Consider the following 57671-nt stretch of genomic DNA (forward strand, 5'->3'; position numbering starts at 1 on the left):
TCAAGATAAGATTTCCCACCGCAAGGGTAAGACCCCAGAAAGACTATCTGGTTGATAGGTCGAAGGTGTAAGTGCAGCAATGTATTTAGCTTATCGATACTAATAGGTCGAGGACTTGACCAATATTATTTGATGTTCATTGATTAAAATATATATGTAGTTTTTAGAGTGTTAACTCTAAAGAATCTAGTTTTACTAGTTTCAATAACTTAATAGTAATATTAAGCATAGAGATTATGTGGTTACAATAGCAGAGAGGATACACCTGTTCCCATTCCGAACACAGAAGTTAAGCTCTCTAGCGCTGATGGTACTTGGTGGGAAACTGCCTGGGAGAGTAGGACGTAGCCACGTAATTTTTTTATTTTTTGTTGTCAAGTTTCTTATTTTCAAATTTCTTATTAAAAAAACATAAGTCTGTTATAAATGCTTTATATAAACACATATAATATTTTAAAGAGTTTTTTATAAATTAATTCTTATAATGTAGGATGTGAGGTTTTATAGGTATGTACTTTTAAATAAGAAAGGAGATAGATAAGTGGGTGTCTGTAATCAATAGTTTTATTTTACAATATGGATTAATATCTGTATTTGTATTAATTATGATTGAGTATGCTTGTTTTCCATTACCTAGTGAAGTAGTTTTGCCACTTTGTGGTGCTATTGCAGCAAGAAATCATTTTGGTTTTCTAACTATTTTAATTTTAAGTATAGTTGCAGGTATACTTGGTTCAATATTTTGTTATACAATAGGTAATTGGGGAGGAAAATCTATCATAAATAAGATAGTAGAGATATGTCCAAAGGCAAAAAAGGGAATTTTTACATCACAAGATTATTTTAACAAATACTCTTCTATTTCTGTTTGTGTATGTAGATTAATTCCTCTATGTAGAACATACATATCTTTTATAGCAGGTATTGCAGGTCAGAATATTATAACTTTTATTGTATCCTCTATTGTGGGTATCACCATATGGAATACTTCGTTAATTAGTATTGGGTATATTTTTTCAGAGAGTTGGGTAAAAATAATGTCACATTATAATGATTATAAATTTATGGTTCTAATTATACCAATAGCTATAATTATTGTTGGTTTTGCTATTAAGTCACATATACATAAAAAACACAATAGAATAAGATTATAAAAATATATATGGACAGCCCTTTTTGTAGAATACAGAAAGGGCTGTTATTAATTTATAAAATTAATTTTAGGCTATATCCTTTTGTGCTAAAATGGTGTTAAGAAATAAAACAAATACTATTTTATATAAAAGGGGTAAGGATATGGATATAATAGATAACTTAAGGATACAAGGGGTAGATGAGAAACTTATTGAAGATGTATTGCATTTCAGAAATTATTATGGCTTAGAAAAAGATTTAGAATACAGAGTAACAAAATCTAAAACTTATTTTTATGGTAAAGAGATATTATCTATGTGTATAACAGCTATTTTAGAAGAAGAAAATATTTTATTGTCAGGGCCAAAGGCAACAGGGAAAAATTTACTTGCTGATAATTTAGGCGAGATATTTAATAGACCCCAATGGAATACCTCGTTTCATATAAATACAGATAGTTCAACACTTATAGGTACAGATACATTTATAGATAACGAAGTTAAACTTAGAAGGGGTTCAGTTTATGAGTGTGCTGTTAATGGAGGATTTGGGATATTTGATGAAATTAATATGGCAAAAAATGATGCCATAGTTGTAGTTCATTCAGCCTTAGATTATCGTCGAGTGATTGATGTGCCAGGTTATGAGAGAGTTAATCTGCACCCAGCAACAAGATTTATTGGAACTATGAATTATGAGTATGCAGGAACAAAGGAACTTAATGAAGCTCTAGTTTCTAGGTTTATGGTAATAGATATTCCTCCTGTAGAAGAGGAGAAGTTAATGATGATTTTGAAAAATGAATTTTCAGATGCTGATGAAGAAAAATTAACACAATTTGCAGGGATATTTTTAGATTTACAATTAAAATCTCAAAATGGTGAAATATCTAGTAAAGCTATTGATTTAAGAGGTCTTATGGCATCTCTTAAAACTATAAGAAGAGGATTAAAGCCAACTCTTGCAATTAATATGGGGCTTACAGGAAAGACTTTTGATATATATGAAAAAGAAATGGTTGGAGATGTAATTAAAACAAGAATACCTAATAAATGGGAGAGTGCAGATATATTTCCAATAAGTCATATTTAATATAGGTGAGATTATGAAATGGATATATGATGATTATGAATTTGAAAATAGAGCAAATAACTTATCTTGGACAATAGCTGGTGATTATAACGAAAGTATAGATATATCAGAAAAAGATTATTCTTCAAAGGAAATAGGTCTATACTTTGCAATAATTGCAGGAGCTAGAAGAAAATATGTAGACTGGGATATAGTTAAAAAATACCTCACAAATAGAATACGAAAAGGATATGATAAGGATGTTATATTAGGTCTAATTCAAGTTATACTAAATACAATTGTTGAAGAAAAAGCTATTAAAGATAGACCTGGAATAGAAGATATTAGAAAAAGAGCATATAAAGATATTGTTTCACGTTTTACCAAGATATACAATAACAATATGATGGACAAGATTAAATATGCATTTGTACTTTATAGCATGGATAAACATCCAGCATTAGATAGTATAACTAAAAGAATAGTAAATGATATAAGGCTTATAGATACAAATCAGGATATTATGGAGATTTTAAAGGCATTAGATGTTATATATTTAACTTATTTTGAATATATATTGAATAGTGAAGAAAATAATTCTACATATGATGAAAACAATGTAAAAAATGTTGAAGTAAACTTTGATACGTTTGCTGATTTTATGTATGAAGAACTATATAGCGATGAAGATGAAAATATCGTTGAAAGTGATATAGATTCAATCTCCTCATCAATGCTTATAGAGGGAGTAGGAGACTTTGACAATTCTCAAGCTAACAATTCAGCAGATAGAGTTATATATGTTGATGAAGAGACTGTAAATAAAATATACACTAAAATAGAACATTACTATGGGAAAACTTATTTAAGTAAGGGTGAAATTAAAAAGCTTGAAACACAAAATTGTAGAAACGTACATGAAGGATGTAGAATTCACTTCACAGATGGTGTTCTTAGAAGTGAATGTAATAATGTTTTTCAGCTAAAATATGTGACAAGACAAAAAGAAAATAATTTAGGCAAATTTAGAGAACATGCTAGGATGTATAGACAACAAATAAAGCGATTAAAAGAAAGCCTTTCTAGGATTTTAGTAGAAGAAAATGCTAAAAATAGAGTATATTCTGATTGTGGTACTATATTAGCAAATAGAGCCTGGAGAGTTGGAAGGAGTAATAATAATAAAATATTTTATAAAGATATAGAAAATGAAAAAGGAAAATATGTTATTGATATATTGTTGGATGCAAGTGGTTCTCAAAGTAGAAACCAAGGAAATGTAGCAATTCAAGCTTACATAATTGCAAATGCTTTGACGGAAGTTGGAATACCAAATAGAGTTATGGGTTTTTCTAGTTTCTTAGATTATACGATATTAAAAAGATTTAAGGATTATGATGACAGTATTAAAAATAGTGAAAACATCTTTGAATACTTCTGCGCTGGTAACAATAGAGATGGTTTAGCTATAAAATCTATATGTAGTGGTTTGATAAATAGAGATGAAGAAAATAAAATTTTGATAGTCCTTAGTGATGGAAGACCAAATGATGTAAAGATAGGAAAAAACAGTGAGAGAACTTTAAGAGGTGAAAAAGCTTATAGAGGTGTTGTTGGTTTAAGAGATACAGCTAATGAAGTAAGAAAAGCTAGGAAACAAAATATATTAGTATTAGGAGTATTTACAGGCAAAGAATCAGAACTTGAAGCTGAAAGATTAATCTATGGAAATGATTTTATATATTCAAGAGATATAACTAGATTTTCTGATGTAGTTTCAATGTATTTAAAGAAAATAATTAGGAATTAATAGATTTATAAAAAAGAATTTATATACATAAAAATATAAAAATGAATAAAATTTGTAAAAAATGTAGAAATTTTCACAGAAAAGGTATACAATGATTTATATAGAAAATGAATTAAAAATAAAGTAATATTAAAAATTAAATATATAATATTATAGGTTCTTTAAGCAAGATTAATAGGGAAGAAGGTTAAATTCCTTTACAGCCCCCGCTACTGTGATGCAGACGAAACTTTTGTTAGCCACTATGATAATATGTTTTTATATTTCATGGGAAGGAAGAGGAGTAGGATGAAGCTAAGTCAGGAGACCTGCCTAAAATATTAAAGTGATTTCTTCGGGGATGGAGAAAGTTTCTTATAATAATTATACAGATATGTTTATTTTATGTGTTTGTATTTAGATTGTCGAAAATTAGAAGCCTAGCCATCGAGTTAGGCTTTTTTATTTTGCTATAATGAAGGATACATGTATTATTCATATTTTAATTATTAGAAAGGGAGAGAGGGGATACTCAAATGAAACAAAATATCAAATTAGGGGTTATAGCTGCACTTATGTTAATAATTTTAACTCCAGTTACATCAAATGCAATGCATATAATGGAAGGTTACTTACCAGTAAAATGGTCTATAGCATGGGGAGTTATATTTATACCATTTTTCTTAGTGGGATTAAAATCAATAGGTAAAATAGTAAAGCAAGACCCTAAGAAGAAAGTTTTATTAGCTCTATGTGGAGCATTTGTCTTTGTATTATCAGCATTAAAAATACCTTCAGTAACAGGAAGTTGTTCACATCCTACTGGAGTAGGTCTTGGAGCAATAATGTTTGGACCAAGTGTAATGTTTGTTCTTGGAACTATAGTTTTAATATTCCAAGCATTATTACTAGCACATGGTGGAATAACTACTTTAGGAGCTAATGCTTTTTCAATGGCTATAATAGGGCCAATTATATCATTTTTAATATTTAAAGCATTAAAGAAAAAGGATGGAAATAATGCTATACCAGTATTTCTTGCAGCAGCAATAGGAGACTTAGCCACATATACAATAACTTCAATACAATTAGCACTGGCTTTTCCAGACCCATCTGGTGGAGTGATGGCTTCAGCAATTAAATTCTTAGGAATTTTCTTTATGACTCAAATACCAATAGCAATAGCAGAAGGTATCCTTACTGTAATTGTATATAATTTAATTACAGAAAATGGAGAAAAAAGCATACTAGAAAATAATGATAAAGGAGTTAAAGCTAATGAGTGCTAAAACAAAAACAAAAACTAACATATTATTACTTTTATTAGTAGTAGCTCTTATTATATTCCCATTACTTGTAAATTCAGGTGCTGAATATGGAGGATCAGATGGTCAAGCTGAAAGTGAAATTACTAAGATAAATCCAAATTATGAGCCTTGGTTTAGTAGCCCATATGAGCCACCAAGTGGAGAAATAGAGAGTTTATTATTCTCTGCACAAGCAGCTTTAGGTGCAGGTGTAATAGGATACATATTAGGTATTCAAAAAGGAAAGAGAAGTTAATTATGCTTATAATTGATAAATATGCATATACAAATAGATTGAGTAAAGTAAATCCAAATAAAAAAGTAGCCATAGGAGCAATTTTTCTAATTGCTTCTATGGTAATAAAAAATGTATTTATCTTAAGTGGAATTATGATTTTAATGAGTATTTTAGTTGTTTGTGTAGCAGGGATAGATTTAAAAAATTATTTGAAATTACTTCAAATACCAATGTATTTTTTATTTCTTAGTATAGGTATAACTCTTGTAAATATATCTTTTAATAAAGTAGATTTACTATATAGTTTTCAATTTTTTAGTTTTTATATAGGAATATCAAAGGCATCTATTGACATGTCTATTCATGTGTTATTTAGAGCTATGTCTTGTTTAACTTGTGTGTATTTTTGTATACTTACAACACCTTTTAATCAGTTAATATTTTTCTTCAAAAAATTGCATTTACCAGACACCTTTGTTGAATTATCAATGTTAATATATAGATTTATATTTATATTTTTAGAAGAATTTTCAGAGATATATAAATCACAAGAACTAAGATTTGGGTACATAAATTTAAAAACTTCATATAAATCTTTAGGGATTCTTGGAAGTATGCTGTACAAAAGGCTTATGACAAGGTATGATGATATGTGTATATCATTAGACATAAAATTGTATGATGGTAAATTTCACATAGTAGGGGATAATGATGTTTAAAATAAATAATTTAACATATCAATATGAAAAAAATGCTAGTGCATTATTGAACATTAATATGGATTTCTCAAAGGGAAATGTTATAGGTATAATAGGCTCAAATGGTTCAGGAAAGTCAACTTTATTTATGAATTTAATGGGAATATTAAAGCCTACATCTGGAGAAATACTTTTCAAAGAAGAAAAGTTAAAGTATGATAAGAAGAGTTTGTATAATCTTAGAAAGAATGTAGGGATTGTTTTTCAAGACCCAGAAAAACAAATATTTTACTCAAAAGTATATGATGATATAGCATTTGCGATGAGAAACATTGGGATGGATGAAAAAATTATTAAAGAGAGAATAAACAAAGCTTTGATAGCTGTTAATGGAATAGATTTTATAGATAGGCCAGTACACTTCTTAAGTTATGGTCAGAAAAAAAGAGTAGCAATTGCATCAGTTATAGCAATGGAAAATGAAATTATATTGCTTGATGAACCTACAGCTGGATTAGACCCAGTAAGTACTAGGTCTATTGTAGATATAATAAAGGGATTAGATAAAAATAATATAAAAATAGTAATATCCAGTCATGATATGAATTTAATGTATGAAATATGCGATTATATATATGTACTGGATAAGGGAATTTTAATTGATGAAGGAAATGCAGAAAGTGTATTTGTAAATGAGAACAATATTATACAAGCTGGATTAGAATCTCCATGGTTAGTAAAGGTACATAAAAATATGAATTTACCTTTATTTAAGAAAGAAGAAGATTTGTATAAGTACTGGAAAGAAAGAGACTTAGTACAAATAAATAATTAAGCCCTAAACCTATTTTAAAAAAATAGATTTATATAATAACCCTTAACCTAGACCCCTTAAAGGTGCCTTATGATTCCCCAAATCATAAGGTTATTTTTTTTATAGATATAAAAATAAATTTTATAAGTAAGTGTTATCTAATTGTTAAAATTTGACAATAATCTATTAATATAATACATAATTATAATTTGAAGTAATTCATATTTTAGATTAAAATATATTTATGGCTGTTAACAGGAGGAGAAATATGAATTTAGATACATTAAATCCTGCTCAAAGAGAAGCAGTAGAAAAAACTGAGGGTCCAGTACTTATATTAGCTGGTGCTGGCTCAGGTAAAACTAAGGTACTAACAACAAGAATAGCATACCTTATGGAAGATAAAGGTGTACAAGCACCTAGTATATTAGCTATAACATTTACAAATAAAGCTGCAAATGAAATGAGAGAAAGAGTCGAACAAAATATAGGTTCGGAAACTAAGGAAATGTGGATAAGTACATTCCATTCTTGTTGTGTTCGTATACTTAGAAAAGATATAAATAAAATTGGTTACAATAGAAGTTTTGTAATTTATGATGCTGCAGACCAAGTAACCTTAGTCAAAGATTGCCTTAAAGAATTAAATTTAAGTGATAAAGTATTTGAACCAAAGGCCGTTATAAGTGCTATTTCAGGAGCAAAAGATAAGCTTTATACGCCAAAGCAGTTTAAAGATATGAATATGTCGGATAATAGAATGGTTAAAATTGCAGATATTTATGCATTATATCAAGACCGTTTAAAGAGAAATAGTGCACTTGATTTTGACGATTTAATACTTAAAACTGTAGAACTTTTTAAGGCTAATGATGAAGTATTAGCTTATTACAGAAGTAGATTTAGATACATAATGGTAGATGAGTATCAGGATACGAGTAAAGCTCAATATGAGCTAATAAAATTATTAGCTAGAGAACATCAAAATATCTGTGTTGTTGGAGATGATGACCAAAGTATTTATGGATGGAGAGGCGCAGATATAAGAAATATACTTGAATTTGAGAAAGATTATGATAATGTACATGTTGTGAAACTAGAACAAAATTATAGATCAACACAAGTAATATTAGATGCAGCTAACAAAGTTATATCAAATAACATAGAAAGAAAAAGAAAGAAACTTTGGAGTGAAAAGAAAGAAGGAGAACTTATAAAGATACAACTAACTGGTAGTGAAATAGAAGAAGCTGATTTTATAGCTGACTCAATTGCACAAATAGCTAGAAAAGAGAATAGACCATACAAAGATTTTGCAGTACTTTATAGAGCAAATGCACAAGCAAGACCTGTAGAAGACGCTTTAAACAGAAGTCAAATACCATATAATATATATGGTGGTACAAAGTTTTATGAGAGAAAAGAAATAAAGGACTTAGTAGCGTATTTAAGAGTTATTCAAAATCCACAGGATGACATATCTATAAAAAGAATTATAAACGTTCCTAGAAGAGGTATAGGGCTTAGAACTATAGAAAAAATTGAAGATAGAGCCAATTTGAAACAAGAGAGTATATATTCAGTTTTAATTGATATAGAAACAAACTCCGATATATCTACAAAAGCTAGAGCAAGTATAAGTGGATTTGTTGATATTATAGGTACACTTAGAACTATAAAAGAAGTCTATCCTGTTAGTAAGTTAATAGAAAAAGTTTTAGATACTACAGGATATATGGATGAACTTGTAGATATAAAAAATAAAAATGAAAAAGATTTAACTGGTAAAGGTGAAGAAGCTCAAGATAGAATTGATAATTTAAGAGAATTTATATCTATAGCACTAGAGTTTGAAAGTAGTAGTGATGACACTTATGAAAATAAAGATTTAGAGACATTTTTAACTAGTATAGCACTTACATCCGAATCTAATGATGAAGAGGACAATGATAGAGTTTCTCTTATGACAATTCATACATCTAAAGGATTGGAGTTTCCAGTTGTATTTTTAACAGGGATGGAAGAAGGACTATTTCCTATATCAAGAGCTATAAAGTCTCTGAGTGAATCTCAAATAGAAGAAGAAAGAAGGCTTTGTTATGTTGGTATAACTAGAGCTAAAGAAGAGTTATACATGTCACTAACTGAAAAAAGAACGCTATATGGTAAAACAAATGTTGCAATAGCTTCAAGATTTATGGAAGAGTTACCAGAAGAATGTATAGAAAGATTGTACAAAATGAAAAAAGAATTAAGTTATTCTAAAGCAAGTTATAATATGTTAGATAAATATACTAAAAAGTATATGAATACTATAAGTAAATCTAAAGTTGCAGATAATGTTAACGCTACAATAAAAGATTCAAATAAAGAGACTAATCCAGAAGATATAAAGCTTGGTTCTAAAGTACATCATCCTAAATTTGGGGTTGGAACAGTCGTGTCTATAACTGGAACAGATGTTACTATAGCCTTTGATAAGCAAGGAATTAAAAAAATAAATAAAGAATATACAACACTAGATATTTTATAATGGAGGAAAATTAGGAATGGATAGTATAAGCTTTGCTAAAAATTTAATAGATTTCATATACGATAGCCCATCATCTTTTCACGCAGTTGATAGTGCTAAAGAAGTTTTAGATAAAAATGGATTTGAAGAGTTAGCTTTAAATAAGAAATGGAATCTAAGAGTAGGTGGAAAATACTACGTGACTAAAAATTTATCTGCTATAGTAGCTTTTGTAGTTAACTCAGATAATATAGAAGAAGGTGGGTTTAGAATAATAGGTTCTCATTCAGATTCTCCTACATTTAGTATTAAGCCAAATGCAGAAATAGAAGCTGAGAAAGTTTATTTGAAGCTGAATACAGAATGTTATGGAGGAGCAATATTAAGTACATGGTTAGATAGACCACTTGGTATAGCTGGAAGAGTAGTCTTAAAAGGAGATAGTGTACTTAAGCCAAAGGAAAAACTTATCGACTTTAAAAAACCAATTTGTATAATACCAAATCTAGCTATACATTTGAATAGAAGCATAAATGATGGTCATTCATATAATAAGCAAAAAGATATGTTACCTTTAGTTGGATTATTAAATGATACATTAGAAAAAGATAACTTTCTTTTAAAACAAATATCATCTAATTTAAATGTAAAAGTGGAAGATATAATAGACTTTGATTTGTTCTTATATGAATTTGAAAAAGGAAGTTTAATAGGGGCTAATGAGGAATTTATATCTATTGGAAGACAAGATAATCTTGCAATGGTACATGCTAGTTTAAATGCTTTAGTTGATGCTAAAGGACAAAGTGGTGTAAATGTAATGGCTGTATTTGACAATGAAGAAGTTGGAAGTTCTACTAAACAAGGTGCAGATTCAAATATGCTATTAAATATATTGGAGAGAATATGTTTATCAATAGGGAAACATAGAGAAGGATTTTTTGAGGCTATTTATTCGTCTTTCATGATATCATCAGATTTAGCTCATGCTATTCATCCAAATACTCCAGAAAAACATGACCCAACCAATAAACCAGTTATGGGAAAAGGGCCTGTTATAAAGATAAATGCAAGTCAAGCATATACAAGTGATGGATATTCTATAGCTGTTTACAAAAATATATGTAAGGAAGCTAATGTCGAGTATCAAGAATTTGTAAATAGGTCAGATGAGAGGGGTGGAAGTACTATAGGTCCAATATCCTCTACTCATGTAGATATACCATCTGTGGATGTAGGAAGTCCAATTTTAGCAATGCATTCTATAAGGGAATTAGGTAATGTTGAAGACCATTATAGTATATATAAAACATTTAGTAAGTTTTTTGAAATATAAATATAAGATAAACAATTTGGAGATGAAACTATGAAACTAGGACTATGCTTAGAAGGTGGAGGAGCAAAGGGAGCTTACCAAGCAGGGGTAGTTAACGCTTTGTATGATAATGGAATAAATCATTTTTATTCAATTTCAGGAACATCAATAGGAGCAATAAATGGATATTATTTATACACAGGTAATGTTGATAACTTGAAAAAAATGTGGACAAATATAAAAGATATCCAGAACGGAAATGTGAAAATAGTAAATAATACTGTGGATAATTCTCCAGCTATAGATAATCTGAGAGAACTAGATAGTAGTAAAATAGAGAAAATGAACTTCTATGTTAACTATGTAGAAGTTAATAATAAGGTAGTATCAGAAAAGGTTGTAAATGTGTCAAAAATGCCTAAAGACGAAGCAATTTTAAGCATTTCATATAGTGGATTGTTACCATCAAATCCAAATGCTACTCTTGGATTTAAAGAACAATTCATGAAGGATGTGCAAGATGGTATTTATGATGGTTTTAAATTGGATGGAGGTCTAATTAGGAGTGCGTTAATTGAGCCTTTAATTGTGGATAATGTGGATAAAATTATTCTGATATCCACAAAGTATAATTATGATTTACCAGATGACATCAAAAAAATATATAATGAAGATAAAATAATAGTAGTTAGACCTAACACTCAATTTGCACCTAAAGATACTCTTAACTTTGATGATGAGTTTTGTAAAACTATATATCAAGAAGGATATGAAATAGGAAAAAATATACTTGCTAGAGTTTAATTTAGAGTATAATATAATAAATGTAATTGTGTAATTTAATTAATAAAAAGGAAGGTAATAAGTCATGGAAAATAAAAATCCTATAGTAACTATAGTAATGGAAAATGGAAAAGAAATAAAAATTGAGTTGTACCCAAATATAGCACCAAATACAGTTAAAAATTTTGTATCATTAGTAGATGATGGATATTATAATGGAATAACATTTCATAGAGTAATACCAGGATTTATGATACAAGGTGGATGCCCAAATGGTACTGGAATGGGTGGTCCAGGACATTCTATAAAAGGTGAATTTAGTGGAAATGGATTCACTAACAATTTAAAGCATGAAAGAGGCGTTATATCAATGGCTAGAACTATGGCACCTAATTCAGCTGGTTCTCAATTTTTTATAATGCATAAAAATTCACCACATTTAGATGGTCAATATGCAGGTTTTGGTAGAGTTATAGAAGGTATGGATACAGTTGATGAAATAGCATCAGTTAGAACAGGAGCAGCGGACAAGCCACAGACTCCGCAAGTTATGAAAGCTGTAACTGTAGAAACTTTTGGAGTAGATTACTCAGACGTTGAAAAAAACTAGGACACAGATAAAAGAAAAAATATATACAACTTAAAGATAAAGTGAGATGTTATTATATTTTCTAGAGAATATAATAACATCTCACTTTTTAATTTATTCTATTATACTTTGTTTTACTGAAATTTAATTATCTATTAAATTTTTATTATACTAAATAACTCCAGTAATCTTATCAGAACATCATCTTAAAGTATTATAGAAAAATAATTATATTAAATTATTTATGATTAAGTTTTTAATATATAATATATTAAAATAAATATAGAAGATAGATGGAAAACATTTATTTTAACATTTTTTAAAGCTATTTTAGCGATTTTGTTTAAGAAAAGAAAGTTATTTGTATATTTTTATTTAAGAAAAAACATTATAATGGTAATATATTCTATTTACAATTTCATAACTTTGGTTTACAATAATAGAGACAATAAATCCTAAAGAACATAATAAGAAAAAAGTGCTTAATATTTGAGAGAGACTGGTTTAGTTTACACCAGCTAAACCAGTCAAGGAATAATTTAAAGTGTAATATATAATAAGAAGAGAAAAATACACTATTAGAGTTTTCTAATAGTGTATTTTTTTATGGAATTTAATATTGTTATAAAAGAATTTCAAACAGTAAATTTTTAAGTGACATATTGTAACTAAGTATGTACTTTAACAAAGACATTAAATATATTGAAGGGTTTAATAAAAATATAAAAAACTGTTTCAAATTTAAATTTGAAACAGTTTTTGTGTTGTTTAAAGATTTTATATTATTTAAAATTTTTAATTGCAGTAGTTAAGTTAGGTACTAATTGTTTCTTTCTAGATACAACACCTGGAGCAAATGTTCCTTGAACTCCTTCAATACCAAATGCATCAGCAATCAATCTATCTTCTGCTTTGTAAATTAAATAAGAACCTTCTTTTATTATATCTGTAACTGCAAGAACTAATTTGTCATAATCAGTTGAATTTATATAAGATAAAAATTCATCCTTCTTAGCAAATATAGAGTCTGTGTCTAAAGTAAATACTTGTCCTATACCAACTCTATGTCCACTCATGTTAAACTCTTTAAAGTCCATATTTACTATTTGTTCTATAGTAAACTCATCTAAAGAAGTACCACATTTAAACATATCCATAGCATATTTTTCCATGTCTACTTTTGCTATTTTACTTAATTCTTCACAAGCTTTCTTATCCATATCAGTAGTTGTTGGAGATTTAAATAATAATGTATCAGATAATATAGCAGATAAAAGAAGACCAGCTATTTCATAAGGTATCTCAACATTATTTTCTTTATACATTTGATAAATTATAGTACTATTGCATCCAACAGGCATAACTCTAAAAGACATAGGAACATCAGTAGAAATACCACCAAGTTTATGATGGTCAACTATTTCAACTATATTTGCTTGTTCAATTCCATCAGCACTTTGAGCATATTCATTATGGTCAACTAAAACAACATTCTTTTTAGATGGATTTAATAGATGCCCTTTTGAAATTAATCCTAAAAACTTATTGTCATCATCTAATATAGGATAAGATCTAAAATTTGTTTCTAACATAATTTCTTTTATTTCATCCATATAGTCATCTTCTTTAAATGTAATCAAATTATCTGTGGCTTCTATAGAATCTAAGAAACTACATTGATTTATGACATTAGAAGTTTTGTAGTTGTCACTTTCAACAGAAACAACAGACACTCCATTTATTTTAGCAAGAGCTAGTAAGTCTTTTGAAATTTTTGTATGATTAGTAAGTATTAAAAGCTTAACTTTTGTATCAATTGCGTATTCAATACTATCATATCTATCGCCAACAATAGCTATATCCCCTTCTTTTAAAGTCTCTATCAGGGTTTCCATACCAAATGATAAAGTAACAACTCTACCTTTTACATCTTCACCACAATCTACAAGGATATTACCATTAAGGTTTTTGCAGATATTTGATAGTGATGTGTGTATAGTTGTAAAATGTTGATGAAGAAGGTTTTTAGCTATTTCTTTCATGGTAATAATACCAGCAAAAGTTCCATCCTCATAAGTTACAGGTAATGTTTTAACATTTTTTTCATCCATAAGATTATAGGCTTCTAATATAGAAGAAGTTGGAGTTAAAGGTACTACCTTATCATAATTTAAATCTCTAACTTGTATTCTAACGTTATCTAAGATTTCAGGTGCATCTACCTTAAAGTAATCTAAGGCGTATTTAGCTTCCTTTCTGATGTCTCCTAAAGCATAAGCTGTTGCTTCTATCCCTAATTTGTTTTTTAAATGTGCTAATGAAATTGCAGAACATATTGAATCTGTATCTGGATTTTTATGTCCGAAAACTAATAAACTCATTTTAATACTCCTTTCAAAACCTGAATATAATAACTGATAAAAATATTATATCAAAAGGTAGTAAGTATTTGTTGTAAAAGAAAAAATTTAATGAAAAAATATTATAGGAAATTTTATCTCTTATATAAGTACTACAAATTTAATATAAAATTTTTTATGATATCTACTTTTACCCAATTAAATTAATTTTTATTCACAATTAATTGATTGGATATACCTGAGAAAAAATTAATTAATATGATAATAAACTAAGAATTTATAAATAATTTTGTGCTGTAAAATTTTTTGTATACATATTGTAAGTAAAAAATTAACGAGGTTGATATAAAAATTGTTTATCTACATGAAAAATATTATTTTAAGATATTGACTTAAAAATAACTTATAGAAACTAAAATGTTTTTAATTTATATATTTTTAAAAATTACATAGTCATTATCAAAAGAAAAAATGCATATAAATCAAAAATAAGTGTTATTTTATGAAAATATGACAAAAATATTATGTCTTACTTGTAAAAATAACATATAAAATTTAATAAATAAAAAAAGTGAAAGATATAAATTATCATTTTAGTAGTTTATTTAGTCAAAGTAAATTATTCAAATGAAATATATCTTATTTAAATAAAAAAATTTAATAAAAGTAAAAAAAATAATATATTTGTTAAAAAATAAATTGACAAAATATTCAGAAAAAAACTTCTTGACCTAAGGGCATAAAATAAATAAAATCTAAAGTATAGATATGAAATCTATAAAATTATTTTAAGTATAGGTTAAAAATATAATAGATGATGCATTTAAGATTTATAAAAATAGGAGATGCATAATTATTTAGGGAGGTTTTTAGTTATGGAGAAAAAAGAAAAGGTTGTAGAAACAGTAGCTGTTGAAGTATGTAGCCCTGAGATTGTCAATAGTGTTGAGACATTAAGAATGAGGCTAGAGGAAATTAGATTAGCACAAAAAGAATTTGCAACATTTACACAAGAGCAAGTAGATAAAATTTTCTTAGCTGCTTCAACTGTAGCAAATCAACAAAGAATTCCCCTAGCAAAAATGGCAGTTGAAGAGACTGGTATGGGTATTGTTGAAGATAAAGTTATAAAAAACCATTTCGCTTCAGAGTATATCTATAATGCTTATAAAGACACTAAAACTTGTGGTGTTATAGAAAAAGATGAGGCATTTGGATTTACAAAGATTGCTGAACCAGTAGGTGTATTATCAGCAGTTATACCAACAACTAACCCTACATCAACTGCAATATTCAAGTCCCTAATAGCACTAAAAACTAGAAATGGTATAATTTTCTCCCCTCATCCAAGAGCTAAAAACTGTACTATAGAAGCGGCTAGAGTTGTACATGATGCAGCAGTTAAGGCAGGAGCACCAAAAGGTCTTATAGGTTGGGTAGATGTGCCTTCAATTGAATTGACTAATGTTGTTATGGCAGAAGCAGACCTTATATTAGCTACTGGCGGACCTGGAATGGTTAAATCTGCATATTCTTCAGGTAAACCAGCTGTTGGAGTTGGACCTGGAAATGTACCAGCAATAATAGATGAGAGTGCAGATATAAAAATGGCTGTAAGTTCAATATTAGTATCAAAATCATTTGATAATGGTATGATATGTGCTTCTGAGCAAGCAGTAATAGTACCAGAAAAAATATATGAAGAAGTTAAAAAAGAATTTAAATATCGTGGAGCACATTTCTTAAATAAAGAAGAAACAGAAAAGGTAGGTAAAGTAGTAATAATTGATGGAACTTTAAATGCAAAAATAGTTGGACAACCAGCTCATGTAATAGCAAAAATGGCAGATGTAGAAGTGCCAAAAACAGCTAGGATAATAATTGGCGAAGTTGAATCTGTTGAAGTAGAGGAACCTTTTGCACATGAAAAACTTTCTCCTGTCCTTGCAATGTACAAGTCTAAGAGTTTTGAAGATGCAGTTGCTAAGGCTGAAAAATTAGTTGCTGATGGTGGGTATGGTCATACTTCATCATTGTATGCAGACTCTATCAATCAACCAGAGAGAGTAGAGAAGTTTGTAAATGCTATGAAGACTTGTAGAGTATTAGTTAATACTCCATCATCACAAGGTGGTATAGGTGATTTATATAACTTTAAATTAGCTCCATCTCTTACTCTTGGTTGCGGTTCTTGGGGTGGAAACTCAGTATCAGAAAACGTAGGAGTTAAGCATTTACTTAATATCAAGACAGTAGCTGAAAGGAGAGAGAATATGCTTTGGTTTAGAGCCCCACAAAAAGTTTATTTCAAAAAAGGATGTTTAGGTGTAGCAGCAAGAGAATTTAAAGATGTCATGAACAAGAAGAAAGCTTTTATAGTAACAGACTCTTTCCTTTACAATAATGGTTATACTAAAAAACTAACTGATTTATTGGATGAAATGGGAATTAAGCATACTACATTCTTTGATGTTACTCCAGACCCAACACTAGCTTGTGCAAGAGAAGGGGCTAAGGCTATGTCCGATTTCCAACCAGACTTAATAATATCTGTAGGTGGAGGTAGTGCAATGGATGCTGGTAAGATAATGTGGGTAATGTATGAGCATCCAGAAGTAGATTTCCAAGATTTAGCAATGAGATTTATGGATATAAGAAAAAGAGTATATGCATTCCCTAAGATGGGTGAAAAAGCATACTTTGCAGCTATTCCTACTTCAGCAGGAACTGGTTCAGAAGTAACTCCATTTGCAGTTATAACTGACCAAGATTCAGGTGTAAAATATCCATTAGCAGATTATGAATTAATGCCAAATATGGCTATAATTGATGCAGATATGATGATGGAAATGCCACCAAGATTAACAGCAGCATCAGGTGTTGATGCATTAACACATGCACTAGAGGCATATGTATCTATGCTAAGAACTGAACCAGCTGATGGACTAGCACTTCAAGCAGGCAAAATAATATTTGAATATTTACCTCGTGCATATAAAAATGGAAAGACTGATAAAGTAGCAAGAGAAAAAATGGCAATGGCATCTACTATGGCTGGTATGGCTTTTGCAAATGCTTTCTTAGGAATTTGCCACTCTATGGCACATAAACTTGGTGCATTCCACCATGTTCAACACGGTGTTGCAAATGCATTGTTAATAAATGAAGTAATTAAGTTCAATTGTGCAGAGGCTCCAAATAAGATGGGCGCATTTTCACAATACAGATACCCTGATTGTATACAAAGATATGCTGAATTTGCTTCTTTCGCAGGAATTAAAGGAAATACAGACCAAGAAAAAGTGGATAATCTTATAAAAGCAATAGATGAATTAAAGGCAAGAGTGGGTCTTCCTAAGACTATAAAAGAGGCAGGAGTAGATGAAGCTAAATTCTTAGAGGGATTGGATGCTATGGTTGAACAAGCATTTGATGACCAATGTACAGGTGCAAATCCTAGATATCCATTGATGAGTGAATTAAAAGAGATATATTTAAAAGTTTATTATGGTAAATAATATTTCTTTTAGAATATTAATTCTATTAGACTTGAATATAAGTTATTAGACTTGTATATAAATTATTAGATTTGCATATAAATAGAGTTTTATTAGAGCTATATATAAATATTTGTTAATGATAGATTATAACTTAAAACCTAAATAAAAATGATAAAAGGTAAGAAAATTTATATTGATTTTGAATATGTATATTTAATCAATTAACTTTAAAATTAGTCACAAAATTTTTTCATTACATATAATTTTAAAGTATAATATATAAAAAACTTTATGAAAAAATTATAAAAATATTCAGAAAATTCTATTGACTAATCTATTTATCATGATATAATAGGTATAGAAAACAAAAAAACTGGGGCCTATTAAGGCCCCCTTATTACTTTTTGATAGATTTATTTAGAATAACTTTCTCATTTTGATTTTTTATATTTATGACAGAGTCGTTGTAATCTACCTCGAAGTTAGCAAAGGCAGAAAATAAATCTATATCTCTTAACAAATGAATTGTCATACATTGCTTGTTCTTATTTAATCTTAGAATTAATGCTCTTACAAATGGAAATTGGATTCTAGAATTAAATAAGTTAGAACCATCAGTATCTATATCTAAGCTACGATAATTAATATCTATAAATATATCTACATCGTCATTTTCTTCTCTTATTATTCTGTAGTCAAAATCCAAGTCTAAATTTAAATTACCTAAAACTAATAACATTTAAATCCTCTTTTCTATAAATGATTTTAGAGTGTTAGTTTAACTAAGCTCTCCATCTATTATAGATATAATTCTATCTGCTTTTCTAGCAATATTTTCATTATGTGTTATTATTATAAGCGTTTGGTTATATTTTTTTATTGAACTTTTTAGTAAATCCATGACTTCTTCTGTAGTTTTGCTGTCCAAATTTCCTGTTGGTTCATCTGCTAGGATTATACTTGGTTTTGTAGATAAAGCACGTGCAATAGCAACTCTTTGTTGTTGACCACCAGATAATTGATTTGGAAGATGATTTTTCCTCTCATTAAGCCCCAATAAATTTATAAGGTCTTTGATGTATTCTTCATCGACTTTTTTATTGTCTAACTTTAGTGGTAATTCTATATTTTCTTTTACATTTAATACTGGAATTAGGTTATACTGTTGAAAGACAAATCCTACTTTTTGTCTTCTATATTTTGCTAGTTCTTTATCTGAAAGGCAACATATATCTTTACCATCGACTTTTATAGTTCCACTACTTGGTCTCTCAAGACCACCTACTAAATGTAGAAATGTGCTTTTCCCACTTCCACTTGGGCCAATTATTGCAACAAATTCACCCTTATTTATTTTTAAATTTGCATCCTTTAGTGCATGTACAGATGTTTCTTTTTTTCCATAAATCTTACCTAAGTTAAGAATCTCTAATATAGGCATAATTACTCCTCCTATTCTGTAATGTTTATAGCTTCGACTATACTAATTTTATTTACCTTCCTTGATGGAATATATGTAGCTAGAATACCTACAATTATGTTTGCTAAAACAACTAGGATATATATTTTGTAATCTATTGAAAATCCCAATCCATATGATACAAATCCCTGCAGGTAATACATTTTAAATTGTATTATAAGACCAGCCACAATGGTAATTATACTTGAGAGTGCTCCATATAATATTCCCTCATAGAGTATCATATTTTTAAATCCTTTCTAAGAGATACCAATAGCTCTTAACATTCCAAATTCGTTAGTTCTTGAGGTTAAGTTATAACTTATGTTATTTATTATATTAAATACACTAATTATGAACATCACTGCTACTATACCATAATTATAAATCATGGACCTAGATGTCATCTTATCAGAGTTTTCTTTTTCTACCATCATATCTACCGTTGTAGTTCCAGGAACTTCACTTCCAATTTTACCCAAAAGTTTATTTATTTTTTTCTTGTTTGCATTTTTATTAAGGTCTATATAAACTAAGTTATACTTATCTACATCAGTTAATTTTTTTAGATATTCGCTACTCGTTATTACATCTACACCCTCATCTCCAGAGTACATACCATTATCTGCAAAAGGATAACTTACAATAGCTCCAACTTTAAAGTCATATTCTAGATATTCATAATTATCTTTTTGACTTTCATAAAGTCCTGTATCTATTCCAACTTTTGGATATTTGACCTTTATAGTATCGCCTACTTTTATATCTACAGCTGGTGTGCCTGCGCCAGGAGTAAAAGTCTTTGAATATTTCTGTGTTTTAGAAATTTCTGGTACATATACTATAGACAAGTTTTCTTTTTTCATTTTTTTCAAATTTATACTTCCACTTACCAAGTATTTTTCTAATGATTTTATCATCTCATCATCATAACCTCTTAACTTTTGTTTTAGTGTATATTTTCCGGTAGTCTTATTTTTTGTGAATAGAGGAAATTTCTTATAATAAGGAGCTGAATTTATAGCTTCGTAGTAATCTAATCTATTTATTGTATCTACCTCTATTCTCGTGTTCAATATGCTAGCAGTTTTGATTTTGTCAATTCCATCTATATTTTTTATTTTGTCTATCTGATTATCATTAAAACCCTTTATATCCTTGAAAGAAGTGCTGTTGCCAGTTTCATTTAGAAAAACATTTGATAGAATAAAATCTGCATTCATATATGTTTGCTCTTGACTACTTTTGTTTTGGACATCTAAAAAAGAAGATTTATAATTGTCTTTTATGATGATTATACCTCCTATGCTCATAGATAATATAATTACAATGAAGCCCTTTTTATTTCTAAAGATGTTTTTCGCAGATATAGATTTTGTTACTGATATATTTAAAGTTAATTTGGATATTAAAGAATTAACTTTGGTTACATTTTTATCAGTTCCAAAAGTTTTTCTGATAGCATCAATAGGGGAAATTCTTCTTATTTTTAAGTATGTAAAGAAACTTATAATCAGTATTGTTAGTATTGTACATGCAATTGATAAGAGGATTATTTTATCTGGAATAACAAAAGGTGTAACATTTATATTTCCTTCAAATTTAATATTTCCTGCAGACCTATTAAATATTTGTGCTCCCCCCATACCTGTACATATACCTATAGGCATTGCTATCAAAGCAAGTATGAAAAGTTCATAAAACATAAGTTTGAAAATCCTAAAATTAGTGGCTCCAATTGCTCTTAAGACACCATATTCCTGTACTCTTTGGTATATTGATATAACATAGATACTATATATTACAATACCAGCAAATAGACTCATCGCAATTGCAACGAATTTACTTGAATCATCTAAAATACCATTTTCCATAGTAGAGTCTATAAGCATTGAGTTTTTTCCTATACTATTCTCATCCAACATAGCATTTTTTGCTATATTGTATATGTTTGTATTTATATCACTGCCCTCATTAAATTCAACATAAGCTGTAAACTTATCCAATTTTGATTGATTGAGATTCAAAAAAATTTCACATTTTCCCTTGCTTTTTTCTATATATCTATCTTCAAGTATTCCTACGACTTTAAAAGTCTCTGGATTTTCTTTTTGATATAATTTAAAAGTAAGGTCTTGATTTATCTCTGGTTTTAAACCCATACTATTTAAGACCCATTTCTCTACTACCACCTCATTGCTAGCTTTTGGAAAGCTACCTTTTATAAGTTTAGAATGGCTAGTCAAGTAATTTTTATTTGCATATTCTATGTTTATAGGTAATTTTTCATTAACATCTGTGGATGCATAGTAAGATGTTATACCCAAATTTTTAATATCTTTACTAGATTTTATGGATTCTAATTGATTTATCTTTATATCTTTAAAGTATGCATGGTCAGTTCCAAGTTCTCTTCTCAATCTATCTACATCTGCTTGCTGAGAACTTCTTGAGAGGGTACCAATACCGACAATGAGTGATGTGGCAAGAATTATACTCACAGCAATTGCTAAAGACCTAGCTTTATAACTTTTTATATACCTTAGTACTATTTTCAAATTATCTTTCATGTTTACCACCTTCCTTTCTTAACTAAATCAATTATATATTTATCTAAAATATATAGCAAAGTAAGTATTTTCAAATTTTAATCAGTTAATTGTACAAATTTATATGTGTTTTTACAAGTTTAGTTAATCTATATGTAAATTTTGACTTTTTACATAATTTTTTTAAAATGATATAATTTTCATATAAATTGTAGATGGGAGGGAAATTATGGAGAATAACTTTATATTTCCTATAGTAATACTAACCTTATTTATATTTAGTAACCTTATAATGAATAAGTATAGGTTTTACAAAGAATTAGACATATTAAAAAGAGGACTACTAACATTTTTTTTATCATGTTTTGTATGGATTTTATTCATGGAGAGTATTCAATATATACAATTAAGTTTAGGATATAATTCTTTACTTGAAGGAGTATTAAACATTATATTTTTTCTAATTTTAATTATTTTAAGTTGTTATATAGGTTTTAAATTTATAAGATTGATAAATAATAACAATGAACAAGAATCCAAGTTACAAAAGCTAGATAGTAAAATAAATCATAAGGATAATATAATCGTCAAATTAAGAAGTCAAAAACATGACTATTTGAAACATTTGCAAGTAGTGTATTCTCTATTAAATACTGGGTTAGATGAAGATGCTAAAGGATATATAATGAATATATCAAATAACTTTAAATCAAAAAACTCAAGGTATGGGAAAGTATCTTATTTAGATGCTATAGCTTCATTAAAATATGAGGAATGCCTTGAAAAGAATATATCTTTTGATGTCTATATTCAAGATTTTATGGATAATTTAGAGATTGAACCTAACGACATGAGTTCAGTACTATTAAATATAATAGACAATGCAATAGAGTCTTTGTCTGCTATAAAAAAGGAAAAGAAGTATATAAGATTGCATGCATATGAAGATGAATTTCAGTATATTGTAGCCATAAAAAATAATGGTCCTAAAATACATAATGTTGAAAGTATATTTTTGGATGGGTTTAGCACTAAAGAAGGACAAGATAGAGGTTTTGGGTTATATCTAGTTAAAAATATATTAGATAAGTATGATTATAGTATACTTGTAAATAGTGATGATTTTTTAACTGAATTTGTAATCTTAATACCAAAATATTATTAGTTAGGAGGAGAGAAGTCTATGATAAAAGTTTTGATTTGTGATGATGATAAAATTGTAAGAGATGATATAGCAAATATAGTTAAAGAATCTGGATATGTAGATTATGTTAAGAAAGTCAAGGATGGCATAGAAGCAATTGAATTTATAAAAAATGAGAAAATAGATTTATTGATTATTGACATTGATATGCCATATAAAAATGGGATTGATTCTGCCAAAGAAATTCTTTCTATAGATAAAGATATACATATAGTATTTGTAACAGGTTTTGCTGATTACAGTCTTGAGAGTTTTAAAGTACATCCTATAGATTTTATAGTTAAGCCATTTAAAAAAGAAAAAATACTTGATTCAATTAACATAGCAATAGACCATATTAACTCTCATAAAATTGCTAAAAATAATTTTATAGAAGACACTCTTTTTGTATATAAAATAAGGAAACAGATACATATGATTAACTTTGATGATATAGTTATGTTTGAGAAAAATTCAAGGGCTATCAATCTATATACTAAAGATGAAGATACAATAAAATTTTACGAGAACTTTGATGACTTGCAAAAACGCCTACCTCCTAATTTCTTTATGACTCATAGACAATACATAGTAAATTTAAGGCTTATACATAAGATTATACCTATAAATAAATCTTCCTTGGAGATAAGGTTTATAAATTTTCAAGAAAATGCCATATTAAATAAATCTCTAGAAAAAGATTTTCTATATAGATTTTATAGGGTTAAAAGATTCTAGTGAAAAGAGAGGAACAAATTCTGTTATACAATAAGTATTATAAAGATGATATATAAGAAAAGTTTATATAAAAATTATTTATAATTATGAGTTAATTTATATAAGTTATAGTGTAAAATATATTGGACTTTCTTTAAAAAATTAGAAAGTCCAATATATTTTAGAGATAGTTTTATATTTATAAATTGCTTAAGATACTAGGGTCTTTAATCTTATTATCTTCAGCAAGTAATAATATCTTAGACATAATCTCAGCAGTCTTAGGGTCTTCATCAGCAAATGGAAGGAATATCTTACCTCTACTTTGAGAATGTACAGGAAGTATATTTAAAGCACCCATTCCTTTTTTATGTACAATACCAGAACCCATATGTACAGAATAATCACCTAAATTACCTGCTATAAGAGCATGAGAGCCTTCAAAATTGACATTCTTAATCTTTAATAGCAATAGTAGTTCTTTAGCAATAGCTATACGCATCTCTACAGTAGAGTGGCTTGTCTCAGGGTCAACACCACCAGCATGAGCAACACTTACAACAAGGTCTATATCACGCATAACTTCAGAGAAAAGAATTGGCGGTATAGAAGCTAGTTCTAAGCTTTTATAAGTCTTTCTATTAAAGAATTCTACTGTTTCAATAGTTGGAGGTTCAATGTCTGCTGGTGAAAACCAATCTGCAAGTGCAAACATCTTTGCTACTATATTTTCTTTGTAGAATACTTTTTGTAAACCTTCCTCATAGTCAACAGTCCAAAGTTGATTTCTAAGAAGTGCTACAGTTTTCTTTGGCTGGATTTGATGGCCAGCATATCTACGAGATATAGTTTTTTCAGATAATTCGTCAGCATTTATTCTATAATATTCACGGAACACTTGCTTAAATGGTTGAACAATTTGCTTATCAAATAAGTCATGTTGGAATTCACTCCATTTACCAGATTCAAACAGATGAACTGGATGTGCAAGTTTTAATTTATTTTTTGCAGTTAATCTATAAGGTTCACCAGTTGTATCACAAATAAAGAACTTAGACTTATCATTATATATATATCCGATAGTATCATCACATAGCCAAACTAGATTTTTAACTAAAGGACAAATAACTGGGTTTTTATAAATATTGGAGATTTCCTTAACTGTAAATACTGTTTCATTTTTCATAGCTTGCTCTAAACTTTGTTTTGCACGAGAATACTGACTTTTTAAATCTCTTTGTACTGATTTAAGTTCAAGTACATATGGATGTTTTGCAAGAGTTTTTGGTACACTTTTTAAAGTCTTATCACCTTTTTGGACTTTTATAGATGTTTTTCCTTTTTCATCAACATCTATCCAAAGTGAAGTTCCATCAATATTCTTTGGTTTAAATATATGAGCAACCTCATTTAGTTTTTCCGTTTCAAGAGCCCACATCATACGATTGATATCTTCAAAACCAGCACTTCTAGCTAAGTTTTCCATTGCTATAGCACAAGCCTTTGATTCACTTTCACGACGTTGTGCACCAAATTGTTTACTTTCTTTAGCAAACTTTTGAATAAATTCATAACGGAAAGTTGCTTCTTTAAGGTCTCCTTTTTTCATAGGAAGTAAAGAGAAACTTCTCAATTTATCTTGATTTCTATTTGTTTCAATTTCTTTCATCAGCATATCTTTATCAAGTTTTCCAAGTGTAGCATCAGCATAAAGTTGTGCACGTCTGTGAGAGTTTCCACCACTAGTTATGTATTTAGCTGATTTGTAAAGGAGATTGAATCTTTCTTCTCCAATAGTTTTATATGAATCTAAAAACCAATCCACATCAAATGCTCCATCCATGAAACTCTGTGGTGATATAGGAGAGAATAGAGCAACTTCTGATTCTTTTTGAGCAGAGAAGCCTTCATTTATATGTGCATGGAAATACCAAATTGTACTCTTTAAACCTTTCCAGTTTAAATATTTTTCAATTATATTTACCCATTGAGGAGCATACATAGCAGCTTCTATTAATCTTAATTCAGTAATATCAGTAGTTTTAAGTAATTTTTTTAATTCTTTAGAATTATCTTCTTTAGTAGGATAACAATTTTTAAGTAGAGAACTCAAAACATCTTTTTTTGAATAATTACTACCATATGAATATCCTCTTTGGAAAGTTTCTTTACCAAGAGCAACTAAGATATTTACGAAATAATTCATACCCTCAAAATGTTGTATATTATCAGCTAGATGAGAAACTTCTGTTGGCATATCACCCCTACGTGATTCGATTTCTATAATTCTATTTGTAACTGTTTTTATATTGTTTTCAAGCCATGGATGTTTTTCTAATGTATCACCACCCCATCTAGGATTTGTCAAAATTCGTATTATATTTGTTGCATTGTATCCAGTTACAATTTCTCGATTGATTTGTTCCTCAGTCATTAATCCCAATTCATATGCACGAGCAAATATATCTATATTAGTATAAAATGGGAATTTATATTCTAAAAGTTGATAATTTGCAAATGTAGTATAGAAGAACTTAGTAAAAGAAATATCATCATAAATAAATGAATGTGCCTTTCCAAGCCAATAGTTTAAAATTGGTGCATCTAAAGCAGGGCAGTATTCATTTTGTCTATAGTAGTTTTTAGTAAACTCAACTCTTTGCTTTTTACATTGTTCAGTAGTTAATAGGTTTCTAAGTTTGTAGTATGTATCTAAACAGTATTCAAACATTTCTTTCTGGTCAAATTCATTTAGTAATACTGCAAGTATTTTTCTTGTAAGAACATCAAATTTTAATTTATCTAATTTTGTATATAATTTTTTTTGTTTTTTTTCATCAAGGACATTTGAGTATATAGATGAAAACCAACTTTTTTCTATTTCATGATAAGAGCATGAGCGTATGCTATAAAATAAAATATCAAGGATTATTTTATAATCTAAATTAAGTTTCTTACTAGTTTCTCTCCAAAGTTCAGCTAATGGATAATTATCAATAGTATCCTTATTATTTCCAGTTATATGTTTAATAGGAGTTAGATTATATGTAGAGTAACCTAAAAGTATTTTATCCATATTACCTGACCATCTCTCAACCTCATACTCATAATCTGCATTTTCAATAATAAGTTCATCAAATTTTTCATATACTTTTAATATTTTATTTATATCTACATCGAGAATCTTCTTAGCTTCTTTTTTAGTTGATATAGAAACAGAATCCTCATTAGAAGATAAGCTTAAATTGGAAATAATCTTATTAAGTTTTGATGGAGTAGAGGAATCGTATTTAAAATCAAATTGTTCAGGAATTTGAAGCTTATTTTCAGGATTGTATATCCCAAATCCATTTTCTTTACAATAATCATTTTTTGCTTTACCTAATAAATTATCAATTAATATCTGAACTTGAGATGTATTCTTTTTAGACTTATCAACACTTTCCACTAATGAAATAAGTTTATTGTATAGTTCTTGTCTATCAGTATTGTCTTTTAATAAGTTTACAATTTCAAGTCCTCCAAGACATTTTTGCGAATTTGAAGATTTTATTAGAGAAGAAGCAATATTTTCTAGTTTTGAATCATCTTGTTCAAGTAAAATCTTTATTACTGTTTGTCTGATAGAGCTTGTTTTTAAAGTAAGTAAGTTGTTTATTCTGTCTAACTCTACATCTGATAAGTCAAGTTCTTTAAGTAGACTTAATACAATTTCTCTATTAGAAACACTCTTATCGCTCAAACATTCTAATAAGAAACTACGTTGTTTATCTGTTTTTGGCTCATTTATAAAATTAGCTATAAATGAAGCTCTTAAATCAGAACTCATAAGAAGATAGTTGTCCATTAGAACATCCATAAATTGAGTATTCATATCATATGCTGTTAATGTCATCATGCATCTAAGGATACTGTAAGAAGAAATTTCGACCCAAGACCATGGAAATACACTGCCAGAAAATTCCTTAGTTTTTGAATTTAAAAGTTCTAAAGTATGTTTTAGATTTTCAAATTGTTCCTTTCTAGCATCAAAGTCTTTATTAATAGGAGAATTTGATAAGTCAAAATCAACTTTTTGGTTTTGCCAATTATAGTAGTAACCAACAGAACTTTCTACATAGAAATTTCTAACTACCCATGCAAGTATCTCTAAATCGTCGCCTTTAATATTTTTAGATGCAACAGAGTGTTTAAAATATGTACTTTCTGTATTTGATAAGAAGTAAAGAGCTACAAGTTTTTTGTACTTTTCATCATATGAAAGCAATTTTTCAATAAGAGTGTATGAATCATAGATATTGTAAGTTGCAGCTGCCCATAAACTAAAATAAATTTCAAGGTTATCCTTACTGTTAATTGACTCTATACAAAACTCTTTATCAGTCAATGATTTATATGAAAGTTCTAAGCACTTACGAATTATTCCAGGTTTTTGGTCTGAAAAACCAAGCCCTGTCCATGTATCTAAAGCTCTTATAACAGAACTAAATCTTTCTAAATTGTTATCTAGGATAGTTTTTAACATATAGACAGATGCAGGAATTGTACCTTCGTCTAGGCTTTCTACAATTTGTTGTCTAAGACCTTCTTGTTGCTTAGCAGCCAAAAGAAGTTTAGAAAGCATTTCATAGCATTTTTCACTATGACTTTTCATAATACCAATTATCATTTGTCTAGTAAGTAGGGCAGTTTGATTTTCTCCAAAAATTACTTCTTCTAAAGCATTGATTACATCATCATTTCCATTATCTATTTCTAATGCGATTTTATCACTCATTATATAATCATATTGAAGAACTTTATCTGGAAGTGTAAGATAATCTAATACAGAAAAATCGTAATATATCAAACTCACATAATGTGAAATAAGCCTAATTATACTTCTAAAATAATCTTTAAGTTTATTTGAGCGATACCCTTTACGATAGTATCCTCCTGAATATGTATAATTCATTTTTCTTTTAATTAATTGACAAAGTTCTTCTACTTGCTCAGAAGTAAACATTAATTCTAAAGCATTTTTTAAAGGGCCAGAAAGTAATGTGTCTACACTTTCAATTTCATAGTAATAACAATTATAGTATTTTTTTATCATATCTAAGAATTTATTTTCATCTTTTACATCATAATAGTATGATTCGTCTTTTACACAATCCCAAAGAGCTTCAGTTAAATCGTAATATGGTTTTGAAGAAGATTTAGTAAGATTGTTTTTAAAATCTTCAATTATTTTAGGATTTTTTTCTAATCTAGTACGTTCTGACATTTATGTACCTCCAATTTATTTATTTTAAAACATCCTTCCAGCAAGTAGAGTGAGTCTTATAAAAGTGAATATATCACTATCTTTTAAATTTATAGGAGAATTGAGTTCTTCAATAACATCTTCGTTTATAAGAACTTTATAGATTCCATCTTCAAATGCTTGTAGTGCAACTTCTATAGCTTTTTCTATAGATTGTTTGTTTTCATTGTAGATAGAGCCGAATCCAACTTTTCCAATAGTAGCTTGAGACTCAATATCTTCACTAGTTAAAAAGCTTATTATTGATTTTTCTGGGGTCTTTTCATTATATTCAAGAACATTTTTAGATACAATTTCAGAGATAGCCTCTTTTAGGCAATTGATGTTGTCAGATAAATCAAAGGGGGTAAGTTCTAGCATAGGTCTACGTTTGCCAACAGCTTTAACTCTAAAATAAATTTGCATAAAATCACCTCGCAAAATATTAAGTATTAAGAAACTTAAAAAATTTATCTATTTGTTATATTATATCATTTTGTGAAATATTAGTGTGTATTATGGAATTATTTTACAAAAAATAGAAAAAAAGCTATCTTAAAGTCTAAAAAAGAGATAAAAGATAACTTTTAATTATGAAAGCATATAATAATAACTTGTAGTTATTAAAATTTAATTTAGATGTTTAGTTTTAATAACTATCTTTTTTTATTTATAAATTTTACTCCTAAGTATTTTTTGATATCTTCTTCAGGAGAAAAATCGTCAATAAGGATTTCTTTGCCAGTATCTTCAAATACTACTAGAACTTCACAGTCACCTTGTAAGAAAAATTTTCTGACAGTATCCTCTTTAACTTCTCTAACTTTTATTACATTCTTTTTTTCTTTTTCAAAGTCTTTTGTATAGTAACTTCCCATCATATTAATGATTTTTGTATATCTATTCATAAAATGCCTCCTCATGCGATTAAATTTAAAAAATATGTTATAATAATTGTTTGTATTAACTTAATAATTATAACAAGGAGTAATAATAATGACTAGTATAAAAAATAAAGATATTTTAAATTGTATAGATTATTCCACTAAAAATAAGCTCTTTAATAAATTAAATGATGTATATGAATCTTTACCAACTGGAAATTGTTCTGGTTGTGGTAATTGTTGTATGGAATCGGTAGGTATAAATTTAATTGAGTTTTTGAATATATTTTGTTATCTTGAAGATAGAGCGGATTTAAGAAGAAGATGTATAATTAAAATAGTAGACTATTATTTTGAAGAGTATTCTAAAAAAAATTCATGTCCATTCAAAGATGATAATAATAGGTGTTTAATATATGAAGTCAGACCACTAAATTGTAGATTATTTGGACATTGGAAAAAAGAGGACTATAACAAAAATCTAGATAATGTGACTAAGAAAAATAATGCTTATAAAGACTTGATGAAGAGACAACATGGATTTGAAATAAATGATGAAGTGGTAAATTATAGAATAGATTATTGTGAAAGCTTTATTCCAAGTAAAGATTATTTGAGTAAATCTGAGAGATTAAGCTTTTTTGATGAACTTATGATACTAGATTCAAAACTATATTCTAATAGCATTATAGATATAGATTTTAAGGATAGAGGCATAGTTGAATATCTTATAGAATCGCTATTTTACAGAGATTTAGCATATAATGTAAAAATAAGGATATCTAAAGAACCTAAAATAAAAAAAAGAACTATTAATAGAATAAAAAGACTTATTCTACTAGAGTCTTATATTAAATAAATAATAACTTGTAGTATAAATATTGTCAAAATGAGGTGAAGATGGTGAATCTAACAAAAGTAAAAGGAAATACTTTTTTTATAAAAGGTGGTACAAATACAGGAATATATGTGTTTGAGGATAATACAGCACTTATGATAGACCCAGGATTATGTGGTTCGAGGCCAAGAAGAGTAACCAAAGTATTAGATGAAAATAAAATACAAGTTAGATATATTATAAACACTCATGGTCATGATGACCACTATGGGGCATGTAATCAATTTAAAGAATACTATAAAGATGTGTGCGTAATGTCATCAAAATACGATAAGTTATATATAGAAAACCCAGAATTATTTTCAAAGTATATTGTTGGGGGGAAAAGCAATATATTTATGGATAGTATTTTAAAAAGTAAAATGTTAGATGATATAGAAATAGATAAAACTATAGATGCAGGTAGGCTGGAACTAAATAATGAAATGTTTGATATAATTGAATTTCAGGGACATACACCTGGAAGTATAGCTGTTTTAACTAAAGATAAGGTGATTTTTGTGGGAGACCTTTTGATAGGAGATGAAATTCTATCAAAATTCGATTTCTTATTTTTATATGATATACAAGAGCAAATGAACTCGTTAGAAAAGTTAAAAGGTATAGATTTTGAGTATTTGGTTTTGGGACATGGAAAACAAGTGATATCAAAAGAAGATGCTTATAAATTAATAGAAAAGCATTTGAATGCTTTAGAGAAATATTTATACCAAATAAGACAATTACTTGAAAAACCAAAATCTTTAGAAATTTTACTAAAAAATATTATAAATAACAATAATTTAAGCAATAATTATAAAGAGTATCATTTTTTTAAATCTTCATTGATATCTGTTATAAGTTACCTAATTGATTTAGACGAAATAGGGTATATCTTAGAAGATGGAGAATTGCTTTACTATACAAAAACAAAATAAATTATGATAAAATAAAGAAGGTCATAAAAAACAAATAAAGGGTGAGCAATATGGAATACGAAAAATGGAATGAGATACTAGCACCTTATGAACATGCAGTAGAAGAATTGAAAATAAAATTTAAAAATATAAGAAAAGAATATTTAGCAAAAGGCGAGTATTCTCCCATAGAATTTGTCACAGGAAGGACAAAAAAAATATCTTCCATAATATCTAAGTTAAAAAGGCTAAATGCGAAAGATATAGAAACTGAAATTGATGATATTGCTGGTATAAGAATAATGTGCCAGTTTGTTGAAGATATATATTATATAGTTGATTTGATAAAAGTAAGAAATGATATGACTATAATAGGAGAAAAAGATTATATTACCAACTACAAAGATAGTGGTTATAGAAGCTATCATGTTATAATAAAATATCCTATAAACTCAATTGCGGGCTCAAAAGAAATTATATGTGAAATACAAATAAGAACTCTTGCAATGAATTTCTGGGCTACAATAGAACATTCATTAAAATATAAATATGACCATTACATACCTGAGACTCTAGCAGAAAGACTTAGAAGAGCATCTGATGCTGCGTTTCTCTTAGACCAAGAAATGAGTGAAATAAGAGAGGATATAATGAAAGCTCAGGCTATGTATCAAATGAAGTCTATAGCAATTAGAGACACTCTAAATAGAATACAAGAGTTATATGACTTAGGTGATACACATAAAGCTATGCAGTATCAAAGAAAGTTGGATAGAACTGAAACAGACAAAAACATAACCGAAATTTTAGAATTAAAACAAGAAATAGATATGTTATTAGAGCAATATAAGGATAACAAGGTAGATGATAGAGTGGTTCAATAAAGCTACTTATAGAGAAAATTTACTAAATATTAATGGGGCTGCCTCTTAATGGAAAATAATTTCTAAGAAGAGACAGCCTATTTAGTTTAATCAAGGAAGGAATGATGTTATGAGTTTATATGCAATAGGTGATTTACATTTTTCAACATCAGTAAATAAGCCAATGAATATCTTTGGCAGTAATTGGGATGGTCATGAAAAAAAGATTATAGATAATTGGAAAGAGGTTGTTACAGAAGAAGATGTAGTATTAGTATTAGGAGATACATCTTGGGGAATTAATTTATCAGAAGCTAAAAAAGACTTAGATATAATAAATGAACTTCCAGGTAAAAAAATACTTATAAAGGGAAATCATGACTATTGGTGGACAACAGTTACAAGTTTGAATAAGCTATATGAAAATATGCGTTTTATTCAAACAAATTTCTATGAATATAGAGAGTATGCAATTTGTGGAGGTAGAGGTTGGATATGTCCCAATGATGTTAAATTTGATGAGACTGATGAAAAAGTTTATAGAAGAGAAGAAAATAGATTAAGGCTGTCATTAGAGTCTGCCCGTAAAAAAGGTTATTCCAAAATAATAGTAATCACTCATTATCCTCCTACAAATGATAGATTAGAGGAGTCTTTATTTACAAAATTATTTGAAGAATATAATGTTGAAAAGGTGATTTATGGTCACTTGCATGGTAAAGAGTCTTTTAAAATGGGTCTAAAAGGAATTAGAAATGGAGTTGAATATATATTAGCATCTTGTGATTATACAGAATTTAATTTAATAAAAGTTCACGATTAAAAAACATAAATTGGTAAATACTATAAGATACATGATTAAAAATAAATATTTGAGGGATTTCGGTTTTGAGAAAGGAGACACGATTTATGAGGTGGATATTAGTTTTTATATTTTTATATCTTATTCCTTTGATAGTGATATTCAGAAATTACAAGAATTTTAAGAGGTCTTGTATCTACAGTAGTATTTATGTAGTATTAGCTACAACAATAATGATAAGTAACATCTATATGAGTGGACTTAATAAGATAAAAGAATCTATGTATTATCATAATTATATTTCTGATGAGACATATGATGAGAAATATGTATCAAATTTTAATGAAAAAGAAGAAGAAGATTTAAAACAAGATAAAAAAAATAGCAAAGAATCAAACAACAAAAAAGTAGATAATAAGCAAGAGAAAAATACACAAAGTACAGAAAATAATAAAGAAGAAAATCAAAAAGATGTAACAAAGAATAATGATTTAGAAAGAAATACTTCAACAAATAGTGAATCAGAAAAACAAGTAAATACTGGAGAAAACAAAGATACTTATACAAGTAAAGAAAATGATAGTGAAGATATAAAAAAAATAGACCTAGAAAGTATAGGAATTTTCAAGAAAGAAATTTATAATATAGAAAGAGTAGCTTTAGTACCAATGAGAGAATGTATACCTTATACTAAGGATATTGCAAAAAATATAACTAAATTATCTAGTATAAAAAAAGATGTTACAAATGCTAGAAATAAGTGTAAAGAAGTTATAGAAGAATATGATAATATGCAAATCCCAGAACTTTCTAAGGATGAATATACAAAGGTATTAAGTAGTGCTAGAGATGATGTAAAAAAGGCGTATGAACTTAGACAAAAGTCCATGGATAGTGCCTTAAAATTAATAAATACTAAAAGTCCTAAATATATAGGCAAGATAACTGAGTATCTTGATTTATCAGATAAGCAGATAGAAAGTTTTAAAAATAGATTGAATGATTTAAATGAAGAAATAGATGGGTCAAATACTATTGATTAAGAGTTAAAGAGATAAGTTAAAAGGGAGATTAGCATGAATAAGCAGAGTATAGGAAAACTAAATATGTTTTTTATGGGAATTACTCAGAGAAATCTTGAAAATGAAGATTTTTTTATTGAATTAGAAGTAGTTTTTAAATCAGGAAGAAAAGAATTTAAAGGAATTGCAATAGAAGAAGAAGGTAAGTACAAATTTAATTTTAAAGGCAAGTCAGAGTTACATACATTTAGTGAATTGTTAAAAAATATATCTAAAGAAGCGGAAAATTATGATGGGCTAGTGTTTAGATATATTGAAAGAGGTACTATTGTCGTAATAGAAGGAGACAATAAAAAAGTAAATGTAAAGTATCTAGATAATAAAGAAGAAGTACCGAAAATAGATGAATTTACAGCATCTCAAATAAAAAACAGAGAGTACTATGTAAAAGTAGGACAAGCAAATGCACTTTTAAAAGAAATTGGAGTACTTACAAAAGATGGTAAAATAAAAAATGATAAAATAAGAAAGTATAATCAAATAGACCACTTTGTGGAGCTTATAGACAATATTTTAAAAGAAATAAAAGACAAAGACTGTATAACAATATTAGATTGTGCTTGTGGTAAATCATATCTAAGTTTTGTACTAAATTTCTATATAAAAGAAGTATTAAAGAAAAACTGTTATTTTATAGGAATAGATTATTCAGATGTAGTTATAGAAGCGTCAAAGAAGATGGCTAAAAACTTAGGCTATAAAAATATGTCATTTATAAAAGAGGATTTAACTAATTATACACCTAATAGAGATGTTGACCTTGTAATAAGCTTACATGCTTGTGATACAGCAACAGATATGGCTATAGGATTAGGAATTAGAGCAAAATCAGAAGCTATAGTAGTAGTACCATGCTGTCATAAGGAGTTATTAGGACAATATAAATATGAAGCTATGGAACCAATATTAAAACATGGAGTATTTAAAGCTAGATTTGCAGACTTAATAACTGATGGTTTAAGAACGTTATTGCTAGAAGGAAATGGATACGATACTTCTGTGGTAGAATACATATCCCCATTAGATACACCAAAAAATTTAATGATAAGAGCAATAAAAACTAAAACAAATAATGAAAAAGCATTAAATGAATATAGAGAACTAAAAACACAATTTGGAGTAGAACCAACTTTAGAAAAACTTATATATTAGTTGAAAATGTAAAATTTACAAAAAGCTTGCTTAAATATGCAAGCTTTTTGGTATTATATAGGTATAGTCATATATATGATTTTGATTTATAATTAAAGCTGTGCTATAATATTTGATTAATAAAATCAATAAATGTTACATGGAGGTAAAAATGAACAAATTAAATATATGTATTGATATAGATGGAACAATAACTAGCCCTTATCATTTTCTTCCATACCTAAATGATATCTTCAATAAAAATATTACAGAGTCAGAGTGTATAACTCACAATTGGGAAGAATTATATGGTTCAGGAATAAGGGATGTATATGCAGAATTTAATGATAAGTATGTACATTCATATGATGAAGCAGAAATTGTAGAAGGAGCTATTGAAGTAATAGAGGAATTATCTAAGGGGCATAATTTATCTTTTGTAACAGCTAGACATGAGTGTTTAACTGATGTAACTAAAAACTGGTTAATTAGACAAGGAATTTTAGATATAGATGTTTACTTATTAGGAAGTGATTATAAAGTTGAAAAGGCAAGAGAACTGAGTTGTGATATATTTATAGAAGATAACCCTTTAAACTCAGTCCAATTGGCTGATGCAGGTGTTAAAGTAATACTTTTAGATACTAACTATAATAAAGATATTGAACATCAAAACATAATTAGAGTTAATAACTGGATAGATATTAAAAAGATTATAGAAGAAAGTAATTAAAAGACTTATAATTTGAAAGGGGGAGCATATGATAGATTTAAAACTAGAAAACAGAAAAGGAAAAATTCATGTAAAGAGTAGTGAGATAAAAGACATTTTAGAATTACGTCCAGACTTTGAATATGTACAAGATATATCAAATACTATAAATCAGGAGAATATATTGGTGTTTGATTGTCAATTGACAGGAAATTCTTTTGATATGGATGATTTAGATATAGAAGAAATATTAGAAGAATTGGGTGATGAAATAGATGAGTCTTATTTCAATGTCTTATTTGAAGATGTAAGAGCATATTTAAAAGATGCTACTGATGAAATAGAAGCAGATTTGCAAGAAAATTACCTATTTGATAATTTGAGATGCTATTTTGATATATATAATATAAATCAAGAATTCACTGATTTTAAGTTTGTATTTTTAGTTTCTTTTAAGGATATAAAAATATCTTCATTAGCTAATCTAGCTAAGATTGTTTCCAAAAGACAACTGATAGGAGCATCTAAGTTTTATAGTTAAAATACAATTTTATGATAGCAAAAGCTAGTAGTCTTGTAAAAACATAGACTTCTAGCTTTTTTATTTGCTTATTTTTAAAGAAAACTTTAGAATAGTATTTACATTCTTAAAAAAGTATTATATATTAAACATAATGTACAGTATATTGTCTAGAATGTTTTAAAATAAGTTACTGTCTTTAGATAAAATAATTAAATATGCTTATGATTGTATAAGTATAGTCGAGGTGAATTTATGCAGAATTTAAATGAAATAATTGCTGAAAACTTAAAAAAAATAAGGAAAGAAAAACATCTTAGCTTAGATAAAATTTCTCAACTTAGTGGAGTAAGTAAGAGTATGTTGTCTCAAATTGAAAAATGTGAAGTGAATCCAACTATATCTACTATCAAGAAAATAACGAATGGATTAAAAATATCATTTACATCATTGATGGAAAGACAAGAAAGTGAGATAGAATTGGTTGATAAAAAGGATGTAGACCATTTTATTGAAGATGATGGAAAATATGTAAGTTATCCGATATTTCCATTTGATTCCAAGAGAAGATTTGAAATATTTATGATTGAGATAGAAGAGGGAGGAACGTTGGATTCAAATGCGGAACTTCCAGGAACTCAAGAGTTTATTACAGTTTTTAGTGGTGAAATAACTATTAAAATAAATGGAGAGGATTATATCGTATCTAGTGGTAATTCTATAAGATTTAAAGCTGATGTATCACATGTATATAGAAACTCAGGGAGAGGTGTAGCTAAAATAAGTATGGTAGTATATTATGTATAATAATTGAATGGAGTATATAGTAATATTTAGATGATTTTAAGTAGGAGAGTATATAATATTTAAATAATAGGAGTGTGATTTATAGATGAATAACAAAAAAGCAATTTTCTTCTTTTGTAATAATTTAGATAAAGACCCAGTGGCTAAAAATGTAATTAACTGTTGTGAGGAAGTAATGGATTTAAAGCAGACTGATATTATTGTTGATGATAACTTTGTATTAGAATTTATAGATAAAAACAATAACCTATTCCAGTTTGTAAAAACGGAAAATGTAATAAGTCATGATTATAAATATTATCTGCCAATTTTAAATAAGTATTTCAAAGATTTTGATTTTGCAGGAGTTGTGAATTGGCATGAAGGAGAGCATGCTCCAGAAAATATTCTAACCGCTCATACTATTGGAGATGTACCAACAGGCGAGTTTGGAAATTCAAATCCAAAATATTTTAGAAACTTAATTAATGCAATTGAAGATATAAAAAATGAAAACTCCCTTGATGAATTCACTACATTAACAGAAGCAACTCACTGGTCTGGAACTACATATGGTGAAGTAGCTAAATTAATTACAGAATATTCTGTACCTATGTTAGATATTGAGATAGGAAGTAATAGTAATAGTTTTAATAATAAGACAGCAATACAAGTATTATCGAAGTCTCTAATTAGAGTATTTGATAGTGATGAGCCTATAAAAACTTTACTGTGTGTAGGAGGAGTTCACTTTGAAAATTCTTTTTCAGACATTATAAAAAATGGAGAATACAATATATCAATTGGGCATGTATTACCAAATCAATGGATTGTAAGTGGAATGTATGATAATGAAGATGGATTTGAAAAATTAGAAAAGTGTGTAGACAGTATTGATGGTGGAATTGATGGTATAGTTTTTCATGATAAATTAAAGGGGACTTATAAAGAACAATGTCGTAAGTTAGGGGAAAAGCTTAAGGTACCTGTATTTAAACATAAGATATTGAAAAACCCAAAAGATTTGCCTATATGGTAGATTTGATTTATAATAATGAGATTTAGTAAGTATATTCAGTAATTCAGATTAATTTTTAAGTGAGGTCAAAAATGATAATATCTTATTTTGCACTATTAATTAGAGTAGTGCTGTTAGCCTTTGAAAGAGTAGTTGTAAGATTATTAGGTGATGAGGAAGGCGATATTTATAAAAATATAGCTTCATCATTTTTATTTTTCTTTATAGGTGGAGTATGTTTACTACCATTTAGTATAATGAGTAAGGTTGGAGATTGGTCTTTTTTAATACCATGCTATATAAGTAGCTTAGTTTATTCGATTGGGTCAGTAGCATATGTAACATCTCTAGCAACTGGTGAAGTTTCACTTGTAACTCCAATAAACAGTTTAAACTCACTATTTCTATTGCTTTTATCAGTTGTATTTTTAGGCGAAAGTTTTAGTTTAGCAAAAGTTGCAGGAATTATAATTATGATAGGTGGAGTATTTATATTAAAAAATGTAAGTTCTTTATTAAAAAATGCATCTGCCATTCTAAATAATCTACCATGTAGATTGATGTTTTTGTACATATTTTTTCAATCAGTAGGAAGGGTATTAGATAAGGCATTTTATGTTCAAGTATCTCCTATACTATATTCAACGATACTTTACTTTTTTGTTGGATTAAATCTATTTGTCTTTTTAGCATTTAAAAAGAAACAAAGAGTAATCTATGAAATATTTAGTAATAAGAAGGGACTTTCAATTTTAAGTGGTGCTATTAATGGATATTCTTATCTAGCATTATTAATTGCTTTAAATAATTTAGAACTCAGTATAGCAGAACCATTTTCTCAAGTTTCTATGATAATAACCTTAATACTTGCTCACTTTATATTTAAAGAAAATATCAAGGAGAAAATACCAGGTTCAATTCTTATATTAATTGGTGGATGGTTGTTATTGCTTTAATTGATAAATCAGAGAGATGATGGAAGTCTATAAAGGGCTAGATAAACAAAAATGTGATGGGGTAAAACATGTTGTAGCTGGTGCAGAGAATTTGCACCAGCTCAGACTTTAGACAAACTATATATTAATATTTTCTGACTTTTCATTGTGCTTATTATTCAATGCTTCAGACTATAATTTCCATACCATCATAGGCAAAGGAAATATTATCAAGTTTTTTCTCTAATTCACTACTTTATATTTTTTCTCTTTTTTATGTATTTTCTTAAAAAGTTTTCTGGTCTTGTTAGACATAGTCATATTTCTTCTGACTTACATGTGGGTTATAGCAAAGAATGATTCTGTTATCAAGAAAGGTATTAAAAGTAATAAAACATTAACTAAATAGATAATGTTTTATTACGTTATTTTAAAGACCCACCTATAGTTAACTATTTTCATATGTCAACCTTGTATTAAGGTTTTAAATACTAATTTATAATTGTTAGTTTTTATGTCTAACTCTAAGTGGTATATCAAGTTCTTTTGCTAATTGTTTAGATTCTTCTATTTCCTCTGGAGATATTTCATCTACTACTGAAAAGGCAACTTCTTTTATATATTCTTTGCAATCTTTTGCAAAATCTAACATGTAGTCAAATGATTTTTCTCCAAACTTTGGTTGAGTAACTCTATTATAAGCTTCTTTATTTGGAGCATTAAGACTTATTGATACTGTATCTATCACATCTTTTAACATAATAGCAGTTTTTTTATTGTGTATTAAATCGCTTAGACCGTTTGTATTTATTCTTGTTTTGATATTACTTTTCCCTTTTACAAATTTAGCAACTTCTATTAATTCATTTATCCTCATTAGTGGTTCACCGTATCCACAAAATACAATTTCATCATATTCATCTAAATTATATTTGTCAAAGGCTTCTTTTACTTCATTAATACTTGGTTCGTGTTCTAACCATAAGCTACCACTATTTGCTACTTCATCTTTTTCATTTCTTATGCAAAACACACAGCTACATGGACATGTATTAGTTATATTTACATAGATACTATTTTCAATTGTATATAAGATATTCATAATTTTCCCTCCATAAATTTAAGTTTTTAGTTAAAATAACGTCTTTTAAAATCAAGTTTATCAAGTGCTATCCCTAGAAGTACAAACACAATAAAGCTTCCTATTGGCTGTAACAAACCAAGTAAACTCATTACAAAAGCACTTGTAAAGCTTCCAATAATTATTCCCTCAGCAAACATATATAAAACTAGACCTACTATGCCTGCTACAAATGAAGCAATTATATTTCGTTTATTTATTATCTTGTCACTTTTAGAAGTGAAAAATAATACGAGTATTGGCTTTATAATTATAGTTGGTATTACCCATATTGCAGCTCCTGTAGATAAATCAGCTAGACCAGCGCCTATTGCGGAGGCTGCTATAGCATAGTTTGTTGGTAAAATAGTTGCAGCTAGATAAATAAAGGCATCTCCTATATGAACATATCCATTGTTTCCTCCAACTGGAATATGTAATATATAAGCTATTGTCAAACATATTATAGACGCAAATAGCGCTGAAGTGACGATACAGGTCGTCTTTTTAGAAGTAGCTTTATTCATTTTTTCCAATATAATCCCTCCTCAAAAATCCCAAACTAGTATTCTTGTAATGTTTTCTTATAAATATATTAATATTAATCATACAATTTTCATAGTTTGTTTGGTATTTTTCTGGTAAAAAGTGAATTGTACCCATTCAAAGTCTTTTGATGGAAAAGTAGATTGTAATTAGGATAATTTAATAGGATAATTAGAAAGGTTGTTGTAAATTTGATATAAAATATAACAAATAGTAGGTGTATACAAATAATATAAAATAAGAAAAATAATATAAGAGAGTCATACTCAATGTATATTGAATAGACTCTCTTATATTTGGGAAATTAAAGGCTATTTTGTTAGATAATAGCTAATTAATGAAAAAATATATTTATAAAATACTAATTTACTCTATTAGCAGCAGTTCCTGTGCTTATAACATCTACAGCACTACTTAAACTAGAATAAACTATATTTTCTATCGCTGTACTAGTGAAGAATCCAAGGTGATGAGTAAATATAACTTGCTCCATAGAAAGAAGTTTGTTGATTTCTGGGTCAGTTAATTCACCTGGGTTCATTTTTTTATTTAAGAATAATCCTTCAGTTTCAAATGTATCAAGGGCAGCAGCTCTTATTTTTCCAGCTTCTAGTGCTTCTATTAAGTCCCCTGTCTTAATTAAACCACCACGACCAGTATTTACTATGTAAGCGCCATCCTTCATTATAGCTAAAGTATCTTTATTTATCATATGTTTTGTTCCTTCAAGTAAAGGAGTATGTAATGTTATAAGGTCAGCTTCTTTAAGAAGGTCTTCTAAAGAATCTTTATAAGTTAATATATCATTTAAATCTTTATTTGGATATTGGTCAAATGCAATTACATTAGCTCCTAAGCCTTTGAATAATTTGGCAGAAGTAGCACCTATTTTTCCTGTACCTATAACACCAACTGTGATAGATCTAACTTCTGTTCCAAGAAGTTCAGCTATCCAACGATAGTCACCTTCACAGACTTTTTTCTTTACTAAAGGAGTCTTTCTTAAAAGGTTCATAGCTTGAGTAACAGCTAATTCAGCTATTGCATTAGGTGAATAAGAAGGAACATTTGTAACAATAAGTCCATTTTCATTAACTAAACCAAAATGTATCATGTCCATCCCTGCAGTTCTTGAAGCTATAACTTTAACCCCAGCATCTTTTAAAGTTTCATAAATATAAGGGTTATCTATATAGTTAGTTTGTTGTATAGATATACCATCATATCCTTTAGCTTTTACTACATTTTCTTCAGTCATGTTTTCAGGATAAATATCCACTTGAACATCCTTATGTTCTTCAGACCATTGTTTTATTACTGGTTCTTCATAATCGCGTGCTCCAAATACTAGTATTTTCATATCAATACCCTCCTGTAATTATTAAATTATATGGTAATTTTTCATTTAGAAATAATATGTAGCAATATAAGGTTATATTTTTATACAAAATTTTTAAGGTTAAAAATTTAGTTTTGAAATTGTTTTCCCTGTGTTATTTTGATATTTAGTTATTTTTTATTTAAGATAATAATTGCTCTAAACATTTATCAAAGAAATTGTTATTTTTTAGATTAAATATTATTAAAAAATTATCTAAGTTTTAAATTAGTTAACTAATCAATTGATTAATTACAATGATAGCATGTGTTTTTGAGTTTAGCAATGAAAATTTTTTTTGAAAAGTCAAGCTTTTTCATAAAAAAATATATAAAAAAAACTTTTAAAGGCATAAAAAAAATGGCAAAATGCTATGGAGAGTTGCATGATGCCACGATATGAAATTAATAATGCAATTGTATATTGTTAAAAAACATTCAAATCAAGCGATATTTTGCTTAAATATAAAGTTGGCACGATAAATGCTTAACAATATAGGTGTAAGACAATAAAAAATATAAAAAATAATCATTTATAACTTTTAATAATTTTATAAGTTATCTCAATAAGATTAGGAACTTTGACATCAAATAGTTAATATCAGAAAAAAGTACTTTATATGTGATTTAATTGAATTTTTATAATTGATACTATTAAGGAGGAAAACGTTATGCTTTTAGAAGGAGTTAAGGTAGTAGAACTTTCAAGTTTCATCGCAGCACCATGTTGTGCAAAAATGTTAGGTGACTGGGGTGCAGATGTTATTAAAGTTGAGCCTATAGAAGGTGATGGAATAAGAGTTATGGGTGGAACATTTAAATCTCCAGCATCAGATGATGAAAACCCTATGTTTGAATTAGAAAATGGAAATAAGAAGGGTGTAAGTATTAATATAAAATCAAAAGAAGGAATAGAAATATTACATAAATTAATATCAGAAGCAGACATATTTGTAACTAATGTTAGAGTTCAAGCATTAGAAAAAATGGGTATAGCTTATGACCAAATAAAAGATAAGTATCCAGGACTAATATTTGCTCAAATATTAGGATATGGTGAAAAAGGACCTTTAAAAGATAAACCAGGATTTGACTATACTGCATACTTTGCAAGAGGAGGAGTTAGCCAATCTGTAATGGAAAAAGGAACATCTCCAGCAAATACAGCAGCAGGATTTGGTGACCACTATGCAGGTTTAGCATTAGCAGCAGGAAGTTTAGCTGCATTACATAAAAAAGGAAAAACTGGTGTAGGTGAAAGAGTAACAGTAAGTCTTTTCCATACAGCTATATATGGAATGGGAACAATGATAACAACAGCACAATATGGAAATGAAATGCCTTTATCAAGAGAAAATCCAAACAGCCCATTAATGACTACATATAAATGTAAAGATGGAAGATGGATTCAATTAGCTTTAATACAATACAATAAGTGGTTAGGCAAATTCTGTAAGGTTATAAATAGAGAATATATATTAGAAGATGATAGATACAACAACATAGATTCAATGGTTAATCACATTGAAGATTTAGTTAAGATAGTTGGAGAAGCTATGTTAGAAAAAACATTAGATGAGTGGTCAGTTTTATTAGAAGAAGCAGACTTACCATTTGAAAAAATCCAAAGCTGTGAAGATTTACTAGATGATGAACAAGCTTGGGCAAATGACTTCTTATTTAAGAAGACATATGATAGTGGAAATACAGGTGTTTTAGTTAATACTCCAGTTATGTTTAGAAATGAAGGAATAAAAGATTATACACCAGCACCAAAAGTAGGGGAACATACTATAGAAGTATTAAAAACTTTAGGATATGACGAATCAAAAATAAATAACTTAAAAGAAGATAAAGTTGTAAGATACTAATTAGTATTTCTAGATTTTGGGAAAGGAGAATACTAAAGATGTATACAATGGGATTAGATATAGGTTCAACTGCATCAAAGGGAGTAATTTTAAAAGATGGAGAGGATATTGTGGCTTCAGCTACGATATCTTCTGGTACTGGGACTACTGGACCATCAAGAGTTTTGGAAAAATTATACAGCGAGTCAGGTCTTGGAAGAGAAGACATTGAAAAAATAGTAGTTACAGGATATGGGAGAATGAAATATTCTGATGCTGACAAACAGATAAGTGAGTTAAGTTGTCATGCTAGAGGAGTAAACTTCATAATTCCAGAAACAAGAACCATTATTGATATAGGTGGTCAAGATGCTAAAGTACTAAAGCTAGATAAGAATGGAAGATTACTAAACTTTCTTATGAATGACAAATGTGCTGCAGGTACAGGAAGATTTTTAGATGTAATGGCAAAAATAATAGAGGTTGATGTATCTGAACTCGGAAGTATATCTATGAATTCTCAAAATGAAGTATCAATAAGTAGTACATGCACAGTGTTTGCAGAATCTGAAGTTATATCACACTTATCAGAAAATGCAAAAATTGAAGATATAGTAGCAGGTATTCACACTTCAGTAGCAAAGAGAGTTTCTAGCCTAGCAAAAAGAATAGGAGTACAAAGAAACGTAGTAATGGTTGGTGGAGTTGCCAGAAATAGTGGAATTGTAAGAGCTATGGCAAGAGAAATCAATACAGAAATTATTGTACCTGATATACCTCAATTAACTGGTGCTTTAGGAGCAGCATTATATGCTTTTGATGAAGCAAAAGAATCACAAAAAGAAGTGAAAAATATATAAAAAGAGGGATGACAATGTCTGAAAAAAAAGAAGCTAGAGTAGTAATAAACGATTTATTAGCTGAACAATATGCAAATGCATTTAAAGCTAAAGAAGAAGGAAGACCTGTAGGTTGGTCAACATCAGTATTTCCTCAAGAGTTAGCAGAAGTATTTGACTTAAATGTATTATATCCAGAAAATCAAGCAGCTGGGGTAGCGGCTAAAAAAGGTTCTTTAGAATTATGTGAAATGGCTGAATCTAAAGGATATTCTATCGACCTATGTGCATATGCAAGAACAAACTTTGGTCTTTTAGAAAATGGTGGATGTGAAGCTTTAGATATGCCAGCTCCAGATTTCCTACTTTGCTGTAATAATATATGTAATCAAGTTATAAAATGGTATGAAAATATTTCAAGAGAATTAGATATACCTTTAATAATGATTGATACAACTTTCAATAATGAAGATGAAGTAACTCAATCTAGAATAGACTATATAAAAGCTCAATTTGAAGAGGCTATAAAACAGTTAGAAATTATATCAGGAAAGAAATTTGACCCTAAGAAATTTGAAGAAGTAATGAAAGTATCAGCTGAGAACGGAAGACTATGGAAATATTCTATGAGTTTACCAGCAGATTCTTCTCCTTCACCAATGAATGGATTTGATTTATTTACTTATATGGCTGTAATAGTTTGTGCTAGAGGTAAAAAAGAAACTACAGAAGCATTTAAATTACTTATAGAAGAGTTAGAAGATAATATGAAAACTGGAAAATCTTCTTTCAGAGGAGAAGAAAAGTATAGAATAATGATGGAAGGTATACCTTGCTGGCCATATATTGGATATAAAATGAAAACATTAGCTAAATTTGGAGTTAATATGACAGGTAGTGTTTATCCACATGCTTGGGCATTACAATATGAAGTTAATGATTTAGATGGAATGGCAGTAGCATACAGTACTATGTTTAACAATGTAAACTTAGACCGTATGACAAAATATAGAGTTGATTCTTTAGTAGAGGGTAAATGTGATGGAGCATTCTATCATATGAACAGAAGCTGTAAACTTATGAGTTTAATACAATATGAAATGCAAAGAAGAGCAGCTGAAGAAACTGGATTACCATATGCTGGATTTGATGGTGACCAAGCTGACCCTAGAGCCTTTACTAATGCTCAATTTGAAACAAGAATTCAAGGTTTAGTTGAAGTAATGGAAGAAAGAAAAAAACTTAATAGAGGTGAGATATAATGGAAGCTATTTTATCTAAAATGAAAGAAGTAGTTGAAAATCCAAATAAGGCTGTAAAAGAATATAAAAATGCAACTGGTAAAAAAGCTATAGGTTGTTTCCCAGTTTATTGCCCAGAAGAAATTATACATGCAGCTGGAATGCTTCCAGTTGGTATATGGGGAGGACAAACAGAATTAGATTTAGCTAAACAATATTTCCCTGCATTTGCATGTTCAATAATGCAATCATGTCTAGAGTATGGATTAAAAGGTGCATATGATGAATTATCTGGAGTTATCATACCAGGTATGTGTGACACATTAATTTGTTTAGGACAAAACTGGAAATCAGCAGTACCTCACATAAAATATATATCATTAGTACACCCACAAAACAGAAAACTTGAAGCTGGTGTAAAATACCTAATCAGTGAATACAAAGGTGTAAAAAGAGAACTTGAAGAAATATGTGGTTATGAAATAGAAGAAGCAAAAATTCATGAAAGTATAGAAATTTACAATGAACATAGAAAAACTATGAGAGACTTTGTTGAAGTAGCTTATAAACATTCTAATACTATAAAACCATCAATAAGAAGCTTAGTAATTAAAAGTGGATTCTTTATGAGAAAAGAAGAACACACTAAATTAGTAAAAGATTTAATAGCAAAATTAAACACAATGCCAGAAGAAGTCTGTTCTGGAAAGAAAGTTTTATTGACAGGTATATTAGCAGATTCTAAAGATATATTAGATATTTTAGAAGACAATAATATAGCAGTAGTAGCTGATGATTTAGCTCAAGAAACAAGACAATTCAGAACAGATGTGCCTGCAGGTGATGATGCATTAGAAAGATTAGCAAGACAATGGTCAAACATAGAAGGTTGTTCATTAGCTTATGACCCTAAGAAAAAACGTGGGTCACTTATAGTAGATGAAGTTAAAAAGAAAGATGTAGATGGTGTTATCTTCTGTATGATGAAATTCTGTGACCCAGAAGAATACGATTATCCTTTAGTTAAGAAAGATATAGAAGATAGTGGAATACCTACTTTATATGTTGAAATTGACCAACAAACTCAGAATAATGAACAAGCAAGAACTCGTATTCAAACTTTTGCTGAGATGATGAGTTTAGCTTAAGTTCATTAAAATAAATTTACTATAAAATATGAAAATTGGAGGAAGCTATGTTATATAACAAAGAGCAAGAACTTTTAAGAAAAGCAGTAAGAGATTTTGTTAGTAAAGAATTAGATACTTTACCAGCAGAAATGGATAAAACAGGTGTAATGCCTAAGGAATTAATCAAAAAATTAGCTGAAACAAAATTTATAAGCAGTAATATCCCAGAAGAATATGGTGGTGGGGGAGCAGGATATGTTTCTTACGCTATCATAATGGAAGAAATAGCTAGAAGATGTGCTTCAACAGCTACTTTCGTTACAGCTGGTTCTTCTCTTGCTACATTACCAATACTTTACAATGGTACTGAAGAGCAAAAACAAAAATACTTAAGAGGTTTAGCAACAGGTGAGTTAATAGGAGCATTTGGTTTAACTGAGCCAGGAGCTGGTTCTGATGCTGGTGGACAACAAACTACAGCAGAATTAGTAGGAGACCACTACATATTAAATGGTAGAAAAACTTTCATAACTAATGGACCATTCTGCGATATAGCTATAGTAATAGCAGTTACAGATAGATCTAAAGGTCTTAGAGGAACATCAGCATTTATAGTAGAAAGCAAATGGGATGGTTTCTCAACAGGAGCTCATGAAGATAAGATGGGTATAAGAGGAACTGAAACTTCTGACTTAATATTTGAAAATGTTAAAGTTCCAAAAGAAAACCTTATAGGAAAAGAAGGTAATGGATTTAAAATAGCAATGGGTACTTTAGAAGTAGGTAGAATAGGTGTTGCTGCCTTAGCTCTAGGAATTGCTCAAGGTGCTTTAGATGAAGCTGTCAAATATACAAAACAAAGAGTTCAATTTGGTAAGCCTATAGCTAAATTCCAAAATACTCAATTTACTATAGCTGATATGGAAACAAAAGTTTGTGCAGCTAGAGGATTAGTTTATGATGCAGCACAAAAGAGAGATGCAGGAATGAGAGTTGCTCAAGAATCTGCAATGGCTAAATACTATGCAGCAGAAGTTGCAAATGAAGTTGCTTATAAAGCATTACAACTTCACGGTGGATATGGATTCATAAAAGATTATGAAATCGAAAGAATGTACAGAGATGCTAGAATCGTATCAATATACGAAGGAACATCAGAAGTTCAAAAAATGGTAATTTCATCAAACGTATTAAAATAATAAATAATCTAATGAAATTGGAGGTATAGACTTTGAAAATATTAGTTTGCGTAAAACAAGTTCCAGATACTAACGAAGTAAGAATAAATAAAGAAACAGGTACTCTTATAAGAGATGGAGTTCCAAGTATATTAAACCCAGATGATGCAAATGCATTAGAAGAAGCATTAAAAATTAAAGATGAGCATGATGATGTAACTATAACAGTTATAACAATGGGACCTCCTCAAGCAGATTTTATGCTAAGAGAGTGTTTAGCTATGGGGGCTGATGATGCAATATTATTAAGTGATAGAGCATTTGGAGGAGCTGATACTTGGGCTACATCAAATACTATCGCAGCAGGAATATCTAAAATAGGCGACTATGATATAATATTTGCAGGAAGACAAGCAATAGATGGAGATACTGCACAAGTTGGACCACAAATTGCAGAAAAATTAAACATTCCTCAAGTTACATATGTACAAGACTTCAAAATAGAAGGAAAAGACATAATAGTTCAAAGACAATTAGAAGATGGATATGAATTAATTAAAGTAAGTACACCTGTACTTTTAACAGCAGTAAAAGAATTAAATGCACCTAGATATATGTCTGTTGATAAAATAGTTAAAGCATATAAACATGATGTAAAAGTTTGGACAATTGATGATTTAGACGTAAATAAAGAAGAAGTTGGCTTAAAAGCATCACCAACTAAAGTATTTAGATCATTTACTCCTGAGCCAAGAGGAAAAGGAGAAATCTTAGAAGGTAAAGCTGACGAAATAGCTAACAAAATAATAATAGGTCTAAAACAAAAGCACATTATATAAGTTGGAGGAGTACAAACTATGAATGATATAAAAGATTTAAGTTCTTATAAAAACGTATGGATATTTGCAGAGCAAAGAGATGGAAAAATAACTCCAGTAGTTATCGAATTATTAGGAGAAGGAAGAAAATTAGCTAAAGAAGTAGATGCAGAACTTTGTGCAGTATTATTAGGAAAAGATGTTGATGGATTAGCTAAAGAATTAATTTCTTATGGAGCTGATAAAGTTTATGTTGCAGATGATGCTCTTTTAGAAAAATATACAACTGATGCATATACAAAAGTAATAAAAGATGCAATAGATGAAATAAAACCAGAAATAATGCTTTTCGGAGCAACTCATATAGGTAGAGACTTAGCCCCTAGAATAGCTTCAAGAGTAGGAACTGGATTAACAGCAGACTGTACTAAACTAGAAATAGACCCAGAAGATAAGAAAATAAAACAAACTCGTCCAGCATTTGGTGGAAACATAATGGCTACAATCATTTGTCCAAACCATAGACCTCAAATGTCTACAGTTAGACCTGGAGTTATGGATAAAGCTGAAAAAGACGAAACAAGAACTGGTGAAGTTATAGCATTAGATTACAAAATAACTCAAGATGATATAAGAACTACTGTTTTAGAAACAGTTAAGAGTAAAAAAGATTTAGTATCTCTTACAGATGCAAATGTTATAGTATCAGGTGGTCTAGGATTAGGTGGACCTGAAGGATTTGAAATGCTTAAACAATTAGCTGACAAATTAGGTGGAGTAGTTGGTTCTTCTCGTGCAGCTGTAGATGCTGGATGGATAGACCATTCTCACCAAGTAGGTCAAACAGGAACTACTGTTAAACCAAACCTATACATAGCTTGTGGTATATCAGGAGCAATACAACATTTAGCAGGTATGCAATCATCAGATTTCATAATTGCTATAAACAAAAACCCAGCAGCTCCAATATTAGAAATTGCTGATTATGGAGTAGTTGGTGACTTACATGAAATAGTTCCAATGCTTATAGATAAATTAGATAGCGTTGATGATTTATTAGAAGCTATAAAAGCTTAATAGGTAACAAGTACCTAAATATTACTGATGAAATAAGCCTTATTAGTTAGTAACATAAATATTATTACATAATATGGTTATTACTAAATTGTATTTGTCAGTTATTAAAGAGTCTGTTTGAATAAAATTTTATAATACAAGATATCTAGATAATCCTTATATGTATATTACTTACAAAATGTGAGTCATATTCTATAAGGATTATCTTTATTTTCAAAAATAAGCACTAATTTTAATTAAATTGTGTTAAACAGACAAATAATTACCGAATATGTGATAAAATACAATTAAAAGCAAAATGAAATTTTTAACAAACTATGACCATTAAAATTATCTGTAAGTTGTATTTTAATGAAGCAAGATATTAAAAAAAGACAAATAAGGAGTTGGTTGTATGTGCTAATAGTATTTATTGTAAGCAAACAATAAATTTTGTATGTAGTTCAATAAATTACTTAATGAAAGGTGCGAATATTGATGGATAATAATTTGATAGGGCTTATAGAACATGTAGAAAATCCAGTTATTTTATGCAAAGAGTCAGGCGAAATAATATACTGTAATCATCTAATAGATAATATTTTTAGCTTTCTCGATATAAAAAGACCTAAAAATATAAATGAATTAGATTCAAATTTTGACAAAAAAGATATACTGGTGAATAATAAAAAGAAAATAGCTTTTAGAGAATTAAGAATGACTGCACATATTTATAATATGAGAGATAATGATAATGAAAATAACATAGTTTATTTATTTGAGAAGTCTGTAATATCTGACAAAATAGTTGAGGATATAATAGAACATATAGATGAAGTTGTCGTTGTATTTAACAAAGATGGAGTAATTGAAAAGATGAATACTGTCAGTGATGAGATTTTACCTTTTAAAAGAACTGAAGTACTTGGTAGAAATATAACAGATCTTGTCAGACAGGGGTTAGTTGAAGAACCAATAATATTAAATATGCTTAAGGTAAAGAAAAAGATTTATAGAAATATTGTTTATCCTGATGGAAAGCTTATCGCTTATACAGCCGTTCCAATATGGGACTCAAAAGGAAAACTTACAGGAGGAGTACTTACAGGTAGAGATATATCAAGGGTTATTAAACTTGAATCTCAGATAAGATATAGTGATGTATCAGAAGATACAGAGTATATAAGTCAAAGTAAGACTATGGACAATATAAAAAAAGTTGTCAAAAGAGCTGCAGCATCAGATTCTTCTATATTTATAAATGGAGAATCAGGCGTAGGAAAAGAAATTATAGCTAGGACAATATATAAGTATAGTTCAAGAAGGGAAAAGCCTTTTATAGCTATAAACTGTGGGGCTATACCAAATGAATTATTAGAATCAGAGTTTTTTGGATATGAAGAAGGTTCTTTTACTGGAGCTAAGAAAAAGGGTAAAAAAGGACTTTTTGAAGAAGCAAATGGTGGAACTATATTCTTGGATGAAATAGGTGAATTGCCAATGCAAATGCAAAAAAAATTACTTAGAGTTATACAAGAAAACACAATTACTAGAATTGGTGGGAGTAAACCTATAAAGATAGATGTTAGATATATAAGTGCCACTAATATTTCTCATGAGGACCTTAGAAACAACCTTAAATTTAGACAAGATTTATACTATAGATTGAGTGTTATTCCAGTAAAGATACCACCACTTAGAGAGAGAAAAGAAGATATAGTTCCATTAGTGGACTACTTCCTAAAACTTTATAATGATAAGTACAATAGAGAAGTAGAAGTTTCACCTAAGGTTATTGAATTATTGGAAGAATACTCTTGGCCAGGAAATATAAGAGAGTTAAAAAATATTATTGAAAGATTTGTAGTATTATCAGCCAAAAACGTAATTGGAGAAGATGAATTTAATATGCTTATAAATCTGGATATGATTGATAACGAATCAAATGATTTATCACCAATAGTGGTAAATGGAATTATGAATCTGAATGATGCATATAAAATGGTAGACCAAATAATGATAAGTAAGGCTATAAATAAATATGGTTCAATAACAAAGGCAGCCGAAGTGATAGGCATATATCCTTCTACAATACATAGAAAGATAAAAAGCGGATATATTCGTGTTTAGTAGATAATTATATGCTATATTAATTAATTTTATAAAAAAATATATTTTTAAATACATAACCTATATACAACTTAAAAGAGATGGCTTAGAAATAAATTTAATTACTCTAAGTCATCTCTTTTCTTTTATAAATATTTAAAAGTTATATTAGTTTATAGAGTTAGCAGAACCTAAAACATCATCTATTTTACTTTCAACTACAGCTTGTATAGCATCTCTACCAGCACCAATGTATTTTCTTGGGTCAAATTCTTTTGGATTTTCAGCTAAGAATTTTCTAACAGCAGCAGTCATAGCTAGTCTTAAGTCAGTATCCATGTTTATTTTACAAACAGCCATAGAAGATGCTTTTCTTAACATGTCTACAGGTACACCTTTAGCTCCAGCTATATTTCCACCAAATTCATTACATGTAGCAACAGCGTTTTGGTCAACAGCAGATGCACCATGAAGAACTATTGGGAAACCTGGTAATTTGCTTTGGATTTCTTCTAGTATATCGAATCTTAATTTAGCTTCTCCTTTGAATTTGAAAGCACCATGAGAAGTTCCTATAGCTATTGCTAATGAATCAACTCCTGTTCTTTCAACAAATTCAACTGCTTCAGCAGGTTGAGTATATTTATGAACATCAGAAGTAACATCATCTTCTGTTCCAGCTAAAACACCAAGTTCTGCTTCAACAACAACACCTTTAGAGTGTGCATATTCAACAGCTTCTTTAGTTATTTTAACATTTTCTTCAAAGTCAAAATGAGATCCATCTATCATAACTGAAGAGAAACCAGCATCAATACAAGTTTTAATAGCATCCATATTTGGACCATGATCTAAGTGAAGAGCTACATCTACACCTATTTCATCAGAAGCAGCTTTAACCATCTCAACTAAAGTATGAGGTCCAGCATATTTAACAGCTGACATAGAAGCTTGTATCATAACATAAGAATTTTTAGCTTTAGCAGCTTTTAAAACACCTTGTAATTGTTCTAAGTCACTTATGTTAAATGCACCTATAGCAAATCCACCTTCGTAAGCTTTTTTAAACATTTCTTTTGTATTAATTAATGCCATTTTAAACTCCTCCTATTAACTTTTAAAATTTACCCATCACTTATATTATAACGTTAAATCAAAAAAAGTACATAGTAAATTGTAATAACTATAAATTACAAGTATAATGTTAAATAGAAGATAATAGGATTAGGCAGAATAATAAAGAATAGAAACAATTTAGGAAGAATTAAAATAAAGAAGGGTTAAATAAAGGAGTCAATATGCCACAGATAAAGATAAGAGGAATTCATGAAAATGATATATGTAAAATAAGTGAAAAAATGATAGATGATTTAGTTGAAGCTGTAAAATGTCCAAGAGATTACTTTGAGATAGAATGTATAAAATCAGTTGCAATAAGAGATGGTAAAATAGCAGAAGTGTATCCTTTTGTTGAGATAGCATGGTTTGATAGAGGACAAGAAGTACAAGATACAGTAGCAAGAATAATAACTGATAGTATAAGAAATAATTTAGATGTTGAAAGTATGGATTTAGCATTTACATTATTTGAAAAAGAAAAATATTATGAGAATGGAGAACATTTTTAATGGCTAAGAAGCAACGTATAGATAAAATTCTTTCAAACTTAGGTTATGGAAGTAGAAGTGAGATAAAGAAATATTGTAAGCAAGGTTCTGTAGTAGTAAATGGAAGTGAAGTTTCAAACCCAGGGACTCAAGTGGATACTGAAAACGATGAAATATTATTCAATGGAGAAGAAGTTTTCTATAGAGAATATATATATTTAATGATGAATAAACCAGATGGATATATATCAGCAACTACAGATAAATACGACCCAACAGTTTTAGATTTGATTGATGTATCATACTTAGCATTTGAGCCATTTCCTGTTGGAAGATTAGACAAAGACACAGAGGGATTGTTAGTTTTAACTAATGATGGGAAGCTTTCTCACAGAGTTTTATCGCCTAAGAAGCATGTGCCTAAGACTTATTATGCAAAAATTGATGGGATAGTGACTGAAAAAGATGTAGAAGCTTTTGCAGAAGGAGTAGTACTTGATGATGGGTACAAAACTATGGCATCTCAGTTAAAAATATTAAAGAGTGATGAGGAATCAGAGATAGAACTTACAATACATGAAGGTAAATTTCACCAAGTTAAAAGAATGTTTGAAAGCGTAGATAAAAAAGTAGTATACTTAAAAAGATTGTCTATGGGTAATTTAAAGTTGGATGAAAGCTTAGAGTTAGGCGAATATAGAGAGTTAACAGATGAAGAAGTAAAATTGATTGAAGAAAGATAATAAAGATACTATAGTAAATTGGAGGAGAATTTGTGAAGAAAAAGGATATTATAGAATTTGAAGTAGATAAAATGGAGTTTGGAGGCACATCCTTAAGCCAAGTTGGAGATAGAGTTATCCATATGAAGGGCGGAATAAGTGGTCAAAAGGTAAAAGCTGCTGTTAAAAAAGTTAGAAGCAAAAAAGCAGAAGTTAAGATGATGGAGTTACTTGAATATTCACCTCTTGAAACCGAAACACCTTGTAAGCACTTTAGAGAATGTGGAGGATGTACATTACTATCAGTGCCATATGAAAAGCAATTAGAAATAAAAGAAAAACAAGTTATGGATTTATTTTTAAAGCAAGACTTATTTGGGTTTCAGTTTTTGGGAATAGAAGGAAGTCCTGAAAACAAGTACTATAGAAATAAAATGGAATATACTTTTGGAGATGAAGTAAAAAATGGACCTTTAACATTAGGACTTCATAAAAAAGGAAAGCATATAGATATACAAACTGTTGAAGAATGTATGTTAGTTGATGAAGACTTCTCAAAAGTATTAGTATCTAGTGTAGAATTTTTCAATGAAAAAAATCTTCCTTATTATAGAACAATGAATCACAAGGGATATTTAAGACATCTTGTAGTTAGAAAAGGGATTTATACTAATGAGATTATGGTTAATATAGTTACTTCTTCTCAGGAAGATTTTAATATGAATGAATTTAAGGACATGCTTTTAGAACTTAATTTAAAAGCTGAGTTGGTAGGTGTACTTCACACTATTAATGATGGTCTAGCAGATGCTGTTCAATGTGATGAGTTAAGAGTTTTATATGGAAGAGATTATATACAAGAGGAAATTTTAGGGCTTAAATTTAAGATTTCTCCATTTTCATTTTTCCAAACCAATACTAAAGGAGCAGAGGTTCTTTATAGTATTGCTAAAGATTTTATTGGAAATTACAATGATAAGGTTGTATTTGATTTATATAGTGGGACTGGCTCTATTGGACAGGTTATGGCTGGTTCAGCTAAGAAGGTGTATGGTATTGAAATAGTTGAGGAAGCTGTTGCTGCGGCTAATGAGAATGCCAAGTTAAATGGACTTACTAATTGTGAGTTTATTGCTGGAGATGTTGCTAAGGTTGTTAAAGATTTAAAGGATAAGCCTGATTTAATTATTGTTGACCCTCCTAGACCAGGGATTCATAAGGATGCTATTAGGGATATTTGTGGATTTGGTGCGGAGGAGATTGTTTATATTTCTTGTAATCCTAAGTCTTTGGTTGTTGATTTGGTTGATTTTAAGGGTTATGGTTATGAGATTAAATTGGTCAAGTGTATGGATATGTTCCCAAATACACCTCATTGCGAGACTGTAGTTAAACTTATTAGAGAATAACAGGGTTCTAGCTGTTTATATGATGTTATAAAGGTGGATTTGCCACCGATTTGCCACCGTAATTATTTTTCGGTGGCAAATTTACTCTACAATGCTTTCAAAAATATTTACTGTTTGGTTTCTCATGTTGTTAGTTACATGTGAATATGTGTCCATAGTTGTTGATATTTTAGCATGTCCTAATCTATGTTGTATATCTTTTATATTAGCACCATTTTCTAATAACATAGTAGCATGTGTATGTCTTAAACTATGAAAATTAAAATCTATGCCAAGTTCGTAATTCACGACTCTGCTCAAATATTTTAAACTGTTTGTTGTTACATGCTCACCCATTACTTCGCCACCACGCATTCCAGTATTAAATGCTATTTGTAAAGGAATGTAGAAACTAGAGCCTTGTGGGAATCTTTCTAAGATTTTATTAAAATCTTTTAAACTTATAATTTTTAAATCATTTTTTTTATTTTCTTGCATTTTAGGCATATGTACGTATTGCATAGGATTTTCTTTTATAAATTTAAATGGATATACGGCTGATTTTAGAGCTCCACTTAAAACAACATAAAAATTATTGATAGAATTTTTGCTAAGACCAAATTTTGACTTATCATTTAAAAATTTCTGCAATTTAGCAGGATTAAGATTTTTTAGTTTGTATTTTCCTAAATCCTGTTTTAAATGATTTTTTATAATTTTTCCATAGTTTTTTTGTGTACCATATTTACAATTTAATAAAACATATTCTTTGTACCAAAAATCTAAGAAGTCAGAGAAGCTCATTTCATTATCTGAAATAATTGACCTTCATTTTCAAACTCGCTTAGAGCATCTCTTAAC

General features: G+C 28.7%; 48 protein-coding genes, 2 rRNA genes, 1 pseudogene and 1 riboswitch (1 of these 52 running past the window's edge). Of the genes and pseudogenes, 38 read left to right on the top strand and 13 right to left on the bottom strand.

All coding sequences use genetic code 11. From position 1 onward, the window contains the following. The 13 genes from IC213_RS15000 to IC213_RS15060 form a co-directional block, all read left to right on the top strand. Positions 1-123, top strand: a 23S ribosomal RNA gene (locus tag IC213_RS15000); the annotation flags it as partial. Positions 124-237: 114 nt separating this feature from the next. Further along, positions 238-354: ribosomal RNA gene (gene rrf / locus IC213_RS15005) — 5S ribosomal RNA — on the top strand. Between the two features lie 191 nt (positions 355-545). Then, the gene (locus IC213_RS15010) at positions 546-1154 is read left to right on the top strand and encodes a DedA family protein (protein WP_227483401.1); all 609 of its coding nucleotides are present in this window, start codon (positions 546-548) and stop codon (positions 1152-1154) included. A gap of 142 nt (positions 1155-1296) precedes the next feature. After that, entirely contained in the window at positions 1297-2226 is a 930-nt protein-coding gene (locus IC213_RS15015) for an AAA family ATPase (RefSeq protein WP_227825088.1), read from the top strand. A gap of 13 nt (positions 2227-2239) precedes the next feature. Beyond that, entirely contained in the window at positions 2240-4015 is a 1776-nt protein-coding gene (locus tag IC213_RS15020; RefSeq protein WP_227483399.1) for a nitric oxide reductase activation-like protein, read from the top strand. A 137-nt stretch (positions 4016-4152) separates the two neighbouring features. Continuing rightward, positions 4153-4346, top strand: a riboswitch (cobalamin riboswitch). A gap of 184 nt (positions 4347-4530) precedes the next feature. Next, on the top strand, positions 4531-5283 hold the full coding sequence (locus tag IC213_RS15025) for an energy-coupling factor ABC transporter permease (RefSeq protein ID WP_227435530.1): 753 nt from the start codon (positions 4531-4533) through the stop codon (positions 5281-5283). After that, positions 5273-5557 carry an energy-coupling factor ABC transporter substrate-binding protein gene (locus tag IC213_RS15030; protein ID WP_227863217.1) on the top strand — a complete coding sequence of 95 codons (285 nt, stop codon included), beginning with the start codon at positions 5273-5275 and terminating at the stop codon, positions 5555-5557. Before IC213_RS15025 ends, IC213_RS15030 begins: the two co-directional genes overlap by 11 nt. Before the next feature lie 2 nt (positions 5558-5559). After that, positions 5560-6258: a cobalt ECF transporter T component CbiQ gene (gene cbiQ / locus IC213_RS15035; protein ID WP_227483398.1), complete on the top strand. Its 699-nt coding sequence runs from the start codon at positions 5560-5562 to the stop codon at positions 6256-6258. Next, a complete protein-coding gene (locus IC213_RS15040) occupies positions 6251-7072 on the top strand; it encodes an energy-coupling factor ABC transporter ATP-binding protein (RefSeq protein ID WP_227435523.1) in 822 nt (273 codons plus the stop codon). The genes cbiQ and IC213_RS15040 overlap by 8 nt, the downstream gene beginning before the upstream one ends. Before the next feature lie 247 nt (positions 7073-7319). Next, positions 7320-9584, top strand: coding sequence for a DUF3553 domain-containing protein (locus IC213_RS15045; RefSeq protein ID WP_227435521.1), 2265 nt, complete (start codon positions 7320-7322; stop codon positions 9582-9584). 16 nt (positions 9585-9600) lie between these two features. Next, positions 9601-10899 (top strand): M18 family aminopeptidase, encoded by a 1299-nt coding sequence (locus tag IC213_RS15050; RefSeq protein WP_227435519.1) that lies wholly within the window; start codon positions 9601-9603, stop codon positions 10897-10899. Positions 10900-10929: 30 nt separating this feature from the next. Then, the gene (locus tag IC213_RS15055; protein WP_227435517.1) at positions 10930-11682 is read left to right on the top strand and encodes a patatin-like phospholipase family protein; all 753 of its coding nucleotides are present in this window, start codon (positions 10930-10932) and stop codon (positions 11680-11682) included. Between the two features lie 64 nt (positions 11683-11746). Further along, positions 11747-12271, top strand: coding sequence for a peptidylprolyl isomerase (locus IC213_RS15060; protein ID WP_227435515.1), 525 nt, complete (start codon positions 11747-11749; stop codon positions 12269-12271). 761 nt (positions 12272-13032) lie between these two features. Here IC213_RS15060 and IC213_RS15065 read toward each other — a convergent pair. Then, positions 13033-14631 (bottom strand): putative manganese-dependent inorganic diphosphatase, encoded by a 1599-nt coding sequence (locus tag IC213_RS15065; RefSeq protein WP_227435512.1) that lies wholly within the window; start codon positions 14629-14631, stop codon positions 13033-13035. Between the two features lie 854 nt (positions 14632-15485). On the opposite strand from IC213_RS15065, the gene adhE reads away from it, so the two are divergent. Beyond that, a complete protein-coding gene (gene adhE / locus IC213_RS15070; RefSeq protein ID WP_227863218.1) occupies positions 15486-18128 on the top strand; it encodes a bifunctional acetaldehyde-CoA/alcohol dehydrogenase in 2643 nt (880 codons plus the stop codon). A gap of 379 nt (positions 18129-18507) precedes the next feature. Here adhE and IC213_RS15075 read toward each other — a convergent pair whose 3' ends face one another. The 3 genes and pseudogenes from IC213_RS15075 to IC213_RS15090 all read right to left on the bottom strand — a co-directional run bounded on the left by IC213_RS15075 (position 18508) and on the right by IC213_RS15090 (position 22139). Beyond that, entirely contained in the window at positions 18508-18849 is a 342-nt protein-coding gene (locus tag IC213_RS15075) for a hypothetical protein (protein ID WP_227863219.1), read from the bottom strand. 39 nt (positions 18850-18888) lie between these two features. Continuing rightward, the gene (locus IC213_RS15080; protein WP_227483393.1) at positions 18889-19551 is read right to left on the bottom strand and encodes an ABC transporter ATP-binding protein; all 663 of its coding nucleotides are present in this window, start codon (positions 19549-19551) and stop codon (positions 18889-18891) included. Positions 19552-19562: 11 nt separating this feature from the next. After that, positions 19563-22139: pseudogene (locus IC213_RS15090) on the bottom strand (ABC transporter permease). A 208-nt stretch (positions 22140-22347) separates the two neighbouring features. Between IC213_RS15090 and IC213_RS15095 the strand changes: the two are divergent. Next, complete coding sequence (locus IC213_RS15095; RefSeq protein ID WP_227825093.1) at positions 22348-23283, top strand: sensor histidine kinase; 936 nt, start codon at positions 22348-22350, stop codon at positions 23281-23283. Positions 23284-23301: 18 nt separating this feature from the next. After that, complete coding sequence (locus IC213_RS15100; RefSeq protein ID WP_227825094.1) at positions 23302-24039, top strand: LytR/AlgR family response regulator transcription factor; 738 nt, start codon at positions 23302-23304, stop codon at positions 24037-24039. Positions 24040-24217: 178 nt separating this feature from the next. Here IC213_RS15100 and IC213_RS15105 read toward each other — a convergent pair whose 3' ends face one another. The 3 genes from IC213_RS15105 to IC213_RS15115 all read right to left on the bottom strand — a co-directional run bounded on the left by IC213_RS15105 (position 24218) and on the right by IC213_RS15115 (position 30210). Continuing rightward, positions 24218-29284 (bottom strand): DUF4132 domain-containing protein, encoded by a 5067-nt coding sequence (locus IC213_RS15105; RefSeq protein ID WP_227863224.1) that lies wholly within the window; start codon positions 29282-29284, stop codon positions 24218-24220. Positions 29285-29308: 24 nt separating this feature from the next. After that, positions 29309-29728 carry a hypothetical protein gene (locus IC213_RS15110; RefSeq protein ID WP_227435491.1) on the bottom strand — a complete coding sequence of 140 codons (420 nt, stop codon included), beginning with the start codon at positions 29726-29728 and terminating at the stop codon, positions 29309-29311. Between the two features lie 230 nt (positions 29729-29958). Then, a complete protein-coding gene (locus IC213_RS15115; RefSeq protein WP_227435489.1) occupies positions 29959-30210 on the bottom strand; it encodes a hypothetical protein in 252 nt (83 codons plus the stop codon). Between the two features lie 88 nt (positions 30211-30298). Between IC213_RS15115 and IC213_RS15120 the strand changes: the two genes are divergently transcribed. The 11 genes from IC213_RS15120 (at position 30299) to IC213_RS15170 (ending at position 39850) form a co-directional block, all read left to right on the top strand. Beyond that, positions 30299-31045 (top strand): YkgJ family cysteine cluster protein, encoded by a 747-nt coding sequence (locus IC213_RS15120; RefSeq protein ID WP_227435487.1) that lies wholly within the window; start codon positions 30299-30301, stop codon positions 31043-31045. A 44-nt stretch (positions 31046-31089) separates the two neighbouring features. After that, positions 31090-32001 (top strand): MBL fold metallo-hydrolase, encoded by a 912-nt coding sequence (locus IC213_RS15125; RefSeq protein WP_413926965.1) that lies wholly within the window; start codon positions 31090-31092, stop codon positions 31999-32001. Between the two features lie 50 nt (positions 32002-32051). Continuing rightward, on the top strand, positions 32052-32864 hold the full coding sequence (locus IC213_RS15130) for a GTP pyrophosphokinase family protein (protein WP_227435483.1): 813 nt from the start codon (positions 32052-32054) through the stop codon (positions 32862-32864). 109 nt (positions 32865-32973) lie between these two features. After that, positions 32974-33666, top strand: coding sequence for a metallophosphoesterase (locus IC213_RS15135; protein WP_227435481.1), 693 nt, complete (start codon positions 32974-32976; stop codon positions 33664-33666). Positions 33667-33752: 86 nt separating this feature from the next. Next, entirely contained in the window at positions 33753-34688 is a 936-nt protein-coding gene (locus IC213_RS15140) for an MSCRAMM family adhesin SdrC (protein ID WP_227483385.1), read from the top strand. A gap of 33 nt (positions 34689-34721) precedes the next feature. Beyond that, complete coding sequence (locus tag IC213_RS15145; RefSeq protein WP_227435477.1) at positions 34722-35879, top strand: class I SAM-dependent methyltransferase; 1158 nt, start codon at positions 34722-34724, stop codon at positions 35877-35879. 151 nt (positions 35880-36030) lie between these two features. Next, positions 36031-36591, top strand: coding sequence for a 5' nucleotidase, NT5C type (locus IC213_RS15150; protein WP_227435474.1), 561 nt, complete (start codon positions 36031-36033; stop codon positions 36589-36591). Positions 36592-36619: 28 nt separating this feature from the next. Beyond that, the gene (locus IC213_RS15155) at positions 36620-37111 is read left to right on the top strand and encodes a hypothetical protein (RefSeq protein WP_227863225.1); all 492 of its coding nucleotides are present in this window, start codon (positions 36620-36622) and stop codon (positions 37109-37111) included. A 234-nt stretch (positions 37112-37345) separates the two neighbouring features. After that, positions 37346-37897 (top strand): helix-turn-helix domain-containing protein, encoded by a 552-nt coding sequence (locus IC213_RS15160; protein WP_227435472.1) that lies wholly within the window; start codon positions 37346-37348, stop codon positions 37895-37897. Between the two features lie 85 nt (positions 37898-37982). After that, positions 37983-38915 carry a D-aminoacyl-tRNA deacylase gene (locus tag IC213_RS15165; protein ID WP_227863226.1) on the top strand — a complete coding sequence of 311 codons (933 nt, stop codon included), beginning with the start codon at positions 37983-37985 and terminating at the stop codon, positions 38913-38915. Between the two features lie 71 nt (positions 38916-38986). Then, positions 38987-39850, top strand: coding sequence for an EamA family transporter (locus IC213_RS15170; protein WP_227435468.1), 864 nt, complete (start codon positions 38987-38989; stop codon positions 39848-39850). 484 nt (positions 39851-40334) lie between these two features. On the opposite strand, the gene IC213_RS15175 is transcribed toward IC213_RS15170, so the two are convergent. From IC213_RS15175 to IC213_RS15185, 3 genes are all read right to left on the bottom strand, one after another. After that, positions 40335-40931 carry a TIGR04100 family radical SAM protein gene (locus tag IC213_RS15175; protein ID WP_227863228.1) on the bottom strand — a complete coding sequence of 199 codons (597 nt, stop codon included), beginning with the start codon at positions 40929-40931 and terminating at the stop codon, positions 40335-40337. A gap of 26 nt (positions 40932-40957) precedes the next feature. Next, positions 40958-41485 carry a TIGR04002 family protein gene (locus IC213_RS15180; RefSeq protein ID WP_227435465.1) on the bottom strand — a complete coding sequence of 176 codons (528 nt, stop codon included), beginning with the start codon at positions 41483-41485 and terminating at the stop codon, positions 40958-40960. A gap of 371 nt (positions 41486-41856) precedes the next feature. Further along, a complete protein-coding gene (locus IC213_RS15185) occupies positions 41857-42855 on the bottom strand; it encodes a D-2-hydroxyacid dehydrogenase (protein ID WP_227435461.1) in 999 nt (332 codons plus the stop codon). Between the two features lie 688 nt (positions 42856-43543). On the opposite strand from IC213_RS15185, the gene hadA reads away from it, so the two are divergent. The 8 genes from hadA to IC213_RS15225 all read left to right on the top strand — a co-directional run bounded on the left by hadA (position 43544) and on the right by IC213_RS15225 (position 53114). Continuing rightward, complete coding sequence (gene hadA / locus IC213_RS15190; RefSeq protein ID WP_227435459.1) at positions 43544-44743, top strand: isocaprenoyl-CoA:2-hydroxyisocaproate CoA-transferase HadA; 1200 nt, start codon at positions 43544-43546, stop codon at positions 44741-44743. Positions 44744-44781: 38 nt separating this feature from the next. Further along, on the top strand, positions 44782-45582 hold the full coding sequence (gene hadI / locus IC213_RS15195) for a 2-hydroxyisocaproyl-CoA dehydratase activator HadI (RefSeq protein ID WP_227435457.1): 801 nt from the start codon (positions 44782-44784) through the stop codon (positions 45580-45582). A gap of 14 nt (positions 45583-45596) precedes the next feature. Continuing rightward, on the top strand, positions 45597-46823 hold the full coding sequence (hadB, locus tag IC213_RS15200; RefSeq protein WP_169468259.1) for a (R)-2-hydroxyisocaproyl-CoA dehydratase subunit HadB: 1227 nt from the start codon (positions 45597-45599) through the stop codon (positions 46821-46823). Beyond that, positions 46823-47950, top strand: coding sequence for a (R)-2-hydroxyisocaproyl-CoA dehydratase subunit beta (hadC, locus tag IC213_RS15205; RefSeq protein ID WP_227435455.1), 1128 nt, complete (start codon positions 46823-46825; stop codon positions 47948-47950). The genes hadB and hadC overlap by 1 nt, the downstream gene beginning before the upstream one ends. Positions 47951-47997: 47 nt before the next feature. Then, a complete protein-coding gene (gene acdB, locus IC213_RS15210) occupies positions 47998-49131 on the top strand; it encodes a putative isocaproyl-CoA dehydrogenase AcdB (RefSeq protein WP_227435447.1) in 1134 nt (377 codons plus the stop codon). A 32-nt stretch (positions 49132-49163) separates the two neighbouring features. After that, positions 49164-49949 (top strand): electron transfer flavoprotein subunit beta, encoded by a 786-nt coding sequence (etfB, locus tag IC213_RS15215; RefSeq protein WP_227435445.1) that lies wholly within the window; start codon positions 49164-49166, stop codon positions 49947-49949. 18 nt (positions 49950-49967) lie between these two features. After that, positions 49968-51005 (top strand): electron transfer flavoprotein subunit alpha/FixB family protein, encoded by a 1038-nt coding sequence (locus tag IC213_RS15220; RefSeq protein WP_227435443.1) that lies wholly within the window; start codon positions 49968-49970, stop codon positions 51003-51005. A 477-nt stretch (positions 51006-51482) separates the two neighbouring features. Then, positions 51483-53114 carry a sigma 54-interacting transcriptional regulator gene (locus tag IC213_RS15225; RefSeq protein ID WP_227863229.1) on the top strand — a complete coding sequence of 544 codons (1632 nt, stop codon included), beginning with the start codon at positions 51483-51485 and terminating at the stop codon, positions 53112-53114. A gap of 147 nt (positions 53115-53261) precedes the next feature. On the opposite strand, the gene fba is transcribed toward IC213_RS15225, so the two are convergent. After that, positions 53262-54188 (bottom strand): class II fructose-1,6-bisphosphate aldolase, encoded by a 927-nt coding sequence (fba, locus tag IC213_RS15230; protein ID WP_227483382.1) that lies wholly within the window; start codon positions 54186-54188, stop codon positions 53262-53264. A 203-nt stretch (positions 54189-54391) separates the two neighbouring features. On the opposite strand from fba, the gene IC213_RS15235 reads away from it, so the two are divergent. From IC213_RS15235 to rlmD, 3 genes are read left to right on the top strand one after another with little or no spacing between them, the layout of a single operon-like run. Further along, positions 54392-54721 carry a DUF1904 domain-containing protein gene (locus IC213_RS15235; RefSeq protein ID WP_227825101.1) on the top strand — a complete coding sequence of 110 codons (330 nt, stop codon included), beginning with the start codon at positions 54392-54394 and terminating at the stop codon, positions 54719-54721. Next, on the top strand, positions 54721-55443 hold the full coding sequence (locus tag IC213_RS15240) for a pseudouridine synthase (RefSeq protein WP_227435435.1): 723 nt from the start codon (positions 54721-54723) through the stop codon (positions 55441-55443). The genes IC213_RS15235 and IC213_RS15240 overlap by 1 nt, the downstream gene beginning before the upstream one ends. A 32-nt stretch (positions 55444-55475) precedes the next feature. Continuing rightward, positions 55476-56831, top strand: coding sequence for a 23S rRNA (uracil(1939)-C(5))-methyltransferase RlmD (gene rlmD, locus IC213_RS15245; protein ID WP_227863231.1), 1356 nt, complete (start codon positions 55476-55478; stop codon positions 56829-56831). Between the two features lie 81 nt (positions 56832-56912). On the opposite strand, the gene IC213_RS15250 is transcribed toward rlmD, so the two are convergent. Continuing rightward, on the bottom strand, positions 56913-57614 hold the full coding sequence (locus IC213_RS15250) for a tyrosine-type recombinase/integrase (RefSeq protein ID WP_413927308.1): 702 nt from the start codon (positions 57612-57614) through the stop codon (positions 56913-56915). Continuing rightward, positions 57611-57671 carry the final stretch of an Arm DNA-binding domain-containing protein gene (locus IC213_RS21360; protein WP_413926646.1) on the bottom strand. Its footprint extends 125 nt past the window's final position, so only the last 61 of its 186 coding nucleotides appear in the window; its start codon lies beyond the right edge, outside the window — the gene reads right to left on this strand; its stop codon occupies positions 57611-57613. Before IC213_RS21360 ends, IC213_RS15250 begins: the two co-directional genes overlap by 4 nt.

The sequence above is a fragment of the Clostridioides sp. ES-S-0049-02 genome, from assembly GCF_020658465.1.
Taxonomy (GTDB): Bacteria; Bacillota; Clostridia; order Peptostreptococcales; family Peptostreptococcaceae; genus Clostridioides.

What these genes read in the sequence shown, in the direction of transcription:
- hadA (WP_227435459.1), top strand. Translation starts at nt 43,544, where the DNA reads ATGCTTTTAGAAGGAGTTAAGGTAGTAGAACTTTCAAGTTTCATCGCA.
- IC213_RS15250 (WP_413927308.1), bottom strand. Translation starts at nt 57,614, where the DNA reads ATGAGCTTCTCTGACTTCTTAGATTTTTGGTACAAAGAATATGTTTTA.
- fba (WP_227483382.1), bottom strand. Translation starts at nt 54,188, where the DNA reads ATGGCATTAATTAATACAAAAGAAATGTTTAAAAAAGCTTACGAAGGT.
- IC213_RS15020 (WP_227483399.1), top strand. Translation starts at nt 2,240, where the DNA reads ATGAAATGGATATATGATGATTATGAATTTGAAAATAGAGCAAATAAC.
- IC213_RS15105 (WP_227863224.1), bottom strand. Translation starts at nt 29,284, where the DNA reads ATGTCAGAACGTACTAGATTAGAAAAAAATCCTAAAATAATTGAAGAT.
- hadC (WP_227435455.1), top strand. Translation starts at nt 46,823, where the DNA reads ATGGAAGCTATTTTATCTAAAATGAAAGAAGTAGTTGAAAATCCAAAT.
- IC213_RS15160 (WP_227435472.1), top strand. Translation starts at nt 37,346, where the DNA reads ATGCAGAATTTAAATGAAATAATTGCTGAAAACTTAAAAAAAATAAGG.
- IC213_RS15135 (WP_227435481.1), top strand. Translation starts at nt 32,974, where the DNA reads ATGAGTTTATATGCAATAGGTGATTTACATTTTTCAACATCAGTAAAT.
- IC213_RS15055 (WP_227435517.1), top strand. Translation starts at nt 10,930, where the DNA reads ATGAAACTAGGACTATGCTTAGAAGGTGGAGGAGCAAAGGGAGCTTAC.
- IC213_RS15185 (WP_227435461.1), bottom strand. Translation starts at nt 42,855, where the DNA reads ATGAAAATACTAGTATTTGGAGCACGCGATTATGAAGAACCAGTAATA.
- IC213_RS15050 (WP_227435519.1), top strand. Translation starts at nt 9,601, where the DNA reads ATGGATAGTATAAGCTTTGCTAAAAATTTAATAGATTTCATATACGAT.
- IC213_RS15060 (WP_227435515.1), top strand. Translation starts at nt 11,747, where the DNA reads ATGGAAAATAAAAATCCTATAGTAACTATAGTAATGGAAAATGGAAAA.
- IC213_RS15150 (WP_227435474.1), top strand. Translation starts at nt 36,031, where the DNA reads ATGAACAAATTAAATATATGTATTGATATAGATGGAACAATAACTAGC.
- IC213_RS15045 (WP_227435521.1), top strand. Translation starts at nt 7,320, where the DNA reads ATGAATTTAGATACATTAAATCCTGCTCAAAGAGAAGCAGTAGAAAAA.
- IC213_RS15145 (WP_227435477.1), top strand. Translation starts at nt 34,722, where the DNA reads ATGAATAAGCAGAGTATAGGAAAACTAAATATGTTTTTTATGGGAATT.
- IC213_RS15155 (WP_227863225.1), top strand. Translation starts at nt 36,620, where the DNA reads ATGATAGATTTAAAACTAGAAAACAGAAAAGGAAAAATTCATGTAAAG.
- IC213_RS15115 (WP_227435489.1), bottom strand. Translation starts at nt 30,210, where the DNA reads ATGAATAGATATACAAAAATCATTAATATGATGGGAAGTTACTATACA.
- IC213_RS15235 (WP_227825101.1), top strand. Translation starts at nt 54,392, where the DNA reads ATGCCACAGATAAAGATAAGAGGAATTCATGAAAATGATATATGTAAA.
- IC213_RS15080 (WP_227483393.1), bottom strand. Translation starts at nt 19,551, where the DNA reads ATGCCTATATTAGAGATTCTTAACTTAGGTAAGATTTATGGAAAAAAA.
- IC213_RS15040 (WP_227435523.1), top strand. Translation starts at nt 6,251, where the DNA reads ATGTTTAAAATAAATAATTTAACATATCAATATGAAAAAAATGCTAGT.
- IC213_RS15240 (WP_227435435.1), top strand. Translation starts at nt 54,721, where the DNA reads ATGGCTAAGAAGCAACGTATAGATAAAATTCTTTCAAACTTAGGTTAT.
- IC213_RS15100 (WP_227825094.1), top strand. Translation starts at nt 23,302, where the DNA reads ATGATAAAAGTTTTGATTTGTGATGATGATAAAATTGTAAGAGATGAT.
- IC213_RS15225 (WP_227863229.1), top strand. Translation starts at nt 51,483, where the DNA reads ATGGATAATAATTTGATAGGGCTTATAGAACATGTAGAAAATCCAGTT.
- IC213_RS15175 (WP_227863228.1), bottom strand. Translation starts at nt 40,931, where the DNA reads ATGAATATCTTATATACAATTGAAAATAGTATCTATGTAAATATAACT.
- IC213_RS15165 (WP_227863226.1), top strand. Translation starts at nt 37,983, where the DNA reads ATGAATAACAAAAAAGCAATTTTCTTCTTTTGTAATAATTTAGATAAA.
- IC213_RS15065 (WP_227435512.1), bottom strand. Translation starts at nt 14,631, where the DNA reads ATGAGTTTATTAGTTTTCGGACATAAAAATCCAGATACAGATTCAATA.
- IC213_RS15130 (WP_227435483.1), top strand. Translation starts at nt 32,052, where the DNA reads ATGGAATACGAAAAATGGAATGAGATACTAGCACCTTATGAACATGCA.
- IC213_RS15030 (WP_227863217.1), top strand. Translation starts at nt 5,273, where the DNA reads ATGAGTGCTAAAACAAAAACAAAAACTAACATATTATTACTTTTATTA.
- IC213_RS15140 (WP_227483385.1), top strand. Translation starts at nt 33,753, where the DNA reads ATGAGGTGGATATTAGTTTTTATATTTTTATATCTTATTCCTTTGATA.
- acdB (WP_227435447.1), top strand. Translation starts at nt 47,998, where the DNA reads ATGTTATATAACAAAGAGCAAGAACTTTTAAGAAAAGCAGTAAGAGAT.
- hadB (WP_169468259.1), top strand. Translation starts at nt 45,597, where the DNA reads ATGTCTGAAAAAAAAGAAGCTAGAGTAGTAATAAACGATTTATTAGCT.
- IC213_RS15120 (WP_227435487.1), top strand. Translation starts at nt 30,299, where the DNA reads ATGACTAGTATAAAAAATAAAGATATTTTAAATTGTATAGATTATTCC.
- IC213_RS15220 (WP_227435443.1), top strand. Translation starts at nt 49,968, where the DNA reads ATGAATGATATAAAAGATTTAAGTTCTTATAAAAACGTATGGATATTT.
- IC213_RS15015 (WP_227825088.1), top strand. Translation starts at nt 1,297, where the DNA reads ATGGATATAATAGATAACTTAAGGATACAAGGGGTAGATGAGAAACTT.
- IC213_RS15170 (WP_227435468.1), top strand. Translation starts at nt 38,987, where the DNA reads ATGATAATATCTTATTTTGCACTATTAATTAGAGTAGTGCTGTTAGCC.
- IC213_RS15075 (WP_227863219.1), bottom strand. Translation starts at nt 18,849, where the DNA reads ATGTTATTAGTTTTAGGTAATTTAAATTTAGACTTGGATTTTGACTAC.
- adhE (WP_227863218.1), top strand. Translation starts at nt 15,486, where the DNA reads ATGGAGAAAAAAGAAAAGGTTGTAGAAACAGTAGCTGTTGAAGTATGT.
- IC213_RS15025 (WP_227435530.1), top strand. Translation starts at nt 4,531, where the DNA reads ATGAAACAAAATATCAAATTAGGGGTTATAGCTGCACTTATGTTAATA.
- IC213_RS15110 (WP_227435491.1), bottom strand. Translation starts at nt 29,728, where the DNA reads ATGCAAATTTATTTTAGAGTTAAAGCTGTTGGCAAACGTAGACCTATG.
- hadI (WP_227435457.1), top strand. Translation starts at nt 44,782, where the DNA reads ATGTATACAATGGGATTAGATATAGGTTCAACTGCATCAAAGGGAGTA.
- cbiQ (WP_227483398.1), top strand. Translation starts at nt 5,560, where the DNA reads ATGCTTATAATTGATAAATATGCATATACAAATAGATTGAGTAAAGTA.
- IC213_RS15095 (WP_227825093.1), top strand. Translation starts at nt 22,348, where the DNA reads ATGGAGAATAACTTTATATTTCCTATAGTAATACTAACCTTATTTATA.